General features: G+C 34.0%; 63 protein-coding genes and 1 pseudogene (1 of these 64 running past the window's edge). 27 read left to right on the top strand and 37 right to left on the bottom strand.

The genetic code is table 11. The features are described 5' to 3' along the window. Positions 1–1,058, bottom strand: the 5' portion of a protein-coding gene (locus tag OQK60_RS05810; RefSeq protein ID WP_297685044.1) for an Mrp/NBP35 family ATP-binding protein. It extends 49 nt beyond the left edge of the window; the window shows 1,058 of its 1,107 coding nt (coding positions 1–1,058); it begins with the start codon at positions 1,056–1,058; its stop codon lies off the left edge, out of view. Between the two features lie 91 nt (positions 1,059–1,149). Then, positions 1,150–2,538 carry a phosphomethylpyrimidine synthase ThiC gene (gene thiC / locus OQK60_RS05805; protein ID WP_297685042.1) on the bottom strand — a complete coding sequence of 463 codons (1,389 nt, stop codon included), beginning with the start codon at positions 2,536–2,538 and terminating at the stop codon, positions 1,150–1,152. 204 nt (positions 2,539–2,742) lie between these two features. On the opposite strand from thiC, the gene OQK60_RS05800 reads away from it, so the two are divergent. The 4 genes from OQK60_RS05800 (at position 2,743) to OQK60_RS05785 (ending at position 6,551) form a co-directional block, all read left to right on the top strand. Further along, on the top strand, positions 2,743–3,864 hold the full coding sequence (locus tag OQK60_RS05800) for a bifunctional 2-C-methyl-D-erythritol 4-phosphate cytidylyltransferase/2-C-methyl-D-erythritol 2,4-cyclodiphosphate synthase (protein ID WP_297685040.1): 1,122 nt from the start codon (positions 2,743–2,745) through the stop codon (positions 3,862–3,864). Further along, positions 3,861–4,748, top strand: coding sequence for a response regulator (locus tag OQK60_RS05795; RefSeq protein WP_297685038.1), 888 nt, complete (start codon positions 3,861–3,863; stop codon positions 4,746–4,748). Before OQK60_RS05800 ends, OQK60_RS05795 begins: the two co-directional genes overlap by 4 nt. Then, positions 4,726–5,916 carry a sulfate adenylyltransferase gene (locus OQK60_RS05790; protein WP_297685036.1) on the top strand — a complete coding sequence of 397 codons (1,191 nt, stop codon included), beginning with the start codon at positions 4,726–4,728 and terminating at the stop codon, positions 5,914–5,916. Before OQK60_RS05795 ends, OQK60_RS05790 begins: the two co-directional genes overlap by 23 nt. A gap of 128 nt (positions 5,917–6,044) precedes the next feature. Further along, the gene (locus OQK60_RS05785) at positions 6,045–6,551 is read left to right on the top strand and encodes a phosphatidylglycerophosphatase A (RefSeq protein WP_297685022.1); all 507 of its coding nucleotides are present in this window, start codon (positions 6,045–6,047) and stop codon (positions 6,549–6,551) included. Between the two features lie 178 nt (positions 6,552–6,729). Here OQK60_RS05785 and OQK60_RS05780 read toward each other — a convergent pair whose 3' ends face one another. The 6 genes from OQK60_RS05780 to gdhA all read right to left on the bottom strand — a co-directional run bounded on the left by OQK60_RS05780 (position 6,730) and on the right by gdhA (position 12,534). Then, entirely contained in the window at positions 6,730–7,239 is a 510-nt protein-coding gene (locus OQK60_RS05780) for a hypothetical protein (protein WP_297685020.1), read from the bottom strand. A 25-nt stretch (positions 7,240–7,264) separates the two neighbouring features. Then, positions 7,265–8,065 (bottom strand): hypothetical protein, encoded by an 801-nt coding sequence (locus OQK60_RS05775; RefSeq protein ID WP_297685018.1) that lies wholly within the window; start codon positions 8,063–8,065, stop codon positions 7,265–7,267. A 12-nt stretch (positions 8,066–8,077) separates the two neighbouring features. Then, a complete protein-coding gene (locus tag OQK60_RS05770; protein ID WP_297685016.1) occupies positions 8,078–9,181 on the bottom strand; it encodes a 4Fe-4S binding protein in 1,104 nt (367 codons plus the stop codon). Positions 9,182–9,184: 3 nt separating this feature from the next. Further along, entirely contained in the window at positions 9,185–9,799 is a 615-nt protein-coding gene (locus tag OQK60_RS05765; protein WP_297685014.1) for a molecular chaperone, read from the bottom strand. Between the two features lie 70 nt (positions 9,800–9,869). Next, entirely contained in the window at positions 9,870–11,072 is a 1,203-nt protein-coding gene (locus tag OQK60_RS05760) for a mechanosensitive ion channel family protein (protein ID WP_297685013.1), read from the bottom strand. Between the two features lie 106 nt (positions 11,073–11,178). Next, entirely contained in the window at positions 11,179–12,534 is a 1,356-nt protein-coding gene (gene gdhA, locus OQK60_RS05755; RefSeq protein WP_297685011.1) for an NADP-specific glutamate dehydrogenase, read from the bottom strand. Positions 12,535–12,738: 204 nt separating this feature from the next. Between gdhA and OQK60_RS05750 the strand changes: the two genes are divergently transcribed. Then, the gene (locus tag OQK60_RS05750) at positions 12,739–13,071 is read left to right on the top strand and encodes a hypothetical protein (protein ID WP_297685009.1); all 333 of its coding nucleotides are present in this window, start codon (positions 12,739–12,741) and stop codon (positions 13,069–13,071) included. A gap of 103 nt (positions 13,072–13,174) precedes the next feature. Further along, entirely contained in the window at positions 13,175–15,070 is a 1,896-nt protein-coding gene (locus tag OQK60_RS05745; RefSeq protein ID WP_297685007.1) for a methyl-accepting chemotaxis protein, read from the top strand. 9 nt (positions 15,071–15,079) lie between these two features. On the opposite strand, the gene OQK60_RS05740 is transcribed toward OQK60_RS05745, so the two are convergent. Then, positions 15,080–15,448 carry a hypothetical protein gene (locus OQK60_RS05740; RefSeq protein ID WP_297685005.1) on the bottom strand — a complete coding sequence of 123 codons (369 nt, stop codon included), beginning with the start codon at positions 15,446–15,448 and terminating at the stop codon, positions 15,080–15,082. Between the two features lie 64 nt (positions 15,449–15,512). Between OQK60_RS05740 and OQK60_RS05735 the strand changes: the two genes are divergently transcribed. After that, complete coding sequence (locus OQK60_RS05735) at positions 15,513–15,905, top strand: rhodanese-like domain-containing protein (RefSeq protein WP_297685003.1); 393 nt, start codon at positions 15,513–15,515, stop codon at positions 15,903–15,905. A 103-nt stretch (positions 15,906–16,008) separates the two neighbouring features. Here OQK60_RS05735 and OQK60_RS05730 read toward each other — a convergent pair whose 3' ends face one another. Then, positions 16,009–19,110, bottom strand: a complete 3,102-nt coding sequence (locus OQK60_RS05730) for an efflux RND transporter permease subunit (RefSeq protein WP_297685001.1) — start codon at positions 19,108–19,110, stop codon at positions 16,009–16,011. Positions 19,111–19,134: 24 nt separating this feature from the next. After that, positions 19,135–19,608, bottom strand: a complete 474-nt coding sequence (locus OQK60_RS05725; RefSeq protein WP_297684999.1) for a hypothetical protein — start codon at positions 19,606–19,608, stop codon at positions 19,135–19,137. A 76-nt stretch (positions 19,609–19,684) separates the two neighbouring features. Between OQK60_RS05725 and OQK60_RS05720 the strand changes: the two genes are divergently transcribed. Continuing rightward, on the top strand, positions 19,685–20,389 hold the full coding sequence (locus OQK60_RS05720; protein ID WP_297684997.1) for a DUF445 domain-containing protein: 705 nt from the start codon (positions 19,685–19,687) through the stop codon (positions 20,387–20,389). A 5-nt stretch (positions 20,390–20,394) separates the two neighbouring features. On the opposite strand, the gene OQK60_RS05715 is transcribed toward OQK60_RS05720, so the two are convergent. Both OQK60_RS05715 and OQK60_RS05710 read right to left on the bottom strand, forming a co-directional pair. Further along, entirely contained in the window at positions 20,395–20,598 is a 204-nt protein-coding gene (locus tag OQK60_RS05715; protein WP_297684995.1) for an RNA-binding S4 domain-containing protein, read from the bottom strand. Positions 20,599–20,621: 23 nt separating this feature from the next. Further along, positions 20,622–21,164 (bottom strand): hypothetical protein, encoded by a 543-nt coding sequence (locus tag OQK60_RS05710; protein WP_297684993.1) that lies wholly within the window; start codon positions 21,162–21,164, stop codon positions 20,622–20,624. 243 nt (positions 21,165–21,407) lie between these two features. Here OQK60_RS05710 and OQK60_RS05705 point away from each other — a divergent pair, with 243 nt between their 5' ends. Next, on the top strand, positions 21,408–21,626 hold the full coding sequence (locus tag OQK60_RS05705; RefSeq protein ID WP_297684992.1) for a cold-shock protein: 219 nt from the start codon (positions 21,408–21,410) through the stop codon (positions 21,624–21,626). 119 nt (positions 21,627–21,745) lie between these two features. Further along, positions 21,746–22,183: a YchJ family protein gene (locus tag OQK60_RS05700; protein ID WP_297684991.1), complete on the top strand. Its 438-nt coding sequence runs from the start codon at positions 21,746–21,748 to the stop codon at positions 22,181–22,183. Here OQK60_RS05700 and OQK60_RS05695 read toward each other — a convergent pair. Next, positions 22,180–22,596 (bottom strand): GNAT family N-acetyltransferase, encoded by a 417-nt coding sequence (locus OQK60_RS05695; RefSeq protein WP_297684990.1) that lies wholly within the window; start codon positions 22,594–22,596, stop codon positions 22,180–22,182. The two genes, OQK60_RS05700 and OQK60_RS05695, sit on opposite strands and share 4 nt — an antisense overlap. A gap of 63 nt (positions 22,597–22,659) precedes the next feature. On the opposite strand from OQK60_RS05695, the gene OQK60_RS05690 reads away from it, so the two are divergent. The 6 genes from OQK60_RS05690 to OQK60_RS05665 all read left to right on the top strand — a co-directional run bounded on the left by OQK60_RS05690 (position 22,660) and on the right by OQK60_RS05665 (position 27,539). Then, on the top strand, positions 22,660–24,156 hold the full coding sequence (locus tag OQK60_RS05690; RefSeq protein WP_297684988.1) for an FAD-dependent oxidoreductase: 1,497 nt from the start codon (positions 22,660–22,662) through the stop codon (positions 24,154–24,156). A gap of 17 nt (positions 24,157–24,173) precedes the next feature. Further along, a complete protein-coding gene (locus OQK60_RS05685; RefSeq protein WP_297684986.1) occupies positions 24,174–24,314 on the top strand; it encodes a hypothetical protein in 141 nt (46 codons plus the stop codon). Between the two features lie 119 nt (positions 24,315–24,433). Continuing rightward, entirely contained in the window at positions 24,434–26,035 is a 1,602-nt protein-coding gene (locus OQK60_RS05680; RefSeq protein ID WP_297684984.1) for an ATP-binding cassette domain-containing protein, read from the top strand. Between the two features lie 23 nt (positions 26,036–26,058). Further along, positions 26,059–26,895: a DUF5718 family protein gene (locus OQK60_RS05675; protein WP_297684982.1), complete on the top strand. Its 837-nt coding sequence runs from the start codon at positions 26,059–26,061 to the stop codon at positions 26,893–26,895. 2 nt (positions 26,896–26,897) lie between these two features. Then, positions 26,898–27,125 (top strand): DUF1653 domain-containing protein, encoded by a 228-nt coding sequence (locus tag OQK60_RS05670; RefSeq protein WP_297684980.1) that lies wholly within the window; start codon positions 26,898–26,900, stop codon positions 27,123–27,125. A 69-nt stretch (positions 27,126–27,194) separates the two neighbouring features. Next, complete coding sequence (locus tag OQK60_RS05665) at positions 27,195–27,539, top strand: translation initiation factor (RefSeq protein WP_297684978.1); 345 nt, start codon at positions 27,195–27,197, stop codon at positions 27,537–27,539. Between the two features lie 144 nt (positions 27,540–27,683). On the opposite strand, the gene OQK60_RS05660 is transcribed toward OQK60_RS05665, so the two are convergent. The 7 genes and pseudogenes from OQK60_RS05660 to OQK60_RS05630 all read right to left on the bottom strand — a co-directional run bounded on the left by OQK60_RS05660 (position 27,684) and on the right by OQK60_RS05630 (position 31,521). Then, a complete protein-coding gene (locus tag OQK60_RS05660; RefSeq protein ID WP_297684976.1) occupies positions 27,684–28,031 on the bottom strand; it encodes a DUF3147 family protein in 348 nt (115 codons plus the stop codon). 58 nt (positions 28,032–28,089) lie between these two features. Continuing rightward, positions 28,090–28,449 carry a DUF6488 family protein gene (locus OQK60_RS05655; protein WP_297684974.1) on the bottom strand — a complete coding sequence of 120 codons (360 nt, stop codon included), beginning with the start codon at positions 28,447–28,449 and terminating at the stop codon, positions 28,090–28,092. Positions 28,450–28,461: 12 nt separating this feature from the next. Next, complete coding sequence (locus OQK60_RS05650; protein WP_297684972.1) at positions 28,462–28,599, bottom strand: hypothetical protein; 138 nt, start codon at positions 28,597–28,599, stop codon at positions 28,462–28,464. A 12-nt stretch (positions 28,600–28,611) separates the two neighbouring features. Beyond that, on the bottom strand, positions 28,612–29,388 hold the full coding sequence (locus OQK60_RS05645) for a HupE/UreJ family protein (RefSeq protein WP_297684970.1): 777 nt from the start codon (positions 29,386–29,388) through the stop codon (positions 28,612–28,614). A 46-nt stretch (positions 29,389–29,434) separates the two neighbouring features. After that, complete coding sequence (locus tag OQK60_RS05640; RefSeq protein WP_297684968.1) at positions 29,435–29,767, bottom strand: hypothetical protein; 333 nt, start codon at positions 29,765–29,767, stop codon at positions 29,435–29,437. Positions 29,768–29,907: 140 nt separating this feature from the next. Then, positions 29,908–30,063, bottom strand: a pseudogene (locus tag OQK60_RS05635) (IS256 family transposase); the annotation flags it as partial. A 201-nt stretch (positions 30,064–30,264) separates the two neighbouring features. Then, the gene (locus OQK60_RS05630; protein ID WP_297684966.1) at positions 30,265–31,521 is read right to left on the bottom strand and encodes a diguanylate cyclase; all 1,257 of its coding nucleotides are present in this window, start codon (positions 31,519–31,521) and stop codon (positions 30,265–30,267) included. A 144-nt stretch (positions 31,522–31,665) separates the two neighbouring features. On the opposite strand from OQK60_RS05630, the gene OQK60_RS05625 reads away from it, so the two are divergent. The 11 genes from OQK60_RS05625 to OQK60_RS05575 all read left to right on the top strand — a co-directional run bounded on the left by OQK60_RS05625 (position 31,666) and on the right by OQK60_RS05575 (position 41,341). Further along, positions 31,666–32,334: a Crp/Fnr family transcriptional regulator gene (locus OQK60_RS05625; protein WP_297684964.1), complete on the top strand. Its 669-nt coding sequence runs from the start codon at positions 31,666–31,668 to the stop codon at positions 32,332–32,334. Continuing rightward, complete coding sequence (locus tag OQK60_RS05620; RefSeq protein ID WP_297684962.1) at positions 32,331–33,338, top strand: type IV pili methyl-accepting chemotaxis transducer N-terminal domain-containing protein; 1,008 nt, start codon at positions 32,331–32,333, stop codon at positions 33,336–33,338. Before OQK60_RS05625 ends, OQK60_RS05620 begins: the two co-directional genes overlap by 4 nt. A 225-nt stretch (positions 33,339–33,563) precedes the next feature. Continuing rightward, the gene (gene napA / locus OQK60_RS05615) at positions 33,564–36,386 is read left to right on the top strand and encodes a nitrate reductase catalytic subunit NapA (protein WP_297684960.1); all 2,823 of its coding nucleotides are present in this window, start codon (positions 33,564–33,566) and stop codon (positions 36,384–36,386) included. A 55-nt stretch (positions 36,387–36,441) separates the two neighbouring features. After that, positions 36,442–37,230: a ferredoxin-type protein NapG gene (gene napG, locus OQK60_RS05610; RefSeq protein ID WP_297684958.1), complete on the top strand. Its 789-nt coding sequence runs from the start codon at positions 36,442–36,444 to the stop codon at positions 37,228–37,230. Then, positions 37,230–38,057 carry a quinol dehydrogenase ferredoxin subunit NapH gene (gene napH / locus OQK60_RS05605; protein ID WP_297684956.1) on the top strand — a complete coding sequence of 276 codons (828 nt, stop codon included), beginning with the start codon at positions 37,230–37,232 and terminating at the stop codon, positions 38,055–38,057. The genes napG and napH overlap by 1 nt, the downstream gene beginning before the upstream one ends. Before the next feature lies 1 nt (position 38,058). After that, entirely contained in the window at positions 38,059–38,760 is a 702-nt protein-coding gene (locus OQK60_RS05600) for a nitrate reductase cytochrome c-type subunit (protein WP_297684954.1), read from the top strand. Next, positions 38,760–39,242: a ferredoxin-type protein NapF gene (locus OQK60_RS05595; protein ID WP_297684953.1), complete on the top strand. Its 483-nt coding sequence runs from the start codon at positions 38,760–38,762 to the stop codon at positions 39,240–39,242. The genes OQK60_RS05600 and OQK60_RS05595 overlap by 1 nt, the downstream gene beginning before the upstream one ends. Then, positions 39,242–40,195, top strand: coding sequence for a WD40 repeat domain-containing protein (locus OQK60_RS05590; protein WP_297684951.1), 954 nt, complete (start codon positions 39,242–39,244; stop codon positions 40,193–40,195). The genes OQK60_RS05595 and OQK60_RS05590 overlap by 1 nt, the downstream gene beginning before the upstream one ends. 21 nt (positions 40,196–40,216) lie before the next feature. Next, entirely contained in the window at positions 40,217–40,606 is a 390-nt protein-coding gene (locus tag OQK60_RS05585) for a chaperone NapD (protein ID WP_297684949.1), read from the top strand. A 3-nt stretch (positions 40,607–40,609) separates the two neighbouring features. Continuing rightward, the gene (locus OQK60_RS05580) at positions 40,610–40,906 is read left to right on the top strand and encodes a hypothetical protein (RefSeq protein ID WP_297684947.1); all 297 of its coding nucleotides are present in this window, start codon (positions 40,610–40,612) and stop codon (positions 40,904–40,906) included. Further along, positions 40,907–41,341 carry a hypothetical protein gene (locus OQK60_RS05575; protein ID WP_297684944.1) on the top strand — a complete coding sequence of 145 codons (435 nt, stop codon included), beginning with the start codon at positions 40,907–40,909 and terminating at the stop codon, positions 41,339–41,341. It begins immediately after the preceding gene. On the opposite strand, the gene OQK60_RS05570 is transcribed toward OQK60_RS05575, so the two are convergent. From OQK60_RS05570 to OQK60_RS05500, 16 genes are all read right to left on the bottom strand, one after another. Continuing rightward, complete coding sequence (locus OQK60_RS05570) at positions 41,338–42,621, bottom strand: aminopeptidase P N-terminal domain-containing protein (protein ID WP_297684942.1); 1,284 nt, start codon at positions 42,619–42,621, stop codon at positions 41,338–41,340. The two genes, OQK60_RS05575 and OQK60_RS05570, sit on opposite strands and share 4 nt — an antisense overlap. After that, positions 42,618–43,217 (bottom strand): ABC-type transport auxiliary lipoprotein family protein, encoded by a 600-nt coding sequence (locus OQK60_RS05565; RefSeq protein ID WP_297684940.1) that lies wholly within the window; start codon positions 43,215–43,217, stop codon positions 42,618–42,620. Before OQK60_RS05565 ends, OQK60_RS05570 begins: the two co-directional genes overlap by 4 nt. Positions 43,218–43,220: 3 nt before the next feature. After that, positions 43,221–44,183, bottom strand: coding sequence for an MlaD family protein (locus OQK60_RS05560; RefSeq protein WP_297684938.1), 963 nt, complete (start codon positions 44,181–44,183; stop codon positions 43,221–43,223). After that, entirely contained in the window at positions 44,176–44,916 is a 741-nt protein-coding gene (locus OQK60_RS05555; protein ID WP_297684936.1) for an ATP-binding cassette domain-containing protein, read from the bottom strand. The genes OQK60_RS05560 and OQK60_RS05555 overlap by 8 nt, the downstream gene beginning before the upstream one ends. Continuing rightward, positions 44,916–46,037 (bottom strand): ABC transporter permease, encoded by a 1,122-nt coding sequence (locus OQK60_RS05550; RefSeq protein ID WP_297684934.1) that lies wholly within the window; start codon positions 46,035–46,037, stop codon positions 44,916–44,918. Before OQK60_RS05550 ends, OQK60_RS05555 begins: the two co-directional genes overlap by 1 nt. A gap of 11 nt (positions 46,038–46,048) precedes the next feature. Continuing rightward, positions 46,049–46,543 (bottom strand): chemotaxis protein CheW, encoded by a 495-nt coding sequence (locus OQK60_RS05545; RefSeq protein WP_297684932.1) that lies wholly within the window; start codon positions 46,541–46,543, stop codon positions 46,049–46,051. Continuing rightward, positions 46,543–48,918, bottom strand: a complete 2,376-nt coding sequence (locus OQK60_RS05540) for a chemotaxis protein CheW (RefSeq protein WP_297684930.1) — start codon at positions 48,916–48,918, stop codon at positions 46,543–46,545. Before OQK60_RS05540 ends, OQK60_RS05545 begins: the two co-directional genes overlap by 1 nt. Before the next feature lie 12 nt (positions 48,919–48,930). Continuing rightward, positions 48,931–49,872, bottom strand: a complete 942-nt coding sequence (locus OQK60_RS05535) for a chemotaxis protein (RefSeq protein WP_297684928.1) — start codon at positions 49,870–49,872, stop codon at positions 48,931–48,933. A gap of 3 nt (positions 49,873–49,875) precedes the next feature. Continuing rightward, positions 49,876–50,613 (bottom strand): metallophosphoesterase, encoded by a 738-nt coding sequence (locus OQK60_RS05530; RefSeq protein WP_297684926.1) that lies wholly within the window; start codon positions 50,611–50,613, stop codon positions 49,876–49,878. Beyond that, a complete protein-coding gene (gene argC, locus OQK60_RS05525; RefSeq protein ID WP_297684924.1) occupies positions 50,603–51,610 on the bottom strand; it encodes an N-acetyl-gamma-glutamyl-phosphate reductase in 1,008 nt (335 codons plus the stop codon). The genes OQK60_RS05530 and argC overlap by 11 nt, the downstream gene beginning before the upstream one ends. Next, on the bottom strand, positions 51,603–52,103 hold the full coding sequence (greA, locus tag OQK60_RS05520) for a transcription elongation factor GreA (RefSeq protein WP_297684922.1): 501 nt from the start codon (positions 52,101–52,103) through the stop codon (positions 51,603–51,605). The genes argC and greA overlap by 8 nt, the downstream gene beginning before the upstream one ends. Before the next feature lie 170 nt (positions 52,104–52,273). Then, positions 52,274–52,990 carry a hypothetical protein gene (locus tag OQK60_RS05515; protein WP_297684920.1) on the bottom strand — a complete coding sequence of 239 codons (717 nt, stop codon included), beginning with the start codon at positions 52,988–52,990 and terminating at the stop codon, positions 52,274–52,276. A gap of 17 nt (positions 52,991–53,007) precedes the next feature. Further along, entirely contained in the window at positions 53,008–53,202 is a 195-nt protein-coding gene (locus OQK60_RS11275; RefSeq protein ID WP_366854774.1) for a hemagglutinin repeat-containing protein, read from the bottom strand. After that, the gene (locus tag OQK60_RS05510; RefSeq protein WP_297684918.1) at positions 53,186–53,392 is read right to left on the bottom strand and encodes a hypothetical protein; all 207 of its coding nucleotides are present in this window, start codon (positions 53,390–53,392) and stop codon (positions 53,186–53,188) included. Before OQK60_RS05510 ends, OQK60_RS11275 begins: the two co-directional genes overlap by 17 nt. Before the next feature lie 368 nt (positions 53,393–53,760). Then, positions 53,761–54,114, bottom strand: coding sequence for a hypothetical protein (locus OQK60_RS05505; protein WP_297684916.1), 354 nt, complete (start codon positions 54,112–54,114; stop codon positions 53,761–53,763). Then, on the bottom strand, positions 54,114–57,671 hold a 3,558-nt coding region (locus tag OQK60_RS05500), incomplete at its 5' end, for a hemagglutinin repeat-containing protein (RefSeq protein WP_297684914.1). The genes OQK60_RS05505 and OQK60_RS05500, both read right to left, overlap by 1 nt.

The following is a 57,671-nucleotide window of genomic DNA, read 5'->3' as shown; positions in this document are numbered from 1 at the left end:
TCGTTAGAAGCTCCACCAGCAGCATTAACAGCTTCGATAGTAGCCCAAATAGACTCAGCAGCTTTCATATATCTTTTAGCACTCTCAGAAGTTGGATTTACGAAAGTGATAGGTTTACCCTCATCACCACCGGTTCTGATACTTGGCTCGATTGGAATCTCAGCAATTATTTTAGTATCAAACTCTTTAGCCATTGGCCCAGAAGTTCCTTTTCCAAAGATATCATACTCTACGCCGGTATCCGGAGCGATAAACCCACTCATATTCTCAACAATTCCTGCAATAGGAATGTTTAGTTTTTTAAACATATCTAATGAACGACGAGAGTCATCAAGAGAAACACTCTGAGGAGTTGTTACAGTCAGACCTGCAGTAACGGGCACACTCTGAGCTAAAGTAAGCTGAGCGTCACCGGTTCCCGGAGGCATATCGATAACTAAAACATCTAACTCAGACCAAAGGATGTCTCTTAAAAACTGCTCGATTGCTTTCATAATCATAGCACCACGCCACATAAGCGACTGTCCCTCTTCCATCAGTGAGCCCATAGACATCATCTCTAAACCATATGCTTTTATCGGCATAACTTTATTTCCGTTTACCTCAGGCTTAACATCAGATACACCTAACATACGAGGAATATTTGGACCATAGATATCAGCATCTAAAAGACCTACTTTTTTACCTTGTGCTGCAAGAGCAATAGCAATATTTACAGATGTAGTCGATTTACCAACCCCACCCTTACCTGAACTTATCATCAAAAAGTTTTTTACATGTGGAGCAATATTTTTACTTTTTGGAGTTGGAGCTTCAGGCATTTTTGGAGCTTTAACATTTGCTGTTACATTGCCTGCACCAACTGCTTTAAGTTCTGCAGTCGCATCATCTTTAATCTGTTGCGCAACTTCAGGAGCACTTGAAGTGATATCAACATTGAAGCTTACATCATTTCCGTTTATTTCTATACTGTTAACAAAACCAAAAGTTACAATATCCTTGGTAAAACCCGGATACATAACTTTTGATAGTGCTGATTTTACAATTTCATTAGTCATAATTTGTTTATTTCCTTCATAAGTTTAATTTTGAAACTCTATCATAATTAAATAAGACAAAAATTGTCTTATATCAATTAATTTATTTTTTTTAAGCTAAAGCCTCTGCAGCTTCTCTCTCTTTGTTCTCTCTTGAAATTTGCTCAATTGCTTCTGGGTTATCCATAATATTTTGAGTAATTTTGTATGAACAAAACTTCGGTCCACACATAGAACAAAACTCTGCTTCTTTAAATACATCTTGAGGAAGAGTTTCATCATGGTACTCACGAGCTCTTTCTCCATCAAGTGCTAGCTCAAACTGTTTTTCCCAGTCAAAGCTATATCTAGCATCACTCATTTCATCATCAATATCTCTAGCACCTTTTCTTCCGCGAGCAATATCTGCAGCATGAGCAGCTATTTTGTATGCAATGATACCTTCGCGAACATCATCTGCATTTGGAAGACCTAAGTGCTCTTTTGGTGTTACATAACACAACATACTTGCTCCATGCCATCCACCGACTGCTGCTCCGATTGCTGAAGATATATGATCATATCCAGCAGCAATATCGGTAACTAATGGTCCAAGGATATAAAAAGGTGCTTCATGACAAAGTTCGCGCTGAAGTTTCATGTTGCGCTCTATTTGATTTAAAGGAACATGTCCCGGACCCTCAATCATAACCTGAACATTTTTTTCCCAAGCACGAAGAGTCAGCTCACCTAATACTTTTAGCTCACCAAGCTGTGCATCATCGGATGCATCTGCTAAACAACCGGGGCGAAGTGAATCACCTAGAGATAATGAAACATCATATTTAGCACAAATATCCAAGATATCATCAAAAGCTGTATAAAAAGGGTTTTCTCTATGGTAATGCATCATCCATGCAGCCATAAGCGAACCACCACGGCTTACTATTCCCATTTTTCTTTTTGCTATTTTAGGCATAGTCTCAAGCAAAAAACCTGCATGAATAGTAAAATAAGAAACGCCTTGTTTTGCTTGGCGCTCTAAAACTTCAAGCATTACATCAATACTTAAATCTTCTATCTTATTTCCAACATCATGAAGGATTTGATAGATAGGCACAGTACCTATCGGTATCTTTGAAGAGTTAATTACTGCTTTACGAATCTCATCCAAGTCTCCACCGGTTGAGAGGTCCATTGCAGTATCAGCTTTATAGTGTTGAGAAACTTGCATTTTTTCAACTTCACCAGCAACATCAGATGCTATTGCCGAAGAGCCAATATTTGCATTTATTTTACACTTTGCAGCAATTCCAATAGCCATTGGCTCTAATGAAGTGTGGTTTACATTTGCAGGAATAATTAAACGACCTCTAGCAATTTCACTACGAACTAACTCAGGAGATAAATCTTCTATTTTAGCTACATACTCCATCTCCTCAGTAATAATACCTTTTTTTGCGTAATACATCTGAGTTCTAACAGAATCATTTTCTCGTTTATCTACCCACGAAGTTCTCATAATTTTCTCCTATAAATATTATATGTTAAATATATTAAGTCAATGGAAATATAATCAAATAAAGTTAATCTAATATTAAGTAGATAATTTGGATTAATTTTTTATATAATATTTGAATAATTATTGTATTTTTTCGTTACATCAAGATAAAAAAAAGCTTTAGATGTGTATAATTTCGTAACACTTTAAAAGTCAGGAGTTTGATTGTTTGATTTAACACTTATTTTACTCGCGGCAGGCAGTTCTACGCGCTTTGAGCTTGATGTTAAAAAACAGTGGCTTAGAGTAGGTCATCAACCTTTGTGGCAATTTGTAGCAGATAGATTTGAAAAAACTGGTTATTTTGAGAAAATTATCGTAACTTCTTCTTTAGAAGATATTAATTTTATGAAGAACTACTCAGATTACACATTTGTAGAGGGTGGTAACACCAGACAAGATTCTCTGAGAAACTCTCTTGATAAAGTAGATACAAAATATGTTCTAGTTAGCGATATTGCTCGATCATGCATAAGTAAAGAGTTTTTAGAAAAAATTATCTTACACAAAGGTAACAGCGACTCTATTGTTCCCTATCTAAAAGTAAATGACACTGTAGTTTATGAAGACAAAACTATAGACAGAGATAAGGTTAAAAGAGTTCAAACACCGCAACTCTCGCTTAGCTCTGCGCTGAGAGATGCATTAAAAACCGATGAAGAGTATACAGACGAGAGTAGTGCAATAGTCGCAAACGGTGGTTCAAGAGAGTTTATTTTGGGTGAGGCAGATGCCCATAAGATAACTCACCTTAAAGACTTAAAAGAGTTGTCTTGTTTAAGTGCACCATCAATTGATACACTAAGCGGGACCGGTTTTGATGTTCATGCTTTTGATGAAAAAGGCGACATGTATCTCGGCGGTATAAAAATAGACTCAGACTATGGCTTCAAAGCGCACAGTGACGGCGATGTAGCAATTCACGCCCTAATTGACGCTCTTTTGGGTGCTGCAGGCATGGGAGATATAGGTATGATGTTTCCAGACAATGATGACATGTACAAAGGAATAGATTCCAAAGAGTTATTAAAAAAAGTTGTTACTAAACTATACAGTTTTGGATTTGTCATAGTAAATGTAGATTTGACAATAGCAGCCCAAAAACCAAGAATCGGCAGCTACAAATTGTCAATGAGAAAAGCACTTAGCGCTATTTTAAATATAGATAGCTCCAGAGTAAACATAAAAGCTACAACAACAGAGAAGCTAGGCTTTATAGGCAGAGGTGAAGGTGTTGGAGTGATTGCAAATGCAAATTTAAAATATTTTGATTGGACGAAAATTTGAAAATACTAATTATAGAAAATGAAATTTATTTGGCACAAAGTATCGCTACAAAACTAGGAGAACTTGGTCATGTATGTGAGATGTGCACCTCAACAAGAGATGCGATAAAAAGTAACAACTATGATGTTGTTTTATTATCTACAAATATAAATGGTCAAGACTTTAACCCTGTTATTGAAACATTTAAAAAATCAATTATTATTTTAATGGTTTCTTATATCAGCAATGACACTGTATCAAAGCCTTTATCCGCTGGTGCAAAAGATTATATTCTAAAGCCGTTTATGATTGAAGAATTAATTAGAAAGATTAATCACTATCAAGATTATGAAAAACTAAAAAAGAGAAATGGAGCTTATGAAAAATATTTAACTCATACTTTTTCAACGCTTACGGGAGATCACAATTTTGATAACTTGGAACTTCCTCTTTTTATATCTTCACCTTATCAAAAGCATGCCGACTCTTTTGCATTTGAATATGCAAAAGAAAAAAACTTGCCACTTCATTTTATAACACTTAGTGATCCAAAAGCTATGAATGAAATAGAATTGATTACTGAAAATTCTATTATTTATATAATAGATTATCAACTTCTTAAAAAGAATGATAAAAAAGCTTTTTATGCCCTAACTAAAGGAAAAAAAGTAATTATTGCCAGTACAGATAAAATAGAAGATGAAGAGTATAAAATTTTAGAAATAAAGAGCGAAAACAATATATTTGACCAAGGTGAAATTCTTCCGATAGAGGATTATGTGAAATTTATTGTTCTAAATTATCAACATAAATTTCCAGATACTGAGCTATCAAAAAAACTAGGTATTAGCCGCAAAAGTTTGTGGGAAAAGAGAAAGAAATATGACATCGTCAAGAAAAAATAAAACACTTTTAATAGACCAAGAAGCAGCTTCTGCGCTTGAACTGCTAAAAGACGGTTTACTAGCACCCGTTTATTCTTTGATGAACTCTAAAGAGAGTGCAGATGTGTTAAAAACAGGTCTAATCAACAACAAATCTTTCCCTTTTCCTTTTATTTTGGCACCTTCTGGAAAAATGAATGCAGAAGTTTTAAATTCACTTGAAAAAGGCGAAGAGATAACTATTCTTTTTGATGGTGCTCCATTTGCAAATTTAATTGTTGATGAAATATTTCATATAGACCCAAAAGAAAGAATCAAACAACTTTATGGAACAGATGATATAAACCATCCAGGAGTAATGGCAACATTAAACAGACTGGGTTCTTTAGCTGTTAGTGGAGAGTATGAGCTTTTAAATAAATCAAGTAATACAAATAAAGAAAAAATTGCCTATGCCAAAGACTTAATAGATGCAAAACACACAACGGCTATCGTAATGGCAGCAAACCCACTGCACCGTGCTCATGAGAGATTGATTCGTCAAGCTCTTGAAAATACTGATTTACTTGTTATATTTTTACTAAAACCTTATACTGAATCTAATCTCGACTACGAAATAAGAAAAGAAGCTCTAGAGTTTTTTATTAATAACTTTTTGACTAAAAATCATGTTGTTGTCGTGCCACTAGAAAATAATTATATTTTTGCCGGCTATAATGAAATAATTATTGATGCTATTGTTGCAAGTAACTATGGCTGCAATAGACTTACCGTCGGGAGAAACCATGCCGGACTTGGAATGTTCTATGATTGCAACTCAAACAAATCAATTATCGATAAAGTAATAGGAATTGATATAGAAATCACTGTTGCAAGTGAGTATGTTTACTGCGACAAGTGTACAACTCTAGTAAGCAAAAACACATGCCCTCATGGACAACACCACCAAATATCTTATCATGCAGACTCTATACTTGAGCTTTTAGAATTGGGGATTTTGCCTCCAACTATGCTGATACGAAAAGAAATCTCAGCAGTTATCCTCACAAAACTGTTTCCAGACAGGTTTAAAAACTTAGAGAAACTCTACTATGACATTCTGCCGGTAGAGGGTCTTTTAAAAGAGCATACTGAGCAAGATTTTTATCTAGATTTGATGAAACTATACCAAACTACATCTTTAACATAATACTGATGTGATGGGCTTCCTGCCGAAGAAAACTAAGCGTTAGCGTAGCCAAAGGAATTACTTCATTTGGCGTAATAAATTAAAATGGAGGGTTCCCTTCATTTTATGAAACAAAATTAAGGAATTAAATGAATTGGTTTTTTATAACTTTAGGCTACAGCGGACTTGCTCCAAAAGCTCCTGGGACTGTAGGAACTCTTGTTTCTCTGCCGCTTGGTATGTTAATACTCATATATTTTGATGCTCAGACTCTTTTTTTAGCGACTGTTCTTATAAGCATAATTGCTATTAAAGAGATAAATAAGTACGAAGAAAAAAGCGGTATTCATGATGATAAACGCATTGTTATAGATGAGCTTGCAGGTATGTGGTTTGCGCTTAGTGTTGCTCCTGCTATAAGTGTTGGTATAACTGAAGTGACAGATTTGCAAAACGGTTTTTTAGTGCAGAGTCTGCTCTCTTTTGTCCTATTTAGATATTTTGACATAACAAAACCATCTATCATCGGCAGACTTGACCGTGAAGCAAAAGGTGGAGTCGGTGTTATGGGTGACGATATCGTTGCCGGTTTTGTTGCTGGTATTTTATCTTCTGCTATCTGGCAGGGGTGGTTACAAATTCAAAGTTTGTTTTAGTCCGATAAAGGAATTAAATCCCTTTATCTTCGCTGGAGCCGCTGTGGCTACTAAAGCTAAATTTATTCTAAATTAGAAATAAAAACTAAAAATTTAAAGAAAGAACGTCAACAAAATTAAAAGAGCAATGTAGCAAGTATATCGCTATTTTAATTTTACCAGCTAAAAGCCAGTAAAGTTAAACGAACATTGGGTCGTCTGTAGGCTCTATCTCTTCAAAATCATCAATAATTGTCTGAAACATCTTCATAGTTTTTTTAGCTTTTTCAATATTACTATCAAAAATGGATTTTGATGCAGGAAATGCTTCAGCTAACTCCGTATATATTAAGATACGACCATTTATATGCTTATCTATCTCGGCAAAAGCATCTTTAAGATACTGCTGTTTTGTTGTATGTCTAAAAAGAGCTCTAACCATTTTGACTCTCTCTTTGATTGGAATAGACTCATCAATAGCCTCAGCGACTCTTTTTATATCCAAACGAGAAAGATAAACTCCACTCTGCTGGGGTGCAAGAAGTTTAGCAGTTAAAGCATCAACAAACTGTGGTACAGGCTCTTCATCTTCCTTGTCTCCAATATCTCTATTATCTTCATCAAGTTGTTTTTTTGGATCTGAATCACAGCTATCTTTTACAAATTTATCAAACTCTGCTCTTAAATCACTTAAATCATTTGGGTTCATACTCTTTCCTTAATTTTATTTTTTTCTAAAATCTCATATCTGATTTGTCATAGTCTAAATGATTTTTACTCTTATAAAACTCAAAAATACCACCACTTAACTCATTTAACATATCATCAAAACCGATATAATTAGCCCCAAGTTCGTTTGTTCTTGCTTTTAGTGCTGAAAATTGTTTCTTTTGTTTCATATCCAAATTTATCTTACTAAGTTTATTTACCATACTTAAACTTTCTAGCTCAGAAAAATCTATCACTGCATCAAAAGAAGAAAAATCTACATCCATATTATCCGCTATTCTGTTTATATCTGCATCATCTATATGCATCTCACTAGTGAAGTTCATAAGAGCTTCTAAATCATCATTAAAATAACTTACATGCAAAGATGAAGGGCATTTCAATGCAAAAGCTTTTGCGTAGTGATTTGTCCCAATAAGTGCTATTTTCATAACACCTTGCTCTTTTAAAAAATCTATCAACATATCTGTAAATGCAACATCCCCGATTAGTTTTTCGCCATCACGGAGTAAAATATCACACATACCTGAGCGTTTAACAACTTCTGTAGATTCATCAAGTATCTCAACTACATTGGTAACATACTCACTAGAAATAACTGCACCATTGACATGTGATTTTTTCATATTCGCTACTGTAAAGTAAAAATCATCTTCGCGAATATTCATCGGAATCATCATCGCATCTTTATTATTAGCTTTAAACATTTTGTTTAGTGTTGCAGACAAACTGCTCTGCCCTGCAAATTCTCCGATAAAACCATAAAGTTTCGTTTGGTGAGATATCTCATTACCATTATTCATCATATCTGTATGCCTTTACATGTCATTGGTTATCCCCCATAATTCTCTTGCTTCTTCATCTTCTGCTTTGCATCTATAGCAGAGTGTATCGGTAGTGTTTGTGCTGAAAATAACATTACACTCGTTACATCTTTTTACATTAAAACTAATCAAGTTTTCAACCGATGGCTCAAAAAACTCTTTAACCGCATATGTAGGTGAGAGCGTAATTGCATTCGGTTCACATACATCATGACAAATGTGACACTTTATACAAAGAAATGGGTCAAAATCTATCTTAGAATTTTTTATATCAGATGTAAGTGCACCGCTTGGGCAGACTCTATAGCACATCTGACAGGCAGTACATGTTTCACTATCAAGAAGCTTTGCTGATGTAAATGTAATCTCATCGGCTTCAACTATATGATACTGCGATGGTTTTTCAACTCGTTTTATTGCTGTAAAGAATAGCTTTCTTCTGTCTGTTATTCGTTTTTGCTTTAAAAGTGCTATATCACTCTTTTGCAGAGTATGCTCGACTAACTCATCAGTAGCTTTTTGTATCTCTTTTTCAAACTCATGTTTCGTTTTTGCAACAGTTTTTAGATTTATGTTACTTAAAAATTCTCTTCTATTGTTTGTAAGCTCCTGAGATGCTGGAGCTTCATACTTAATATCCTCAAGTCTGATAACAGCGTCACTCTCCATAGCTTCTAACATGTAAATAGCTTCTTCATAGTTTTTCTCTATCTGAGGTCTGCATTTGTGTGCAATCTCACAGCCATCACAGTGCCCCATATCAAAGACCATCTCTTTTTTAAGAACTGCCATTGAGATAATATTTTCAATATTCAACGCTGCAATACAAGGAACATTTTTTCTGCACGATATCAAGTTATCGCTATCTTCAATATAAGAAAAAAAGAATTCTGTTGGAGAAAAATTATCTAGCAAAAGCGCTTCATTTGGGCAGACTGCGTCACAGGCTCCACATCCCACACAAGCAGAGAAGTTTATTGCCGGTAAAGGGTTATCTCCTACAACTATTGCATTAGTTGGACAGATAACTTCACATTTATTACATTCACTCTCAACTGAGAGAGAACGAACGCATCGACTAGCACTAAGTTGTATCATCTACTAAGACAACTCTTTGCTTAAGTATTCATTGTCACTCAAAATAAACTCTAAAGCCATTTCAGCCGCATCATAATACAGTGGTGTTCTAGCTTCAAACTTCATATTTATCAAATACATCGGCGCCCATTGTAAAAGGTGTTTATTTAAAAACTCTTTTTGAATACCTCTAAGTTCTAAAACTGCATCTGTATCATTTTGAGACAGAGCTTTTTGTTCAGCTTCAGTAAGATGATGCATAAATTCTAACTCTATCCCGATATGGTCAGCTGCTATGGTACGAGAGATTTCATAATCAACCATAAAATCATAAGCACTATACATGTCAGTTACAGGGTTTGCACCGCCTGTTTCTATTTTCTGGTCTTCTCTTGTATAAAATGTCTCATACGGAATAAGATGTAAAATAGATAAATTAACAAAATCAGGGTTTAAGTACTCTTGTAAAAGTTTTGTTTCATCAACTTCTTTAAGTGGTTCCCACTCTTTAAATGTTGGGAAAAAATCTAAAATATTCTCATCATTTTTTATAGTTTTTAGCATACCTGCATCTAGTTCCTGTAGTAAAACACGAGATAGTAATGCATAAATATTTGCTCTTGCTTTTGTATTTTGCATGATATAAATTCTTTATATTAATTTTTTAATTTTGTGATTTTATCTAAAAAGTCTGAATATATGGTTAGACTTATTTAGTACTAGGTAAGTCTAACCCATTTTCGTGATAAACAGAAAGTGAAGGAAAAGCAAATTCCAAAGAATTTTTTTCTAAAATCTCCATAATTTTAAACATTACATCCTGTTTAACTTCTAGCCACTCTTGCCACTTAACTGACTTAGAAAAACAGTAAATCAAAATATTTATACTAGAACTTCCAAACTCATCAAGGTAAACAAGCAGAGTTTTTTTAATCCCCTCTTCATCGTCTATAGAGACAATGGCTCTGGTTTTTCTATTGCTTTGCTCATAAGAGTATTTTGTATTTACTGTTGCAATTCCCGGATGCTTATCTAACATATTGTAAATCTCTGAAATGGCTTTTTGTAAATCTTCACGCTTTGAGTCATACTTAACTCCAACATGCATTTTTATGCGTCTTCCAAGTGAACGCTTGTTCCAGTTTTTAACATCTTTATTTGCCAATACTGCATTAGGTATTGCTATAAGGGCATTATCGAAAGTTCTAAGTTTTGTAACCCTGAGTCCTATCTCTACGACCGTACCTTGATTACCGTCAACTTCTATCCAGTCACCTTGAGAAAACACATCGGTAAACAGAATCGAAAGAGTTCCAAAAAAGTTTGCCAAAGAGTCTTTTGAAGCAAGTGCTACTGCTAAAGCACCGATTCCAAGTCCTGACACAACTGCTGTCAATTTTACTCCCGCGAGGTGTAATACAACCAAAGCACCAATAATCCAGATAAGGACATTTATAAGTTTTATAGAGACATTAATAACTTCATTTTTAATTTTTTTATCATCAACACTAATCTCTTTTAGTTTGATATTTGCTATTGTGTTGACTGTTGTGTAAACTATGAAAGTAATTAAAAAAGCATAAAGCATATTAAAATATATACCGTAATTGTTTAGAGTTGAAAAGTCATTGTAAACATAAAGTGTTAATTCTATATTTATTACAATAAACATTACTTCTAAGAGTTTTCTGATACTTCTCAAAATATCTTTTGCATATTTATTAAGTGATTTTATTTTGGATATATAACTCTCAATTACATCAAATAAAACCTTACGAATAAAATATATAAATAAATACAGGGCAAGGATTATTACTATTTTAAAAACGCTCAATCCATATGGTGCTAAAAATTCGTTAACTATTTTTAAACTCTCCAAGCTATCAATAAATGATATCTTCTCTAAAGGCATACTTTCATCTTTGGCCTCTAAAGTGAACCCTAAAAACATTAGTAGTAATAAATAAAACTTTTTTATAATTATTCCTTTTTATTCATCTTAAAATTATAGCTAAACTCTAAACTCCCTCTGCTATCATAGCATCAGCAACTCTTTTAAAGCCTGCAATATTTGCACCATCTACATAGTTTCCTTCAACGCCATAATCTTTAGCCGTAAGTGAAACTCTTTTACATATTTGCTGCATTACATCTTTGAGTTTTTCATCAACTTTTTCAAAACTCCATTTGGTCATTCCCGCATTTTGACTCATCTCAAACTCACTAACAGCAACACCACCGGCATTTGCAGCTTTTGCCGGAGCAAAACATATTTTATGAGATAAAAATGCTTCTATTGCCTCTGGAGTTGATGGCATATTTGCCCCTTCGCTTACACTCACACAACCGTTAGAAATCAGGTTTTGTGCATCTATCTCAGTTAGCTCATTTTGAGTTGCACACGGAAATGCTGCATAACATGGGATATCCCAAACTGCATGTCCTCCCTCTGGGTACTCTGATACTGGAATATATTTAGCTTCTTTATGCGTATTTATATACTCCTCAAGTGATACTCTTTTTTCTTCTTTTAACTCTTTTAACAACTCTAAATTAACTCCTCTAGGATCATGAATTGTCCCTTTTGAGTCTGAACAAGAAACAGGAATCGCACCAATTTGCAGAAGTTTTTCTATAGCATGCAAAGCAACATTTCCAGCTCCGCTGACAATACATATTTTCCCTTCTAAACTCTCTTGGTTTTCCATCTCAAGCATTGTCTGTGTAAAATATATAAGTCCATAGCCTGTTGCTTCGGGTCTCATAAAAGAACCGCCGAACATGTATGGTTTACCTGTTAAAACACCCTCATAAGATGAAGTAATTTTCTTATACTCTCCAAAAAGATATCCTATCTCTCTTGCTCCAACGCCGATATCTCCGGCAGGAACATCCATACGAGGTCCTATATATTTGTGCAACTCTGTCATAAAAGCAGAACAAAATTTCATTATCTCAAAGTCACTTTTACCTTTTGGATCAAAATCACTTCCACCTTTACCTCCGCCAATAGGCAAACCTGTTAGTGAATTTTTAAGAATCTGCTCAAAACCTAAAAATTTCAATATACCTTCATTTACACTAGGATGAAAACGAAGACCGCCTTTATATGGTCCTAATGCATTATTAAATTGAACTCTATATCCAGTATTTACCATAATATTTTGATTATCATCAAGCCAGACAACTTTAAATTTAATAATTCTATCCGGAACAACAAGTCTTTCTAAAATTGCATATCTTGTATATCTTTCATCTGATTCTAACAGCGGTGCGATAGAGTATATAGCCTCCTCTAAAGCTTGGTAAAATACTTTATCTTGATTACAATCTGATGTTTCAAATTTTTCAATCTCTTTTTGAGCTATTGTCATTTTTTTCCTTAAAAATAATAAGTATGTTTATATTTTGTAATTCTACTATAATTGATTTAAAACAAATACCTTTTGCTGTAAGTTATGTTAAAATTCCTCTAAAAAGGACAAGTCATCACTTACACACTTATACATACTATTCATATATTTTCTGTTTTTATTTACGGTGGATTTTTATTTGTAGACATACTGTTTTTGTCTAAAATGAATCAAACACTTGATAGCCAAGAGCATAAAAAAGCAAGAGAAGCCATAATGATGCATGTACGAAAAGTTGTTCCCTATGCGCTGATGGTTGCAGTGGCTAGCGGCCTGTACCTAATAACACAAATTTTTGGAAAAATTGAAGAAGACGGCATGAGTTCTTTTCAAATTTTACTTAGTATAAAAGCTTTCTTGGCATCATGGCTTGGACTAAGAGGAATAAATCAAAAGCTGTTCAAAATAGACCCATGGGTCTTTAAAAGCCACCTTTTTCCTTTTAGCTTTGTAGTCATCATTATTTTATTATCCCAGTTTATGTACATCAATTTTTAATATCAACATTAGGTATTCACAATTTAAATACATTTAGCAAAATAGTTATGCTATCATTCTGTTACAATTTTATCACACAGAATGAGCTGGAAGGATTTTAAGTATGTTTCAAAACTTGAGTATTCAAAAAAAGATGAACTATTTTATTGCAATGGTTACCATCTCTGTTTTTTCAGCTGCTATATCTGTATTTCTTGCCATGGGTCTAATCGGCAATAATTATAATCATTTACATCATAACTCCATGCAAGCCAGTCTTACAACATTGACGATAGAAAAAAAACTAAACTATATAAGCAGAACATCCAGAGATATTATACTCGGTGGTGATTATGATAAAAATATCGCCAAACTTGATGATAGAGTTAAAAAAATAAGAGAACATTTTACTGAATTAGAAAACTTAATGGCTGATGATAGCTCATTGAGTTTAGTTCAAGAAGCCAAAAGCTCAACAATGCTCTTTTTGGAAAATACTTTAAAGATGATGAAATCTCTAAATCCTGAAGATATCAAAAATAATAAAGATAGCATTTACCAGAGTTATAAAGATGATTTAACCCCTTTTGCAAATGCTTCTAGAGATTCATTTAAAAAACTTGTTGATTTAAAATCTAAAGAATTAAAAGAGGACTCAAGCAATCTCGGCTCACAAATAGAATTTTTTAAATACTTCACTCTTATTGCTGGAATTGTTGTTGGTCTTGTTGTATTAATCCTAGCAAATATAATCAGAAAATCCATTACTAGCGGTATAAACGAGTTTACTGATCTTATAAGCTATCTTGCAAAAGGTGATTTTTCTCATAAAGCGACCAACACAGATACTGATACCGAGTTAGGAGTCATGGGCGATAGACTCTCTGAACTTATCACTCATACGCAAAATCTTATACATGAAATAAACTCAACTATAACAGATGCCTCAAAAGGCGTGTTTACGCATCAAATTTCATCAAAAGGCATGAGTGGAGAATTCGTAGATGCTATTGAGAGTGTTCGCACAAGCATTGACTTTATGAAAACTCAGCACAATAAAGCGCAAAGAGATATTTTTAATTCTAAAATAAGTGTCAAAAGTGTAAATGTGTCTGAATCTCTTTCGTTGATTATTTCTGACTTAGATGACAATATTAATGACTTAAAAACAATTACTTCTGCTACAAAAAATGCTGCTGATTTAGCCAATAACTCTCGTAACGATATTTCAGATATCACTAGTGAATTAAATGCATTGAGTGAGCAGGTGACAATTAATAACAACAGTATTAATGATATTACAACCCAAGCTAATGATATTACTTCTGTAATTGAACTCATTACCGATATAGCTGACCAAACCAACCTGCTAGCTCTAAATGCAGCTATCGAGGCTGCAAGAGCCGGAGAACATGGACGAGGTTTTGCTGTTGTAGCAGATGAAGTTAGAAAACTTGCAGAAAGAACGCATAAGGCAACTGGGGAGATTTCAGTATCTATCAAATCTTTACAGCAAGATATGAGTGAGATTCAAACAAGTGCAGAAAATATGAAAACAACTGTCGATGGATCAACACAAAAGATAAATGGCTTTGAAGAGACCCTCACTGATTTAAGTGATAACTCTTCAAAAATTGTTGACTACTCTTTTAAAATGGAAAACAGCGTATTTGTTGTACTTGCAAAACTAGACCAAATATTATTTAAATCTCGTGCATATAACTCTATTATTTCTCTTAAAAATGTTATACCAAAAAAAGAGACAGACAAATGTCGTTTAGGAGAGTGGTGTTCTGCTGAAGGAGAGAGAAGATTTTCTAAAACATTGTCTTTTTCTAAATTGGACACTCCTCGTAAAACACTTAACAACGATGTTTATGCAAATCTTGCGTATCTCAATAATGAAAATGCAGAAAAAGAGATACTAAAACATTCAGACAAAATTATCAAAAATTTTGATGAGATGGAAAAACAATCTACTGAAATATTTGATTTACTAGATAAGATGTTAAAAGAATAAAACTATTAATTATTCCCAATCCTCATATTTTGATTGGGTATGCTTATCTTTTTTATAGCGTCGCGCATTTTTACTTTTATCTAGTTGATTAGAGCTGTATAAAATCTCTTCTTTTATGTCATCCATATCTTTATCTGAATCTTTGAAACCTATCATCTTTGTAACTAATTTTTGCAGGTCTTGGAGTTCCCCCTTATACAAAGATATCTCTTGGACTCTTTTCAATACTTTTAGACTATTTTCTATTTTTTTGTTATATCCAGTTCTTGTTAATTCTGGTGTATTTAACAAATAAGATACAACACTATTGTGAAATCTCTCTAGTGCTCTTATATAGCGTAATCTTTGTGCATTATCTATTGCTTTTTGAGATGCCATTTTCAACCTATTATTAATTTATTGATATAATTATACAATTTATTTTACATTATGAGGGTGTACATTGAAAAAAATTATTGTGTTATTTTTTATTCTAACTATTTCTGTTTTTGCAACAATTATAAACGAAGAAGCTTCTCAAAAACTCATTGACTCAGATATACCAATTGTTGACATTAGAACTCCGGGAGAGTGGAAAGAGACAGGACTTCTTAAAAGATCTATACCAATTATGCTTTTTGATGAAAAAGGAAATTATGACCTTAAAGTTTTTCTCGATAAATTAAACAAAGCAGTTGATACAAAAAAACCGTTTGCTATAATTTGCAGAACCGGAAGTCGCACTAAACTTTTAGCTTCATTTCTTTCCAATAAACTAAACTATGATGTTATTAACATAAAAAGTGGTATTGTATACGCAAATTTCTTGCGCTTGCCTATCGTACGATACAAATAAAGAGTGAACTTTTTAAAATTCCTTTTTTACTTTACAACTAGAGTAGTGGTTCTTTTTGCGGCTATCGCCCTAGTTGTATTTCTTTTATGGGGTGTTTTGTACCTTATTTTTGTTTAACTGAATCTATAGGCTTAATCCCGTTTACCATAGCATATAGAGTTGGTAAATATAGTAAATTCAGAACAGTTCCCCAAATCAACCCAAACCCAAGAGATATAGCAATAGGCTGAAGTATAACAGCTTGACCCGTAGCATAAAACATCAGAGTAAACAGCCCTAAAAAGGTTGTTATAGATGTTATAACTATCGGGCGAAGTCTAAGTTTTGCTCTTGTAAAAAAATCTTCTGTTTTATGCGTTCCTTTTAAAAAATCAAGCATAATAATACCATCGTTTATTACAACACCAGCTAGTCCTAGTATACCAATTATAGACGGCATTGACAGATTAATACCCAAAATCTTATGTCCAACAAGTGCCCCTAAGACAGATAACGGAATAACACTCATAACCATTATGACATATTTTATTTTAGAAAAAATCAATAAAAGTGTCAAAAATATTAGAGACATTGCCAAAACAACCGCATTTTTCATATCATTTTTCAGTTGATTGTTTTTCTCGTTTTCGCCGAGAAGTTCGACCTCAATTCCTGAATCTGAAATTTCATTTATCGTTGGTTCAAGCGTATCTAAAACCTCTTGTGAGGTAATATGTCTTTTGTCTACATTTGCATAAACAGTTTTTACAATATTGCCATTTAACTTGTTTATCTTCTCATAATCTTGAACCTCTATAATACTTGCAACATCAGTCAATTTTACATATCTTCCATCACCAACTGCAATATTAAAATCTAAAAGTGTCTGAGTACTGTCTTTTGCACTATCTTCTGTTTTAATTTCCATAACACCGCTATCATTAAAAGTAGTGGCTTGTCTCTTTTGTAAAAAATATGAGCTAAGAAGCCTTGCTATAGATGCTTCACTAAGTCCCAACCTCTCACCATAAGAGTTTATTTTAATCTTATATTCCATTTTTCCATATTGAATATTATCGCTAAAATTTCTAATACCGTCTATCTTTGTTAATTCAACTTCAAGTCTCTTTATAGCGTTTTGAAGCGACTCATCATTACTTCCTGATAGGTTTATCTGTATGTCACTTCGAATAAGACCGGGTTTATCCTCCATAACACCAAGCTCAACCATACTGTACTTCTCTATATATGGATTTATAATCTCTTTTACGCGGGGAGATAATTCAAAAGTTTGTTTTTGTCTTATCTTCTGCGGATCATCAAATTCAAAACTAAAATTTAGCATAGGGTTTATATATTTATTTATCCAGTTTGTCTCTTCTCTGTCAAATAGTTCCATAGTGATCATGAAAACACTATTGTTTCTCTGCGTTTCTCCGGATAAACTTCTTCTATAGCCGATAACTGAAGATATAGACTTTAGAGAAAATTCATCAGAATACTCCATCATCTTAGCTTCTATCTCTCTTGAGATTTTATATGTATCTTCAAGTGGTGTATTTATGTCTAATTTACCTGAAATATAGATGTAGTTACCGTCAAAATTTGGAAAAAACTGAAACTTCATAGATTTTGCTGTTATTACTGTCGCTATAGAAATAAGAATCAAAAACATAGCTATAAATGTCTTTTTATAAGTAATTAAAAAAGAGAGAGTTCTTCCATAAAGGTTTTGAAATGGCTTCCAGTCTATAAGATTATTACTTTTTTTTAAAAACTCCTTAGCGTGAAGCGGCAAAAACAAAAAGCTCTCTAGCAGTGAACCAATAAGAATCATGACCACCGTGATAGGAATCAAGATTATAAATAGAGATATTTCCCCTTGCATCATAAAGATTGGCAAAAAAGCTACAATAGTCGAGATAGTTGCCAAAGTTACCGGCAGTATCATCTCTTTAAGTCCTGTTATTGCCGCATCATGATTATTCATCCCTTCATCTATATATCGCTGAATATTTTCACTAACTACTATAGCATCATCAACAACTATACCTATGACTATCAGTGCCCCAAGCAGAGAGACAATATTTATGGAATAACCCATATGGTATATAAATAGTAATCCTATAATAAATGAAACAGGGATACCAAGCGCCACAATAAGAGCGATTCGCAGATTTATCAATACATACATAGATAAAAAAACTAAAATCAATCCTAGCATCAGATTTGAAATAATCGTATTTAATCTATCTTCAACCGGTTTTGATGTATCTTGATAAAAATAAAACTCTACATCCTTATAATTTTTTTGTATTTTCTCTATATAATCTCTTAGAGTTTTTGATAGCTGTATGGAATTGCCTCTATCTCCTTTGGAGATTTGAAGAGTTATTGTTGGATTATTGTTAAAAGTTGCAAGTGTATCGGTTTGAGGATACTCGATTTTAACCTTTGCGATATCACCGAGTTTTATGTATTTTCCATCTATATTTAAAATACTGTCTTCCCATTCCTGCGCATTTGATTTGCCATTTACCGTAGAAACATATACAAAGCTTCCGCGCTCTTCTATGTCCCCTATTGGAAAAATATATGAAAGATTTGCTATTGCTTTTTGTATACTAGAGTGCTCTAAATTGTAAGCTAAAATAGCTTCTGAATCTATCTTTATTGAGACCTCTTCTTGTGAATCTCCACGAATAAGTATTTCACTTATATCCTTTATTTTTGAGAGCTTTGATTTTATATCTTTAGCGATAACCGTAAGCTCACCATGTGAAAATTTCTCTGATGAGAGGGAAAGCTTAATAAGCGGTCTGTTTTTATCCAAAATTCTTGCTATAGGCTCATTCATATCTGATGGCAAATATTGTCTTGTTACAGCAATAGAATCTTTTACAAGAGAAAGAGTATTTATCTTATCTACGCTTTCATTTAAAGTCAAAAGTATTGCAAATGCGCCAGGGGTAATTGTAGTTTCTGTTTTATCTATTCCTGTAATATTACTAAGCTCATCTTCAATATCACGAACAGCCATCTTGTCCATAACAGAAGCACTTGTACCGCTGTATGAACCTAAAACACTTATCTTATCTAATTCAACATCCGGAAAAATTTCTTTTGGGATATTTATATATGCGTTATATCCCATATAAGCCAAGAAAACTAACAACATGTAGTTTAATCTTGTGTTTTTAATAAAATATTCTATAAATTTAATCATATATGCTTATTACTCTTATAAATTTTACAGAAGTGATTTTATTACATTGCTCACACCTTGATGTAAGTTATAATTTGAAATAGGAAAATCCAGATTTTCATCTTCAAGGTTTACCGTGTATCTAGCCAAATAATCGCCTAATAACTTTAAATCAATATTTTTGTATTTTTGACATGTAGCGTCATCAAGTTTAGTTCGGAGCAACTCCCCTGCTTCATTTGATTTTTGTATTGTAAAAGCCAAACCTTTTAAACTGACAAAATCATTCCACTCAAAAAACAGCTCAGGAGTAAGCTCTAAGGCAGCATTTCCTTCTGGATCAAACAATATGCCGCCCTCTCTTAGGGGTATTAAAACACTTAAAATCGCTTCACTAAAGGGTAAGACTTTATCAGCCCAAAAGGGAGACTCATTTCTTGTTTTTAGTTCTCTCTCCAATACTGCTAAAATGTCTTGAATCTCTGCACTTTTAAATAGCTCATAACTTTCTTGTTTCATAAATATTTTCGCTTTTTTTATAATTTTTCTTATTATACCAATCTTTGAGTATACTTTCAATTTTAAAAGGGATAATTTGAATAAAAGTTTAATCACAAACCTCATAGCAGTTGCACTTGTTTGTTTATCATTTTTAGTTGCTAGTGAATTTAGCCAGCTTTTACTCTTTAGCGGTCTTTTTGCGCTCTCAGGTGCTTTAACAAACCAACTTGCTATTCACATGTTATTTGAAAAAGTGCCGTTTCTTTATGGTTCTGGGGTAATTCCTGCAAGATTTGAGGCTTTTAAAGAGTCTATAAAAAATCTTATGATGAGCCAGTTTTTTACAAAAGAGCAGTTAGATAATTTCTTCAAAAAAGAAGAAAAAAAGATAGATTTAGCGCCTATAATTGAAGAAACAGATTTTACACCCGCATTTGACGCACTTAGCAAAACTGTCATGGAGTCATCTTTTGGCGGTATGCTTGGAATGTTTGGCGGAGAGAGTGCCCTAGAAGGTCTTCGTGAACCATTTTCGCTTAAAATGAAAAGTGCCGTTATCAAAATAGTTAATAGTGATGCTTTTAATAATACCATTGCAAATCATATGCAAAACTCATCTCTGAGTGCTGATATGATTGATTCTATAGATGGCTTAATAGATGCAAGACTAAATGAGTTAACTCCGCTTATGGTTAAAGAGATGGTTCAAAAATTGATAAAAGAGCATCTCTCCTGGCTAGTTGTTTGGGGTGGTGTTTTTGGTGGACTTATTGGACTAGTGAGTTCTTTAATAATATAAAAACTTTACTCAACCTCAATAATAACATCAGCAACTTCTATAGTGTCACCACTATGGATTTTTGCTCTTTTTCTCAGTTCGACTTCTGCGTTTCTTTTTACATGACCCTCAGCAATAATCATTTTTGCCTGCGCTCCGCTATCAACAAGGTCTAAAACTTTCAATAGCTTAAAAAGTTCTATGTAGTCATCTTTTAATTCATATTTCACAATTTATTCCTTTGTGTTTGAAGTCAAGCCTCTTTGTTTATAATAGAAAATCCTAAATCATACATGGCTTTATCAACCATTTCAATGGCTTTGGCCATTGTTTCTTGTGAAATTTCCGGAAGTTCACCTCCCCATATAACTTCAGCTTCTTTAAAACCTTGTATCATACCTTCGCGTCCTGCACGAAGTCTGTCTTCATCCCCTGCTCCGCCGTTTATTACGAAGTTTGCAATGCGCTCAGAAGTTTGTGTTACTCCAAAAAAACCATCCTCGCTTACAAGTTCGGCTGCTTCATCCTGAGATAATTCAGCGATTGGTTTGCCGTTATAACCTATCTCACTTAAAAAGCTTTGAAAATCTTTGTAATCGTGCTCAAACAACTCTTTTGAACCTACAACTCCACTCTGTACAGATGCCGAGTTAAAGGCCATAGCATTTGCATTTTGAGTTATCTGCTCCTTAATCTCTCTTACTTCATCTTTAGATATTTTTTCTGTGTAAAGAGGTTTTATGACTGATGAATCACTCGCACTTTTTAAAGCACTCACACTAGATGAAATTTGCATAACAAATCCTTTTTACTTAAATTATATATTGTTTGATTATACCATATGATACCATTAACGACATTTAGTAATTTTTTATAAAATTTTTAAATTAAATTTTGCGATTTCAAATAAAATATGTTATTATTTATACGATGAAAGATTTGCGTGTGAGTTCATCTAAGTATTTTCTGCCTAGACAAACGACTCTATCCATATTTAGACTCCACTTCTTAGAAGTGAATTTTTACCAAAGAGGTACACATGGCAGAATTGCTAGACGGATCAGTTAAATGGTTCAATGAAGAAAAAGGTTATGGTTTCATTCAACAAGACAATGGACAAAGTGATATTTTTGTACACTTTCGTCAAGTAAACAGAACAGGTCCTGGACGCGTTTCTTTAGCTGAAGGTCAAAAGGTAACTTTTGAAATTGGCGAAGGTCAAAAAGGTCCTCAAGCTGAGAATGTAACTCCTCTATAGGTTTTACACCACAGACTGCATCCTTGGGATGGTCTGTGACTTTTACTATAACAAATTCTACATTTTAACTTTTCACAAACTTTTACAGCAAAACTTCAACATAAAAAAATGGAAAAAATATGAACTGTCTTTGCGGTAGCGATAAAACTTACAATGAGTGTTGTGGACCAATAATAGATAATGAAATAAAAGCTTCTACGCCCGAAGAACTAATGAGAAGCCGCTACAGTGCATATGTACGAGGATATGGCGAATATTTGGTTCTAAGCACCACAAAAGAGAATCAACATGTAGAAGATGCCGAGATAATTGAAGAGTTTAGTAACTCAGTAGAGTGGCTAAAACTTGATGTAATAGATGCATTTAAGAATATTGTTGAATTTAAAGCATATTATAAAGAAGGTAAAGAAATTAAAGTTTTACATGAAAGAAGCAACTTTATTTTTGAAGATGGTGTATGGCTGTATGCAGATGGAGAACTTTACAACTCTAAAATTGAGAGAAATGAAAGCTGCCCATGCGGAAGCGGAAAAAAATTTAAAAAATGTTGTGCTTAGATACTTTTTAAAAAAACAAAACTTTTTTTCGTAAAACCATTATTTTCATAAAATCTATGAGCGTTTTCTCTCTCAAAGCCAGAAGATAAAACTATATTTTCACACATTCCCATTTTTGCATAATCATATAAATACTCAAGCATCATCTCTCCATACTTTTTACTTCTGTATTTCTCATCAGTTACTAGTTCGTATACATAAAGATGTCGTTTATGATAAAGGTTGGTTTCAACGGCAACACCTGCATAAGTTATGAGAATCTCTCCATCCATAATCCCTATCATCTTATACTCCATACTTCGCATGTCATATATCAAGTCTTCAAACTCTTTGTATGATAGCGATGTACGAAGTTGAGATACTACTTCATATGCTGTCAATAGTTCTTTTAAATCTAATTCTCTTATTTGCATGAGGGCATTTTATTATAAATTAGTTATAATTCGCATTAAAAAAATATTAACAGGGTATTATGAATGACAGCTAAAAACTTCGAAGTAGTAATTGTTGGAGCAGGTATTTCGGGATGTGCTTTAGCTTATACATTGGCCAGATATACAGATATCAAATCAATTGCCATAATTGAAAAATACGAAGGTGTGTCTACATTAAACTCTAAGGGTACAAGTAACTCCCAAACAATCCATGCCGGTGATATTGAGACAAACTATACTTTAGAAAAAGCTGCAATCACAAAAAGAACAGCAAAAATGATTGAGAGATATTGTTTAGGTCATGGGCTGCAAAATGATGTTATATATTCTCATCAAAAAATGGCCCTTGGTGTTGGTGAGAAAGAAGTTGAGTTTTTACTGCACCGTTACGAAGAATTTCATCAACTTTTCCCATATATGGAAGTTTGGGATAAAGAAAAACTAAAAGAGCTTGAACCTCGTGTAGTTTATGATGAAAAGGGAAATGAAAGACCTGAGGATATAGTTGGTATTGGAAGTCGTGATCAGTGGACCACTGTTGATTTTGCAAAACTTTCTCAGTCATTTATTGATGAGATAAAAAAAGAAGATGTAAAGTTTGAACTCTTTTTAAATACTGAGGTAAAAGACATACAACGCTCCGGAAAGCGTGGATATGTTTTAAAAACTCCAAAAGAAAATTTTTACGCCGACTTTGTTGCAACAGATGCCGGTGCTCATTCACTGTTTTTAGCGCACCGTATGGGCTTTGGGTTAGAGCTTGGATGTCTACCGGTTGCCGGCAGTTTTTATATGACAGAACAAAAATTACTTAATGGCAAGGTATATATGATGCAAAATCCTAAGCTACCTTTTGCAGCACTTCATGGTGACCCAGATGTACTAGCAGATGGAAATACACGCTTTGGTCCAACAGCATTAATCCTCCCTAAACTAGAGCGTTTTAAACCTGGGACTTATATGGATTTTTTCAAAACATTAAGATTTGACACGGATATAGTTACAGCACTGTGGAAACTCCTAAAAGAGAGCGATATAAGAAACTATCTTTTTACAAACTTTTTATATGAAATCCCGGTCTTAAACAAGTATCTATTTTTACGCGCTGCAAAAAAAATAGTTCCCGGTCTCAAAATGAATGAATTTGAATACGCCAAAGGCTTTGGTGGAGTTCGCCCACAAGTACTCGATAAAGAAAAACAAAAACTCATGCTAGGTGAAGCTTCTATTTTTACGGGTGAGGGACTGATTTTCAATATGACCCCATCTCCTGGAGCCACTTCATGCCTTGGTAATGCTGAACGCGATGTTAAATACATTTGTAAATATTTAGGTAAAGAGTTTAATCAACAACACTTTAATGATGAGCTTACTGAAGGTGAATATTGTGTACTTCCTGAACCTGTTGCATCCCAAAAAGCAATGGTTAACCTAATTCGTGCAGAGATTGCAAGAACTCAAGAAAAATACATGGATAATACAATACATAATGGACCAAATAAAGAATTTTGGGACAATCCAAGTTCTAAATTAAAATAATAAAAGGAGCAATAATTATGAAAAATTTATTTTTAATTTTATCACTTATACTTGTATTTACAGGATGTAGTACAAAAGAGTTTAATGAAGGTGTTGACAGTATAACAAGCGATATTTCAAGACTGTTTGAAGAGGGCAAAGACAAATCTTCTGATTAAAAATAATCATCTTTTAAACAACACTTAGATATAATTCCGAAAAATAATAGGCACGCTCTTTCACTGAGTATCTTTTTAATTTTATTGAATAATAAGCGGCCTATATAGCAGGAATAATCATGGTAAGTGTGAACAATTTAATAATGCGCTATGGAAATAGAGTTCTATTTCAAGACATAAATCTAAAACTAGACCGTCATAAAAGATATGGTCTGATTGGTGCTAATGGTGCCGGAAAAACAACTTTTTTAAAAATCCTTTCTGGTCAGATAGATGAATACGAAGGTGACATCAGTATTGAAAATGGTCTAAAAGTAGGTGTATTAGGGCAAAATCAATTTGCTTTTGAAGACTTTACTATTGCTGATGCTGTTCTTTATGGTAACAAAAGACTATTTGATGCCATCAAAGAAAAAGAAGATCTTTATGCAAATGGTGACTTCGAAGATGATGCAGTAAACAACCGTTTAGCTGAGCTAGAAGTTATCTCTGTTGAAGAAGATCCTACATATGAGTATGATGTTAACATTGCTAAAATACTTGAAAATGTTGGTATTGCAGCAGATAAACATCAAAATCTTATGAGCACACTAGACAGTGCTGATAAATTCAAGGTTCTTCTTGCTCAGGTTTTATATCCTAAGCCGGATGTACTGTTTCTAGATGAGCCTACAAACAACCTTGACATCGAGACTATTAGCTGGCTAGAAGATGAACTTCAGCGTCATGAAGGTACTATGGTTGTTATCTCACACGACAGACACTTTTTAAATGCAGTAGTTACAAATATACTTGATGTTGATTACCAAAAAATCCGCGAATTTACAGGTAATTTTGATGATTGGTATATAGCAGCAAATATTATTGCTCAACAAAATGAACTTAACAACGCTAAAAAAGAAAAAGAAAAAGAACAACTAGAAGCTTTTGTTCGTCGTTTCTCAGCAAATGCATCAAAAGCCAAACAAGCAACTTCTCGTCAAAAACAGCTTGATAAACTTGTTATTGAAGATATAAAGCCTTCATCTCGCCGTGACCCAAGCATTGTTTTTAAAGCAAAAAGAGAGATGGGTGACGAGGCTCTTACCTTAGTCGGTATCAATCACACATATCCTGATGGAAATGAAGTTTTAAAAGATGTAAATTTAAAATTTATTCCGGGTGAAAAAGTTGCACTTATAGGACCAAATGGTGTTGGTAAAACTACCCTGCTTAAAATTATAATGGAAGAGATGAAACCGAGTTCCGGTGAAGTTCATTGGGGTGCTACTATTGAAAACAGCTACTTTCCGCAAGATACGGCAGATATTATCAAGGGAGACGGTACTCTTTATGATTGGTTAAGAGCTTTTGATCCTAAACGCGATATTGCAGAGATTCGTAACTGTCTTGGTCGTATGCTTTTCAGCGGTGAACAGCAAGAAAAATCTGTTGTAAGCATATCAGGTGGTGAAAAACACAGAATGATGCTTTCTAAGATGATGCTTGAGGGTGGAAACTTCTTAATTCTTGATGAGCCTTCGAATCACCTTGACCTTGAAGCTATTGTGGCACTTGGTGAAGCACTTTTAAGCTTTAAAGGAAATGTTATCTGTGTATCTCATGACCGTGAGCTTTTAGATGCATTTGCTAGTAGAATTATTGAAATCCATCCAGATGGAAGCATAACAGACTTTCAAGGCTCTTATGAAGAGTATGCTGAGTCTAAACAAGCAAAATAATATAATTTTTATTAAGGATGTTGATGCAAGATTATAAAAACTTTTTGGGACTAGGAATTGCAGGAAACTTTGCTCTTCATTTAGCTCAAGCTGGTGAACTCGAAGATTTTAAAGATATTATCACTGCAGATGAAGCGGCTCCAAAAGGAATGTTTCCTTTTTATCTTCCAAAGCCGGTAGCCTCTGCCAAAGATATTTTAACTACCTACCCTATTTCAAATACAACTATTAAGCTTCCTCAAACAGATGTAAATGTTCAAGCTGAACCGGAAGTTGGACTTACATGTAGACTTGAATATAAAGATAACAAATTATCAAAAATAATCCCAACTCACTTTGGCGCATACAATGACTGCTCTATCCGCGAGGCAGGTGCAAGCAAGATTAGCGACAAGAAAAATTGGGGTGAAGCTTCTAAAGGCATCAGTGACAACCTAATTGCAATCGATAAATTTAGCGATGGCGGAGTCATGGACAACTACTCTATTTGCAGTTTCTTGCGTCGTGATGGCAAAGTTCACGCTTACGGTGAAGATGTTGAGCTAAGCGGTTACAGCTATTTTTATGAAAAACTAGAAGCATGGATGGTCAATCAAATAAACACACAAAAAGACTTTGGTCCGCTAGAACCTTTGAGTGAATATATATCTACATGTCAATATCCAAAAGAAGCAATTATCAGCATAGGCGCTACAAGATACACTCCATATGGAGAGACTACATTTTTAAAATCCGGCGATGAAGTTGTTATTGTTGTTTACAATGCAAAAAACATCACTTCTGATGATGTTTTAAAAAGTGTTCAAAACAGCTCTTATGACAGAACCAATATGAGTGTATTGGCTCAAAAAGTACTTTAATTATGAAAACCGGTATCTATGAGCATTACAAAGGTAATCGCTATGAAGTCATAGACACCGTAAGACATAGCGAGACAGAAGAGCTTATGGTTTTATACCGAACAATGTACGGTGATGAAAACCTATGGGTCAGACCATACACTATGTTTTTTGAAGAAATCGAAGTAGACGGCAAGATAGTTCCTCGTTTTAAGTACCTAGAAGTCGAAACGACTTCTTCTTGCCAATAGGCAAAGCTTTAGTGACTGAATAAAATCTTGACTTTGTTAAGGTTTTATGAGATTTAATAAGGGAAGATAATGAGTAGAGGTAAAAAACTGGACCTTTTTATAGGTGCTGACATAGATGACGGCTGGGCAGAAATCAAATCTCCGAGAAAAACTACCGTATCAAATGAGATTCTAGAGCCTTCTAAGCATTTTTTAATCTTCAAAAAAGAGAAACGCCGTGGAAAAACAGTGACATTGGTTGGTGAATTTCAGATGCCTATAAATGATTCTACGGCAATACTTAAAACTTTAAAAAAGAAACTTGGTTGTGGTGGGAGTTTTAAAGATGGATGGATGGAATTTCAAGGTGAATTAAAAGATAAAATAAGAGCGCTTCTTGTTTCAGAAGGCTTTAGGTTTAAACACGGCCATTAGGCAATTGCTTCATTTACCTTTTTAGTTGTTTTTTCGGTAGTGTTCAATAATCTGTGTCAGTATCAAGTAATTCCTAAAATTGTATCATAATATTTAATAAAATTACTATTACGGTGCCTATTGATGCCTTAAGCCTTGTGGGTATCATCTAATGCCAAGCTTAGTAAGAACAAATATAACACTATAGTAAGCTAAAATAGTCATCAATATAGCAATAGACAAACTTGGGTAAAAGCTCAATCCCCTTTTAACAAGAATCGGGAAAGCAATAAATAATGTCATCGACGGGACAATCAGCCATACAATAGAGTTTGAAAATTCTACTGCACTACTACTATCATTTGTATCTATATACATCCATATCATTGCCAATATTGACACTAACGGAATAGCAGCCAATATCGCACCTGCTAAACTACTTCTTTTAGCAATTTCAGAAATCAATACAATTAAAAATGTAGTAATTAAGAGCTTTATGATGTAATAAGACAATTTTAGTTTCCTCTATAATTTAGTAAACAAGCCTGAATGATACAGACTTGTTCAGTACTTATTTACCTGTATAATTAGCAGCGATATATCTTCCTGATAGTGTCAAAAAAACATAAAGTTTTTGTTTCTTTTTATCATCTATTTTATTGTTAATAAAAATCACAACCCATTCTTCATTGCCATGAGAAACTTTTTTCTCTGCTGTATCAATATTTGATGATGACCAACTTTTATCAATTACATTTTTTTTGACAAAAGAGTTTACCACATTAAGTGCTTTTTCTTTTGCAACTGTTTTATTTACAGGTGCTTGATAACTATGACCACCATCTGCATCATGAGAATGTCCAGAACCAGCAAATACAGTTGTAGTAGTTAATGCTATTGTCATAATCATTGTCTTAATTAATTTTTTCATATGAGTTCCTTTTTACCCTATTGTTTCATGTTTTGTTGGTGTATGACCACCATCTTTATCGTGAGAGTGACCATGGTCTGAACACCCAACTATAGCAATAAGAAAAAATCCTATTGCTAATACTGTTAATACTTTTTTTGTTTGTATCATTTATCTTTCCTTTTAATAGATACTATCATGAGATGAGTTTTTTAATACTTTAGCTTCTTGCTCTATATGTATATGAGCATGTTCATCTTTATTAAATCCAAACTCTTCCTCGTATGTAGTGTGTAAATATCCATGCAATTGCATCAACAACAACATAAAACCTAAAAACATCAACAGATGATTAGCCACACGGCTTAGTCTCTCAAAAGATGCTCTTTTTCTCCAAATATTTAGTGCAATTAGCATAAATATAAGTGCAAATATTTGTCCAAATTCAACACCTAAATTAAAAGATATGATATTTAGTAACATATCTCCGCTTTGCTCGGCTAATGGTAACTGCTGTAGCCTTGTTGAGAGTCCAAAACCATGAATTAGTCCGAATATTAAAACCATAAGTAATAAATTTGGAGATTTAACACCTAAGTAATTTGGAAATCCTTTATTATTATCAAATGCTTTATATATAACACTAATTGCTATAACAGCATCTATTAAATAGTAGTTTGCAGTTATTTTCATATAAGTAGCAAATATCAAAGTGATACTATGCCCAATAGTAAAAACTGTAACAAACTTTACAATATCTTTAGTAGAAGTAAGAAAAAATACAACACCAAATAAAAAAAGTAAATGGTCATAACCTGACAACATATGGGTGGCACCCAACCAAATATAACGAAGGTTTCCACCCTCAATCATCGCTAATTTATCAGCCTCAGATATGCCATGTGCATAAGCAATACTTTTTAGCATAAAAATAGCGATAAATATAAAAAATATTTTCATTTTTATCCTTTTAATTAACAATTTATAAAATAAGTGAAGTTGAAGATTATGATATTGGAGGACGAAAAAGTGACTCTAAGATTGGATTTGGAACCAAAGAAACAGTTTCTAAATATGTTTGTCTTAAATTTGTTAAGTCATATAAATTTATATTGTGAGTATCTGTAAAAAAATCAACATAATTTATATTGACTTGTGAATGACTATGCTTATGTTGATGATTAGAACCGTTATGAAAATGTTGGTGTTGGTGTTCGTGGATAGAACACTTATGAAAATCATTATGAAAATGGTCTTTATCTATAAAAGATTTTGTTGCATAGGCACTACTACTAAATAAATGAAAAGCAATTAAAATAATTATAAGATACGGTTTCATTATATTTTAATGCCTTTTATTCGGATATTCAATCATCTTTTTTGTTGCAACTCTTAGTAATTGAATTATAACACAAGTTAAAAACTCATCTTCTAACTGCTTTGAGTGAAACAAAGCAGTTAAAGAAATTAAATAAAATTTTATAAGTTCAAAGATTTATCCAATCTTTCCTTAAAATGAATAGAGAGTTGAGACCATATAGTTAAGCTCCTGTTCTTTACGGGCATAGTCCATTTTTTCTGAGCATTTTGAATACCCATATATAGTAATTTTAACAAGCTGTTATCATTTGGAAAAACACTTGTCAACGGCTGAGTTAAATTCAGCAGCTTCTGAGAGTTGTTTAATTAAAGAACCTAAAGTTCCATCTTTACCGCAGATACTCTTGCCAGCTTTTATATCACGAGCAAATTACTCTGCATCTATTTCTATCTTCATCTGTATGTCTTTGGGTATTTTTTATTTTACCCGGTTGACACAGATTTTTAAACGGTCCCTTAAGCAATTGCTTCATTTACCTTTTTAGTTGTTTTTTCACTAATATTTGTTGTTATGTTATAACGATCTCTTCCGCTGTCTTTTGCTTTATACAACATCTCATCCGCACGAGTGATTAGCATCTCTTCATCAAGTGTTTTGTCCGCAATGCAACAGACTACACCAATAGAAATAGTTACAAATTCATTAACCTTAGAGTTTTCATGTTTGATTTCACGCTCTCGAACTGCATCACAAATATTGCGAGCTAACCTTGCACTATTTGTCTCACCTGTTTCTGTTAAAAGAACGCCAAACTCTTCGCCGCCAAGTCTAAATACATAATCCCCCGGTCTCTTTAATGAATCTTTTAAAACTTTTGCAACACTTTTAAGAGCAAAATCCCCTTCTATATGTCCATATGCATCATTATACTGTTTAAAGTAATCAATATCTAACATCATAAAAGTTATGTAGCAATTCATTCTCTTTGCGCGTTTTAATTCTCTGTCATATATAAGGTTAAAATATCTTCTATTGTATAAGCCGGTAAGTGAATCAGTGTATGAAACATTTTCTAGTTTCTTATTTGCTATTCTTAATTTTTTAGTTGTTTCTTCCAATACAGTTTGATCATCTTGTATACTTTTAAATACATAATACGATATAAACATAACACAAAAAATGACCAATAAAAGTATGAAGCCAACTTCAATAAGAAGTGAATCATAAATTTTCAAAAAGGTCTTTCTCTCATGTTTTGCAATACTGATTTCATATGCGATTAATTTATTTATAGTTTGATGTATATTTGAAATTTTTCTTTCAAAATTATTAATTGATAAATCTTTTATATCATAGCCATCTGCTACAGATTTTAAAATTTTTGTAAAATAGTTATTAGTTGATAGTATTTCAGCTGAAGCATACTCTATATATTGAAGTTCATCATATCTTTTAAAATGTGATTCATAATTATTCCAATTTTTATTTATTTTAGCAATAGAACTATTTATCTGTGACTCTACATCATTTATATTTAATTCTGAATTTCTTGCCTTATATATTGTATTTGCTAAACTGCCGTGGTAGGTCTGTAAGATGTCATTAAGCTCTATTACAGGCACAAGAGAGCCAAAATACAGAGAATCTAAATTTTTTTTCATAGACTTAAGATTTATAGCACCCATAATCCCAATAAATATTAGTCCTATGGTAATTATAATAAAAATAAAAAATAGTTTGCTTCTAAGTTTAAGGGCTTCTATGAACTTCAAATAATTCCCTTCAATTAATTTGTTTATATATAAGCAATGTTTATGCCAACATTATGACAAGATAAAAACTTTTTAAATAATAAAAAAAATTATGCTAAAATACAGTGAATCAAACCAATATGCCTCTTAAAAAGAAACATAATAATGAATGACAAATTAGACTACATACGGCAGCTATCTTTTTTTAAATCACTTTCAAATGAAAAATTAGATATTGTTGCTAGCATGTCAAAAATCATTAATTACCCTAAAAACTCTATTTTGTATTATGAAAATGATATACATAATAAAATCTTTTTTTTAGTCTCAGGGTTATTAAAAGTGTATAAAATTGATAAATTTGATAATGAAATATTTTTATACCATATATATAAAAACTCTTTAATATCTGAACTTACAACATTGGATGAGCATTCTATATACTGTTTTTCAAATGCTGAGTTTATGGAAGATAGTATAGTTTTAGAAGTTGACTTTACAGAACTGAAAAATCAGTTTTTATCCAAGAACATACTCAACAATGAGTTTATAAATGAAATCCTTCTAAAAACACAGCAACTACACTGTGTTGTAAACAGAGAGCTTGTATTTGACGCAACAGCAAAAGTTGCTTTTATGCTTAGTGATGATTTGGATATGTTTAACAGACTTAAACGGCATGAAGTATCATTTATGCTGCATATTCAGCCCGAGACTCTCTCTCGTGTTTTAAAAAAATTAAAAAGAAGTTCTATTATTGAAATAAAAAACTCAGAAGTCATCATACTAGATAAAGAATTACTTCATAATATATATAAAGGTTCAGCATCATGAAAAAAATAAATAAAATCAGTACAAAAATTAAACTTATCGGTGCTCTTTTAGTCTTTTTGGTTGTAAGTGTATTGGCTACTACTATATACTTAAATCAGCAAAACATTAAAGATGCTCTTATAATAAACATTGCAGGTAAGCAAAGAATGTTAACTCAAAAAATAGCCAAAAATATATTTTATATTCATTACACATCTAATCAAGATTTCTATGAATTAAATTCGGCTTCTGATGAGTTTATAGAAGGTTTAAATATTTTAAAACATGGTGACCACGATAAAGGAATAGTACCAATATTAAACTATAATATATCTACACAGCTACTTGAAATACGCAAACTTTGGGATGCTTATTATGAAGATGTACAAAACTTTAAACTTCTTACTCAATCCTACGCAGACAGGGATAAAGGAGATGAAATTGTACTTTCAATATATAAAAACAATACAATACTTCTGGATAATGTAGATAAGCTAGTTACAATGTACACAAACAATTCCGAAGACAAAACAAACTTTATTAAAACTGTTCAATACTTAGCCGGAGGCATACTTTGTATAATATTTTTATACTCGATGATGCAACTAAGATCTATTGAATCACATGTCGATTCATTTATGCAATATTCAAAAACTCTTTTAAGCAATAAAAATAGTTCTAAACTAAGTCCAATAAAACTTGAAGCAGAAAGTGAAAGCGAAATTGTCGAAGTTGGAGACACTATAAACTGCTTTGTAGAAAAAATAAACTCCGCTATGGAGCATTCAAATGAAGCACTAAAGCAATCAGAATATGCCTCTTCCAAGCTAGAAGAGTTAACTGATGAATTTGATTCAATCTTAGGTGAACTACAGGACAAATCAATAACTTCAAAACATTTAAACAATAGTGAAGATATTGTTATAGAATCAACAGAAGAATTGATTAATTCAACAAGAAAACTCTCAAATCTTAAAAAAGAATTAGAAAAACTTACAAAAAGTTGTCAAAAACCTAAATCATAATTTTACTAATTATTTAGTTCTACCTTAAAGTGATACGAATGTCTACACTTATAATAAATAAAACCAATCTTAATAATAAAACTTACTTTCTTGACCTGGGTCATATATTTTAAACTCATCAAAGTGATACTATCTCTACTGTTAATGGACACCTTAACAAAAAGAATTATTTTTTAGTCGTAGGTAAAGCGTCTAAATTTTAAAAATTATCAAATAGGAGAAAATATGTCACTTTCGAGAAGAGAATTTCTTAAAAGTTCAGCGGCAGCATCTGCAGCAGCAGCAGTTGGTATGAGTGTACCAACAGAGCTAGAAGCAGCGGCAGGCCAAGCTGAAGGAGACTGGAGATGGGACAAGGCAGCTTGTCGTTTCTGTGGTACAGGTTGTGGTATTATGATGGCTACGAAAAACGGTAAAATCGTGGCTGTTAAGGGAGACCCTGCAGCTCCGGTAAATCGTGGTCTTAACTGTATTAAAGGTTACTTTAATGCTAAGATTATGTACGGTGCAGACAGACTAACTCAACCACTACTTAGAGTTGGTGCTGATGGCAAATTTGACAAAAAAGGTAAATTTGTTCCAGTATCTTGGGAAAGAGCTTATGATGAGATGGAAATTCACATCAAAAAAGCACTTAAATCTGGTGGACCTGAAGCAGTTGGTGTATTCGCCTCTGGGCAGTACACTGTTCAAGAGGGTTATGCAGCTCAAAAGGTTATGAAAGCAGGATTTAGATCAAACGCTATCGATCCAAATGCTCGTCACTGTATGGCATCTGCGGTTGTTGGTTTTTATCAAACATTTGGTGTTGATGAGCCTTCTGGTTGCTATGATGATATCGAGCTGACAGATACAATTGTATCTTGGGGTTCAAATATGGCAGAAATGCACCCAATCCTTTGGTCTCGTGTAACAGACAGAAAACTATCAAATCCTGAGAGAGTAAAAGTTATAAGTATTCAGACTTATACTCACAGAACTTCGGATTTGGCTGATACTGAAATCATCTTCTCACCAAATACTGATACTGCTCTTTGGAATTATATTGCAAGAGAAATCGTAATGAGAGACGAAGCTGAAGGCATTATTGACTGGGATTTTGTTAAAAAACATATGATTTTTGCAGCCGGTCCTGTAAATATCGGTTACGGTATGAGAAGAGCTAATGAAAAATCGATTAAAAACGGTAAATATACTGCTTTAGAGATGGAAATTATCGACAAAGAGATGAAAACAACTGTTTCTAAAAAAGAGGGACCTGCATTAGAGCCTTATGGATACAAAGCTGGTGATACAATGAATCACACTCCTGGTACATTAGGTCACTGGGAAATCTCATTTGAAGATTACAAAAAATCTTTAGAGCCATACGATTTACACTATACAGCAACTATAGTAAAAGGTGATCCGGATGAAAATCTTGAGAGCTTCAAAGAAAAACTTCAAGAGTTAGCTGACTTGTATATTGAAAAAGGTAGAAAAGTAGTATCTTTTTGGACAATGGGTATGAATCAACATACTCGTGGTACTTGGACAAATACACTTGCATACAATGTTCATTTTTTACTAAATAAACAAGCTAAACCTGGTGATGGAGCATTCTCATTAACCGGGCAACCTTCTGCTTGTGGTACAGCTCGTGAAGTTGGTACATTTACACACAGACTTCCAGCTGATATGATGGTTAAAAATCCTAAGCACAGAGCTATAGCTGAGAAGAAATGGATGATCCCTCAAGGAACTCTTAATGGCGTTGGTAAACAGCACATTATGGCATTACACAGAGGAATCGAAGATGGCTTAATCAAGTTTGCATGGGTAAATGTTTGTAATCCATACCAATGTTCTGCATCAGCTTCTCACTGGATTAAAGCGGCTCGTGAAATGGATAACTTTATTGTTACTTCTGATGGATATCCAGGTATATCTGCTAAAGTTTCTGACCTTATCTTACCATCTGCTATGATGTATGAAAAATGGGGAGCTTATGGTAATGCTGAGCGTCGTACACAACACTGGAGACAGCAAGTTCTTCCTGTAGGCGATTCAATGAGTGATACTTGGCAATGGGTTGAGCTTTCAAAGCGTTTTAAAATTTCTGAAGTTTGGGGCGAATATGCACCAAGCGGACCAAGAAAAAAAGCACTTCCAAGTGTACTAAAAAAAGCTTATGCAATGGGTTACAATGCTGATACTACTCTATTTGAAGTATTGTTTGCAAACAAAATTGCTAAAACTTATAAAATTGATGCAAACGATCCTATCCAAGCTGGATACGATAATAGTGAAGCTTCCGGAGATGCGAGACAAGTTGTTGGAACTGACGGTAAAGTGTTTGACGGCTATGGTTTCTTTATCCAAAAATATCTTTGGGAAGAGTATGCTGCGTTTACTCGTGGACATGGTCATGACCTTGCACCGTTTGATGTGTACCATAAAGTTCGTGGTCTTAAATGGCCTGTTGTTGACGGTAAAGAGACAGCATGGAGATTTAATGCTAAGTATGATCCATATGCAGCTAAAGCTACTAAAGAAAGCGGTAACTCACATGCATTCTATGGAACACTTGCAAAAGCTCTACAAAGTGGTACATTAACCGGTAAAGATAAAGATTCTAAGAAAAAATCATTGGCTAACAAAGCGAAAATATTTGCTCGTCCGTATATGGATCCTCCAGAAATGCCGGATGCGGAATATGACATTTGGTTGTCTACCGGTCGTGTTTTAGAGCACTGGCACTCAGGAACAATGACTATGCGTGTACCTGAACTATTTCGTGCTGTTCCAGAAGCACTATGTTACATGCACCCGGCTGACGCAGAAGCTAAAGACCTTAAACAAGGTGGACTTGCATGGGTTGAATCTCGTCGTGGTAAAGTTAAAGCTAGAGTTGAAACTCGTGGTAGGAACAGACCTCCAAGAGGTTTAGTATTTGTACCTTGGTTCGATGAAAAAGTATTTATTAACAAAGTATGTTTAGATGCGACATGTCCAATGTCAAAACAGACAGACTTTAAAAAATGTGCTGTAAAAGTTTACAAAGCATAGCCTATTAAATAAAGGATAAGGAGAGTTTTGCACTTTGCAAGGCAAACCTAATAAAATGAAAAACGAAACAGTAAGTGACAGAAGAAAATTTATTTTAAGAATGGCGAGAGGTGCTGGTATAGCAGCTCTAGGTGGTTTTGTGTGGAGTGCATATGTTGATGAAGTGACGGCTTCACAACTTCTTCTTCGCCCACCGGGAGCTATTAAAGAAGAAGATTTTTTGAAAACATGTATAAAATGCGGGCTTTGTGTTGAAGCCTGTCCATACGACACACTGTTACTTGCAAAACCGGGTGATAACAAACCTCTAGGGACTCCATATTTTATACCTAGAGATATACCTTGTTATATGTGTCCAGATATTCCATGTGTTCCTGTTTGTCCGACAGGAGCACTTGATGAATCTAGTGTTACAACAAATGGAGAACTTGATATCAATATAGCAGATATGGGTCTTGCTGTAGTAGATGATGAGAGTTGTATAGCGTTTTGGGGAATTCAATGTGATGCTTGTTATAGAGCTTGTCCTTTATTGGGTGAAGCGATAACAGTTGAATATGAAAGAAATGAAAGAACAGGTAAACACGCTTTTTTAAAGCCGGTTGTTCACTCTAATGTCTGCACCGGTTGCGGACTGTGTGAAAAGGCTTGTGTTACGGAAAAAGCAGCTATCTTTGTACTTCCAAGAGAAGTTGCAATGGGTAAAGCAGGTAATTACTATATCAAAGGTTGGGATAAACAAGATGAAAAGCGTTTAGAAAATGCTTCGCAAATTAAAACGACAACTGAGATAAGTAAAGAAACTGCTATTGATTCTTTAAATGATGCAGGGGATTTATACTAATGAGAAATCTTTGGAATAATTACCGATACTTATTTTTTAGAAGATTTACCCAGATAGGTTTACTGATTTTGTATTTTGGAGCGAATGCTTGGGGATGGACTATCCTTATGGGTAATCTTAGTTCATCACTTTTTTTAGATGTTGTTCCTTTAAGTGATCCTTTTGCTGCACTGCAAATGCTTTTTGCAGGTGCTGTTTTGAGTTTAGATTTACTTATAGGAGTCTTTATAGTTACTATATTTTATCTACTTATCGGCGGTCGCGCTTTTTGTAGTTGGGTTTGCCCTGTAAATATAGTTACGGATGCAGCAGCACTTTTGAGAAGAAAATTTGGTGTTGATGCTATCTCAAAAAGACAACCGGCTTCGCGTAATATGCGATACTGGGTTTTAGCATTAAGTCTAATATTATCGTTTATGATGGGTGTCACAGCCTTTGAATTTATATCACCAATATCTATGCTTCATAGAGGTATTATATTTGGTTTAGGTTTTGGATGGGCAGCGATGCTTATTATTTTTCTTTTTGACCTATTCGTTTTAAAAAATGGATGGTGTGGACATGTATGTCCGCTTGGTGGGTTTTATTCACTGGTTGGAAAGACTAGTCTTATAAGAGTGCAACATACAGCAGAAAATTGTACTGCATGTATGAAATGTAAAACTGTTTGTCCTGAGCAACAAGTATTACACATGATAGATAAACAGAGCATACCTGTACTTTCGGGTGAGTGTACAAACTGTGCTAGATGTATCGAAGTGTGTGATGATAATGCTCTTAGTTTTTCAATACGAAAACTAGCAAAAAACAAAAAAACGGGAGAGTAAAATGAAAACAATGAGTAAAATAACGATTGGTTTAGTCGCTGCGGCACTACTAATGGTTGGTTGTACTGGTGAAAGTGCTAAAACTTCACCAAAAGCACAAGTAGTAACAGCAGTAAGTGAAGCGTCTTTAGGTCTAAGAAAAACCGACCTTTATACGGAAGATAGTACTACAGCCTCAAAAACTGAGTACAGAACATCGCAGCCTATGGGTAGTGCAAAGATTAAAAGAGCATTTCAAGATGCTCCACCGATGATTCCACATGATACTACCGGTATGTTACCTATCAAGACAGAAGATAACAGATGTGTTAGTTGTCATATGCCTGAGATGGCTGGTGGAATGGGTGCAACGCCGATTCCGGTGTCACACTTTACAGACTTTAGACCTAAGCATAAAGTTGTAAACGGTACATTTCAAAAAGCGGCTGATAACTATAAAAATGAAGTTTCTATCGTACAATATGATGTGCTTCAGGGTTCAAGATTTAACTGTACACTATGTCATGCGCCACAATCTCAAGGTAACCTAGCAGTTGAGAATACTTTTGAACCAACTTTTACTACAGATGATGGTGCAACTAATTCAAGTTGGGCAGGAAGAAGGTTAACTGATTCTTTAGATACAGTTAAAGGTGCTCCAAACTATGTTACTCCAGAAGATGTTGCAAATGCAGATTCTGCAGCCGGCAGTTTAGATCACTAATGCAAAGAAGAGAGCTTTTTAGCTCTCTTGCTTCATCTATTAAAGGTGACAAAAAGCAAGAGAAGGTCTTAAGACCACCATATTTTGGTGATGAATCTCTTTTTCAGAGTGAGTGTAGCAAGTGTGATGCAAAATGCGCCACTGTTTGTGAAGAAGAGATAATTAAAATAGCAGATGACAAAACTCCTTATATAGTTTTTTCAACTAATGGCTGTACTTACTGTGATAAGTGTGCAATTGCGTGTGAGTTTGGGGTATTGAATCTAAAAGATAAAAAGATTTTAAATGCAACTATAACAATTGACAGGCAAAAATGTTTGAGTTGGAACCATACGATGTGTTTTTCTTGTAAAGATCCATGTTTAGACAATGCTATAGACTTTGCTGCAATGTTTATGCCAGTTATAAATGATAAGTGTACGGCTTGCGGATTTTGTATAAGCAGATGTCCTACAGATGCAATAGACATAAAGGTTTTATGATGAGTAAATTTATTTTTTTACTTTTATTATCAGTAATTTATATTCAAGCAAAAGATTTCAAGCAGCCAATTGATAGTTTTATCTCAAGCGGCTTTGTCGTTGATTTAGTTTATAAAGATTCTAAAATTTACAGCGCTACTGATGCCGGCATAGTTGATGTTTTTGATTTTAACAATAAAAAGCTCGTCAAAAAAATCAAACTTCCTAAAATAGAAGATTTTATGGGCGAAGAAGTTGATTCAAAAGTTTATTCGGTTGATGAGCTAGATGGTGTTATTATGATTTTATCTCAATCAAAAAAAGGTTTCAGCAGATTACATATTCATAAAAACAATAAAACTAGCCTGATTATCGATTATATAAAAAATCTAAGTATTATCAAGGCCAAATATTTAAACAAAAACACAGTTATTTTGGCACTTATTAGTAATGAAATAATATCTTATAACATAAACAAAGCCAAACAAAACTATAGGTATCAAGTCTCAGGTGCTAAATTTTCTGACTTTGCTCTAAGTGAAGATAAAACTAAAATTGCAGTTGCTGATGAAAGTGGTGTTGTGCAAATTTATGACACATTAAGCGCCAAGAATATCAAAAAACTAAAAGGACAAAATGTAGACAACATATTTCAAATTGCATATAAAAATGATATCGTTGTAACTGCCGGACAAGATAGAAGAGTTGGAGTTTATTCACTTAAATTTAATTCGGCATATCATATAAAATCTACATTTTTAGTCTATAGTGTTGGCCTATCTCCGAGTGGTAAAATTGCTGCATACTCTAGCAACGAAAACAATAATGTAACTCTGTTCAATACAGCAACTAAGTCAAAAATAGGAGAATACAGCGGCAATAAAATGACGCTATCAAATATAGTCTTTATTAATGATGAGGAGTTTTTAGTCTCTAGCAATAACCAAATCATTAATTTATATAGTGTAAAATAAAAACAACAAAAGGAAGTCGATATGAATATTTCAAGCATAGTAGTTAAAACAGTTCCAAAGTACATAGATGAAGTGGTACAAGCTCTTAAGGATTGTGAAGTATGTGATTATCATATGCATGATAAAGAAGGCAGAGTTATTATTACTATTGAGGGTGAAGGTGTATCTGAAGAACTTGATAAACTTAGAATCATAGAAGCTATACCACATGTAATTACTGCTGATATGCAAATGGCGTACTCTGAAGATGAGTTAGATGCACATATGGAAGTTATTGCCAATGGAGATGCTGTTCCAAAAATGCTAAATGATGACGATGTCAAACTATCAGATATTCAGTACAACGGTGACTTGAAGAAAAAAGATGACCTATCTACATTTACTAAAAAATTTGACAAAACACAGAGATAAATTATGTCAGTAATATTTGAATCAACTATAAAAATGGCTGCGGGCAGTAACGAAGATTGGTATATAGAACTTAAAGACACTGTTGATGACAGAGTTGAGATTTGCGCTGATTTATCAGAGTACTCAAAAAAAGTAGAAGAATTTGGTGCTGATTATGGTGGAAATATCGATGAAGTAAAATGGATGAAAGATGATAATGTTCCTCTTCCTGTAATGGATAGCATTAGATTTGAGATGTCTAAACTTCAAAAAGAAATAGAAGAAGAGACAGGTAAACCACTTGTTAATAAGGAGTCTTAATTGCCGGTAGCACAAGCAATACAAACTGATAAATATCTAGATCCTATTCAAATTAGCGAGCACTTAAAAAATGTAGAGTACATAATTATGGCTGCTCCTGCACCTGATCACTTTAAAGATACGCCTATTCACTTTAGTATATTTTTAAATACATCTGAACAACTTCCAAAAGATATAAAAGATGCCGTGTTTGATAAATTTTTAGATGACAATCAAATAAACAACCCTATAGAAGTTATGAGTCAATTAATGCCGGTTGGGTTTGGCATAAGCAATCAAGACACACCAATGCCTCTTCTCCTTGTAAAACCTGAAGATCAAAGAAGTATCCCGCACAGCATTATGCATGTTATAGATTTTTTAGCTGATTCAGACAACTATATCGAAGCTAAGATAGATAAATTAACAGGCTGGAGCTATAGCTATAACGATTAAGACTTAAAAGAAATACTTTCTATTTCTTTTATAGTCTTTACTATATCTTTTGATAAATTTTCATACCCGTCTTTGGTAACCAATATATTATCTTCAATTCTAATGCCGATACCGCGATATTTTTTAGGCACGGACTTGTCATTTTTATCTATATATAATCCAGGTTCAATCGTTAAGACCATACCTTTATCTAGAGGTATCTCTTTATCATCATAGTTAATGTATGGAGCTGGGTCATGCACATCTAAGCCCATCCAGTGTCCTATTCCGTGTGGATAATATTTCTTATGCTTTTGTTTTTTTATCAGTTTTTTATAATTACCTTTTAGTATGCCGAGTTTAATCATACCTTTTGTCAGGAGTTCTTCTGCTTTTTTCTGAAGGTCACTTCTTTTGACATGTGGTTTTATCATACTAATAATTTCAAGCTGTGTATCTAAGACAAGCTTATATAACTTTTTTTGAGAAGAAGTAAACTTCCCATTTACAGGAATTGTTCTTGTTATATCGCTGGCATAATGTTTATACTCAGATCCAGCATCTATTAAAATAAGCTCTTTGTCTATTAAGGGTTTATTGTTTTTAATATAGTGAAGAGTATTTGCGTTGTTTCCGCCTGCTACAATTGATGTATAAGCATCACTATAGGCACCTTTGCTTTTAAACTCATACTCGATCTGTGCGAGAAGTTCATACTCTTTTTTCCCTATCTTCTTACTCTTCATAACACTGTGATGAGCATCTTTTGTTATAGATATTGCTTTTTTGATAAGGTTTATCTCTGAAGGTGACTTTATAAGTCTCATTTCTTGGATAAAATGAATTATGTTTTTTTGAGTTTTAATAGCTGATGATTGTTTTAAAAATCTTTTTACTCTTTTATCCTTAGAACTTAAATCGCAATATAGGGTTTTTTTACCGACAACATACTTTTCCAGTCTCTTTTGTAAGTCATCGCTCACAAATACTTCATCAACTAAAAATCTTTTTTTTGCCTTTTTTTTACCCATTCTTTTGCCGGTCCATAGCTCTAATTGTGCATCTTTTTTTTGAACAAACAAAACTGTTTTTGTCTCATTTTTTGTTTTTACAAAAACCAATGCAGAATTATCCTCTTTAAACCCTGTAAGATAGTAAAAATTACTATCTTGTCTATATGGGTAATCCGTATCGTTTGAGCGAGTTTTATATGTTGAACTAAATATAATTCCTATAGAGTTTTTAGATAATTTCTTTGCTAAAATATCTCTTCTTTTTTTATACTCTTTTTGAGTAATCATTTACAGACTCCGTTTAACCACTCAATATTTTGCTGTAAAACTATAGATAAGGCACTATTTAAAGCCTCTACTCCACCCTTTGCATCAAGAGTTTTAGATTTGATTTTAGAGCTAAATGTATTTGTAGCAATCACACTGCTTGTCTTAATATCAACCAGTGTTACACTTATAGCTACATTGACATGTGACTCTTTTAAATCATCGCTGAAATACTGCATAAAATCTTCTACTGTAGTCTCTAGAATCCAATTATTTCTACTTCTTGATTTTGAGGTTTGAACATCTTTAAAAAGATTAGAATCCCTAATTACTTTAACCATTTGCTGAGTAACCGAGTGGTTTGGTGATTCCCGCCATAGTGATTCAGAGTAGGAGAAAATTCTGCTACTTGGCTGTGCGTAATCCATTCTAAGTGACATAAGTGCATTGGAGCTAAATGCTTGTGCAACTTTCAGCGATTTATCTTTACACCCATCAACAACATCAATCTCACCTTTGAAGGTATTTGCTTCAATTCTATACTCAGTAATAGGGCTATTTATTGTTGTACATCCTGAGAGCAAAATCATGCCTATTGCAATTAATATATATTTCATATCCTAATCCTCTCCTGGTCCTTTTTTTATTTTTTCTTGCTTAAATAAAATATCACCAGGGCTTCTCTCATACTTATCAATCGCTTCTTGCATCTTTATCATTAGTTCTTGCATCTCTACGAATGTGCTGTTCATCGTAGGAACAAGATCACCGGTAATCTCTTTTAGATTAAAATCACCTCTAGCCATTGCCTCTCTAAAATCATCCATTGTTGTTCTAATACCATGGTAACTGCCCGTAATAGATTTAAATGAAGAAGATATTTTATCTTCCCACTCTACACTGTTATTAATAAATTTTTCTATACGAGGCATCATTTCATCGAGTTTTTTTGTTGAGCTGTTTAAGTTTTTCATACTCGCTTGAAAATTACGAATAGTTTCATCGTCAAAAGTTTTATTCATCTTTGACATAAACACAGCGCTGTTTCTCAATAGTAGTGTTATCTCTTGTTGATTTTCTTCATTTAGCAACTGCTGCATTCTTAGAAGTGTCCCGGACAAGTCAGTTGTAACATCTCCAAATGTATCTTCGAGTTTGAAAAACAGTGATGGACTTGTTTGTATAACCGGAAATTCTTCTTCTTTACTAGCCTTAAGAAGAGGAGCCTTGTTGTCACCTTGACTTAGATTTATGTAACTAAGTCCTGTTATGCCCTGAGAAGTCAACTTTGCAACTGTTGATGATTTTACAGGTGTTGTTTTTAAAATATCTACAAGAATCTCTACTTGTTCTGAATTTTTAGGGTTGATTTTCATATTTACAACTTTCCCCACACTAATACCCCTGAATTTAACCGGTGCATCAAGATTAAGACCTAAGACTGATTCATCAAAGCGGATAAGATATTTTTGCATCTCTTCCTCTGCTGATGGTTTTAAAAGCCAATATCCAAATCCAAGCATCAAAATCAAACTAAGAAGTACTAAAAAACCTACTAAGCTGTAATTAACTCTATTATTCATTATTTTTTCCAAAAAATGTCTGTATAAATTTATTTTTAACAGATTTTATATTATTTAAATTTCCTTCATATACTATCTTTTTTTCATCAATAATAGCAACTGAATCAAGTGTAGCATAAATTGATTGTAAATCATGTGAAATTATTACAATAGTCAACCCCAAAAGATCTCTAAGTTTAAGTATAAGAGCATCAATCTCTCTTGCAGATATCGGGTCAAGTCCACTTGTAGGCTCATCAAGAAACAGAAGTTTCGGGTCCATTGCAAGTGATCGTGCAAGTGCTGCTTTTTTCTTCATACCCCCGCTTATTTGAGACGGATAAAGATGTGCATCTTCTGACTTTAAACCAACAATTCTTATCTTAAATTCTACAATCTCATCAATCATCTCTTGTGATAGATTCGTGTATTCAACCAGAGGAAGGGCAATGTTGTCTTTTAGACTCAAAGATGAAAACAGGGCACCGGCTTGAAATAAAACTCCCCACTCCTGTCTCAGTTTTTGAGCCTCTTTATTTTCAATATGATTTAATTCGTGACCCAAAACTTTAATGCTGCCGCTGTTGATTTTTTGCAGCATTACCATCTCTCTAAGCAATGTTGTCTTTCCGCAGCCACTCGGTCCTAAAAGCCCATAAATTTCACCCTTTTTTACAGTTAAATTAAGACCGTCATGAACTATTCTATCACCAAAAGAAGTTACAACATCTCTTACTTCAATTATACTGTTCATTATATCCCCAAGTTTGTAAAAGCAATAGAGAATACTGCATCGCAAATAATTACAGCAAAAATTGACTCTACCACGCTTTTAGTCGTGTTAAAACCTATGCTCTGAGTATCATCTTTAACCATAAGACCTCTGTATATTCCTATGGTCGCTATCAAAAATGCGAAAAACGGTCCTTTAGCTATGCCGATAAAAAAATGTTTTGCTGCTATAACATCAGCAAATCTATCTAAAAAAAGCGTTATTGAAATGTTTAAATCTATATTTGCCACAACCATTCCGCCAATAATAGCCATAATATCTGATACAAATATCAATATCGGCATAGTTATCATAAGCGCAACTATTTTAGGAATAACTAAAAACTTATAAGGATCAAAACCCATAGTTCTCATAGCATCTAACTCTTGAGTAATCTTCATTGCACCTATTTGAGCAGTAAAAGCTGAACCACTTCTACCGGCTATAACTATAGCCGTGATTAATGGAGAGAGTTCTCTTAGTACGGATATTCCAAGCATATCAACGATAAAGATATTGGCTCCATATATTTTTAGCTGATGAGCCGACTGATAAGCCACAACCAAACCTATCAAAAAACTGGTTATTGCAACAATACCTATTGCCTTGATTGCACTCTCATTTATTTCAAAAGCTATCTCTTTGTATCTTATATTTTTAAATGATGTTATATAGTGCATATTATTTGCAAACAGCTCTCCAAGAAAAGCCATAAAAGATAAAAAACCAAGATAATTTTCATATGAATGCTCACCCAGTTTTTCTATTATATTTCTTCTTTTTGGATGCAAAATTTTAGTTGATTTTTCTTTTTCATTTTTTACTAATTCTAGTATATCAAGTATGTCTTTATTGTCGCATTCAAGATGATTTTGGATATTTTGTGAAGATAGTTTTTTTCGTAGTTTGTATATAAAAATAGATGCTCCGCTATCTAAAAACTTCAAGTTCATCAAGTCAATAACTACAATCTTTTCTTTAGAAAAATCTATTATATCTATCATAACTTGAGAGCTTGTCAGGTTGTAGAGAGTAAGTTCACCACTAAATTTTAAGTAAAGCTTGCCATCCACATGTAAAATATCCAATAATGAAGTGTTCATATCACAAACTACTAAAAATCTCTCTCTAGCAGTTTATTTACTTTAAGAATTGTAATAATTCTATCCTCTTGCTTGCCAACACCATCAATAACAGTATCATCACCGCTTATAGTATCGGGGGCCGGACCTATATCTTTTTTCTTGATTCTAATTGCCATTGTTAATCTATCTATTATAAATCCTGCAATATCATCTCCATGTCTTAAAACAATAAATCGTGTTTCATCGCCCTGTTTTTTAGGAGAAAGCCCAAATTTTAGACGAAGATCGATAAGTGGTATAACTGCTCCACGCATATTGAATACACCAACAACATATTTAGGAACTTGTGGAACTCTAGTCCATGGAAACGGTTTGATAATTTCTTGAATTGCTAAAATAGGAACCGCATACTCTTCTTCACCAATTATAAATCCAACTAACTGAACAACATCATCGGACTGAACTAAACTCTCTTCATTTTTTGCATTTTGCTTATTGATAATTTCTTTTAATTTATCACTCATTATAAAAACTCCGATTTAAAGTTAACATTTCTTTGAACTACGCTTGATAAGTAGTCAGAAGAATATGGTTTAGTAATATACTCAACCATTCCAGATTCAACACCACGCATACGATCAGACTTACCGGTTCTAGATGTAACGGCAATAAGAGGTAAATTTTTATAACGGTTATATTTTTTTATCTCTTTAGCCAAAGAATAACCATCCATCCTCGGCATCTCTACATCTATCAGCATCGCATCAAAGTGATGGTCGCCTTGTTTTAGTATACTCAGTGCTTCTTGCCCGTCACTAGCCTCAACTAAGGTAACCCCAAGTGGCTCTAACGCTTTTCTCATAATCATTCTGTCAGTTTGTGAATCATCAACAACCATTATAGTATAGTCACTTGCTTTCATCTTTTCTTGTGTCAGCAATGCAGCGTCAGATGAACTGTCTATTATGGCTGTTGCTTTAACATGTTTAGCTATATCCATAAGAGCTAGTACATCAACAATCAGAGTAACACCTCCATCACCACGGATAGTAGCACCGGCAACACCGTCTATACCTTTTAGATAATCACCTAAAGATTTGATAACTATCTCTTCTTGACCCACTAAGGTGTCTACAATTAGTCCAAGTTTGCTAGTACCTAAACCAAGAACAACTACATAAGCATGTTCACTGGAGTCTAAAATACGCTCAACTTCAAAGATATCTCCGATATGAACCAAAGATAAAACATCTTCGCGAAGTCTCATTACTGAACGACCTTCAACAGTGTAAATCTCATCTTTTGATATTCGAACCGTCTCTAATACCGATGCAAGCGGTATAGCGTAATGCTCTTCTTGAACACCCACTAATAGAGCCTGAATAATCGCAAGAGTTAAAGGTATTTTCAATTTAATTGATGTTCCAACACCAAATTCACTGTCTATATCAATGATACCGTTTACTTTTTCTATATTTGTTTTTACAACATCCATGCCAACACCGCGGCCGGAAACATTTGTTACTGCTGCAGCTGTAGAAAAGCCAGGTTTGAAAATCAGGGCAAAAGCTTCTTTGTCACTCATATTATCAGCTTCTTTTGCTGTAATAAGGCCTTTTTCTATACACTTAGTTTTTAACATTTCAGGATCAAGACCCTTACCGTCATCATCAATCTGAATAACGATTTGATTGCCTTCATTATATGCTTTTAGCTTAATAGTTCCCGTTTCATTTTTACCTTCTTCTTGACGAACCGCTGGAAGCTCAATACCGTGATCACATGAATTTCTAATGATGTGCACTAAAGGGTCTCCAACTTCTTCAACAATAGATTTGTCAAGTTCCGTATCTTCCCCATATAGTTCGAGTTCTATCTTCTTGTTAAGTTCACGGTTTAAATCCCTAATCATTCTTGGAAACTTGTTAAATACTTTACCGATTGGGAGCATTCTTGTCTTCATAACTGCAATTTGCAAGTCAGTGGTAACAAGAGAGACGATAGATACAACTTGAGTTAACTCTTCAAGGAACTCTTCTCCCTCATAACGCTCTTCAACATCCTCATTTATTTTAATAAGTCTGTTTTTAGCAAGGACTAGCTCACCGATAAGATTCATTAAGTGGTCGAGTCTTTTTACATCAACACGGATTGTTTGTTCAACTACTTGTGCTTTTTTTGCAGGTGCAGCAGCTTTTACATCCTCCGTTGGTTGTGTTGGCGCAGCAGGAACAGGTGTCGGCGCAACTGGTTCAGGAGTAGGTTCTTGCGGTGCTTCTTCTTCTGTTTCAGGAGTAGGATCGAGTGATGGAACACTCTCTCCTGCTGCTATTTTAGCTTCTCTTTTTGCTTTATCTTCATTTTGTCTCTCTTGTAAAAGTCTCTCTATTTCTGCTTCAAGATCATCAGCATCCATATTCTCATAATCAAGGTCATCTTCTGAACTCTCTGGCTCAGAAGCAACTTCTTCAGCAGGAGTAGTTTCTTGTGCAACTGGAGTCTCAACTTCACCAGTACCGCCTACACATTTGTCTAATTTAGAAACACACTCTGCAACATCTACTCCAGCATCAGCACTAGTATCACGAATAGTAAATAAAAGTTGCTTCATCAAATCAATAGATTCTAGAATAACATCCATTATGTCAGGAGTAATTAACAACTCACCATGTCTTGCCTTGTTTAAAACATCTTCCATGTGATGGGTTAGGTGTGTCAGAACATCAAAGTTTAAAAATGATGAAGCTCCTTTAACAGTGTGCGCAACGCGAAATATCCCATTTAAAAGTTCTAAATCTTCCGGCCTGCTTTCTAACTCTACTAAATCTTGATCTAATTGTTCAATTAGCTCAAAAGACTCAACTAAAAAATCCTGTAGTATCTCTTGAAATTCATCCATATTTTTACACCCCTACTTTATATGTGCACGCACAACTCGTGCTACTTCGTCGTAAAACGAGCTTGCTTGAAACTTAACCAAGTAAGCTTCACCACCTGCCTTGATACCTCTATCTTCACTAAAATGATCACTGATTGAAGAGTTAAATACAATCGGTATATTGTTGAATCTCCCATCTTCTTTAACATTGGCTGCAAAGTGAAAACCATCCATTCTCGGCATCTCTACATCTGAAATAATTATTTTAAGATTATCTGATATCTCATCGCCATATGCATCATAAAGTGCATCTAATTTTTCCAAGCCCTCTTTGCCATCCATGGCTTCAACAACATCAAATCCCATCTTAACAAGCGCTTCTTTAACTATTCTTCTAGCTGTTGTACTATCATCTAAAACAAGAGCCAGCCCTGTAAAATTTTCTATTTTTTTAGGAAGACTCTGTGTGTCAGGTTCATAAAGACCCAATTCTTGCACAACACTTTCAAGGTCAAGGATAAGCAGGACATTATCTCCTTCTATTTTGGTAACACCTGTTATCTTACTTCCATCAATTGAGCTTGTTGAGTTCATAAAAGAAGCCGGTTCAATATCACTCCAATTGATTCTTCTTATTCTTCTAGCTTCATGAACTATAAAACCGATAAGCACATTGTTAAACTCAGTTATAATAACTCTTGAGTTTTTCTTTGCATCCTCTGGTTCTACTATTCCCATCCATTTCGCTAAGTTTACAACAGGTATAACGACATCTCTTAAATCAAAAATACCCTCTATAAACTCCGGCGTACTAGGTAAATCAGTTAAATTTGGCAACTTAATGATCTCACGAACTTTTGATACATTAATCCCATATATGCCTTCATAGACATTGTCGTCTTCTTGCTTTAAAATACGAAAGTCAACAAGTTCCATCTCATTGGAGCCAACTTTCAGTGATTGTTCAGTTGTCATATTTTAATTTCCTTTAGAGAAACTTTTCTCTTGCATTAGCTCTAGTTCTTTCCTAGATTCTACAATAAAGTATCTTTGATTGCACGCAAAAACACCTAAGTTAATATAAACAAAATCGTCATATTTAATTATTTTATTTTGATGAAAATGCCCTTCTATAAAGTAATCACAAACATATTTATGTCCAAGTCTTTTAGATATAAATTTTCTAAAACCTGTAAACTCTTTACAATCATCTTTTTTACTAAGATATCTATCTAGTTTTTTCAAAATATAGTGTCCAAAGAGAGAATCAAGCATAGTTAAAACAAATAAAACTATAGGATTTCTAATTATAGATGTATAAATTTTATATCCAAGAGCGCCCTCTATATCTCCATGTGCAAGCAAAACTTTTTTATCTTTATATTGACATGTTACCGGTTGTTGCAAAATAGAAAATACTTTTGCATTAGGAAAAATTTTTCTTAAATTAAAATCATGATTTCCTTCCAAATAAATCATCTCTATATCTAAAGATATCTCATTTAAAAGTTTTACGGCTTCTTGATTTACTTTTTGAGTATATGCAACTCCGCCAAATAAAGCATCAAATATATCGCCCATTAAAATAAGTTGAGTTGGTTGTAGTTTTTTTGAATGAATATCTTTTATAAAGTCTAAAAGTTCTGGTCGCTGGTGTGAGTAGTGCGCATCTGAGATGATAAATGCGCCCTCTAAAATTTCTATATTACGGGACATAAGCTATATTTGGAATCCCTAAGCCTTCATCAAGGCCCATCATTATGTTTGCGTTCACAACAGCCTGTGAAGATGCGCCTCTCATAAGATTGTCAATAGCGCTTGAGATAAAAAGTGTATTGCCCTTTTGTTTTACATAGATATCACAAAAATTTGTTCCTGCCACATTTTTCATATCTACTGGATTTTTGGATACTCTTACATGTATTTCATCTTTGTAAAACTCCTCTAAAACTTCAAAAGCATCAAAATCACTGCTTACTTGAATATAAATAGAAGATATCATCCCTCTAGTTATAGGCACAAGATGTGGAACAAAAGCAACCTCATCAAAGTCTACATGTAACTTTTGTGCGATTTCTGGTGCATGTCTGTGCATAAGAGGATTATATGCAAAAAGATTATCATTAACATTTACAAAATGCGTAACATCGCTAAGTTTCTTTCCTGCTCCGCTTACTCCTGTTTTTGCATCTATAATGATGGGAGTGTTTTTAACCCTTTTATCCATAAAAGGAAGAAGCCCTAAAATGGCACAAGTTGGAAAACATCCAGGGTTTGCAACAAGCTTGGCAGTTTTTAAATCATTACGATAAAGTTCAGGTAAGCCATAAACTACATGTGAAAGGTTCTGGGCATCAGTATGTTTGCAGTAAAACTCTTCGTAAATATCTTGTGGCAGTCTATAATCAGCTGAGAGGTCAACTACTTTTACACCTTTAGCAATAAGTGGTTTCACATAAGCCATGGCAGTTTGATGAGGAACTGCTAAAAAAACAAGTTCACACTCCGCAGCCATCTCATCAATATCTGCTTTTAAAACCTTACACTCATACACACCACTTAAAGACGGATGAAGTTCACTAAGTAAAACCCCACCATCGGTGTTTGAGAGATAAGCAAGGTTAAATTGCGGATGATTTATAAGAATTTTTACAAGCTCTAAACCTGTGTAACCGCTTGCTCCGACTATGCCTACATTTATCTTTTTATTCATGACACTCAAAGACTATCTCCTGATATTTGACCTCTTCAATTTCAAACTCTTTTTTACCGCCTGGAAGTTGAACTTTTACCTCATCTCCTTCTTTACGGCCAAGAAGCTGCTTTGCCAAAGGTGAAGCAAAAGAGATAAGCCCCATATCAGGATTAGACTCGCAGCCCCCAACAATAGTGTAAGTCACCTCTTCATCACTGTCCATATCAGTCATAACAACAGTTGAGCCAAAACTGATTCGTGAATGTTCAAGGTCAGATGGATCAACTATTTTAGCAGAGCCTATAATGTCTGCTAGCTCTTGCAAGCGCCCGTCTATAGTTCTTTGATTTTCTTTTGCTGCATGATATTCTGCATTTTCTTTTAAATCACCATGTTCTAGTGCTTCTTCAATATCTTTTACAATTTGCGGTCGTCTCACTTCTTTTAAATACTTTACTTCAGCTTGGAGTTTTTCATATCCAAATATTGTCATAGGTTCAATTTTTTCCATAATTTATTCTCTTATTATTGTTTTTGTCATTATATCAAAATAATATCATCTTAACTAAGCAATCTAGTATCAAGTTCCAGTTGCAGTTCTTTATGATCTGACTACACTTATTAGCTCCATTGTTCCCACCTAATATTTCTCCTACAAAGTAAAGTGACATTCTGAAAGAACTAATCATCCCAGCCGTCTTTTATGTAGAGGCTGTCTAGCACTCTCTGGCTTCTTTGCAGTAGGTCTTCATAGGTGTACTCTTTGGCTAGCGGTTCTAGTTCTTCCGGTAAGGTTGGGGATTTTGCATAAACAAGACGGATAACAACGCTTTTTGCCATTGTTCGTTCTGGATTGAATTTGTAGCAGTCATAAATTATTCTTTTTTTTCCATATTTTTTATTATAAGATTCAGCGACTCCACATGTATAATTTTCTTTGCCATGAGTTTCGTAATGAAGATTAACATTTATAGTTTCTCCATCAGGTCTTGTTCTTTGGGGTGGAAAATTTTTTATTTTATTCTCAATCTCTCTCTCCGTATATGGGTATATTGCTGTGGTAAATTCAAATGTATACCCTAAGACAATTCCTCTTGTCTCTTTTGACCTATACTGAGCTAAAGAATAAAACGCTCCTCCATAAATAAATCCGCCTCTCCAGCCTAGCATCTTTTGCCAGTCTTTTTCATATGTCAGCGGTGCACTTACGTTAAAGTCCTTATGCTCCAGTGTAAAACTATCGGCTGTTTTAGGATCGGCAAACATAAAAAACTGAGGAGACTTATTGCCACTTGTCCATTGCATAAAACCATCCACATTATCTCTGATACTGTTCTTCGAACATCCGCTCATTATTATCAGCATTAGACCAAGCAATATAAAATTTGTTTTTTTCATCTAATCTCTCCTATAAATCATTGATGGGTTATATACGTTTGATATACTTTGGACTCACCTTTTATGCTTTGGATATCTTGTACACTTTCCATAGCCAAGTCTCTTCCTGCATTTACTTCCAGATCATTTGTGCTTACTACCGCTCCCTTTAGTACTATATCCTCTACAGAAGTTATGGTTGCTTTTGGACTTATTTTATTTATTTTTTTCATATAACTCTGAAAGAGGTCTTTGTTTTCCAGGTGCTTTAGGATCATAATAATATCCATTTGCAGGAGTAAAGCTTTCATTTCCACATCCTATGACGCATGGATAATACTGCGGTTTAGAAGATTCCTCTAAAGATGCGCATCCGGATAAACTCATTAAAACTATTAAACTACAAACAATAATTTTTTTCATATTTTTCTCCTTTATATTATTCATCCCAGCCGTCTTTTATGTAGAGGCTGTCTAGCACTCTCTGGCTTCTTTGCAGCAGGTCTTCATAGGTGTACTCTTCTGCTAGCGGTTCTAGTTTTTCCGGTAAGGTTGGGGATTTTGTGTAGATTAATCTAACTCCAACTCTTTTTGCTTTTGTTCTTTCTGGATTGAATTTATAACAATCATAAGTTTTTATTTTAACGCCTCTTGGAGTATAATCTTCAAAAACTAAACATTGATAGTTTTCTTTTCCTAGTTTTTCCAGATGTGCATTTATATAATACTCTCGTCCATTTTTTTCTTTACCTTGTTGATACTTTTTTTGAATATATTTTTCATTTCCTTTTTCAATCTCTCTCTCTATCTGTATAAGGGTATATTGAAGAATTTATATTAATGCCGTAGCCTAAAATATCCCCATATTTTGTTACTTCTTTAATATCTACACCAACACCTATACCACCATAAATATATGCACCTTTCCATCCCCCCATATCTATCCAGTCTTGTTGCTTTGTCTGTATCATTGAAATATTGAAGTCTTTATGTTCAAACACATAATGGTTTGCGTCATAAGAGTTTGCAAAATAAAAAAATCCTGCCGGTTTATTTCCCGCCATTCTTGCTAAAGCATAGTCTATATCATTTGTAGAACATCCTAATAAAAATAAACTTATAAGTATTGAATATATATATTTCATTAATTGGCTCCTGTATTAAATTTTGCTTTTGATGGTTCTACTTCGATTTTTATATAATAATCAAATAAAGGGGTGTCTTTATTAATAACAGGATCGAAATAGTTGGTAACTTCATTCGGAGTAACCCCATTATCCCCACAACCTATCACACAAGGGTACCCCGAGTGTGGTGAAGTTTTAGTTGGATCAGATAGATTGTTTTGCAGTGAGCCGTTAAACAGTGTCGGTATACCTCTGGTTATATCATATAGCGCTTGATCCCAAAAGTCTCCTGATGTTATTGGGGCATTATTGTTTATACCTCCAAAGTTACCGCCTAGTAAACCTATAAAATCCCCTGGGTTTATTTGAGACTTAAATACATTCTCAGTACCTAATGTATTTTTATATCTTTCATTTACAGCTTGTTCACCACCATAAATATCACTCACCAGCTCGCCTGCCGCATCTGAACTTACAGGTGAGCCTGAGTATTGGGTAGTGTATTTTGCATCTTTATTCTCTTGAACTACTTTGCTTATCTCTTCTTTGTTTAGCATAGTCCCGAGATAATCCTGCATAGTTCCTTGCGAGTGAGATGCTGAGGCCAAGTTACCGTCATTGAGTTGTGTAAGCTGTGTCTTTATATCTCCGGTCTGTCTATCACTTCCTGTCGCCAACTGTGTAATATTTGTTGTAACGGCTATCTTTTCTTGTGTCATCTCTAGAGCATCCCCTGCAAGTCCATGTGTTTGGTTGTAGTTTAACATACCGATACTTGGAGAGCCTTGTTGTTCTTGTTGATTAACGAGAGCTTCTTCAAGAGCGTTCATGATTCCATTTGTAAAAAGATGCTCTATACCCATCTCTTTTGCATCTGCCTCACTTATATAGAGTTTCATATCATCCAAGTTTCCGTCTTTTTTTGCATCTTGGGTTATTCTAACGGTCTTATTTGGATTGGTTATATACTTGGTCTCTCCGTTAATTGTAGTTTGTATATAGTCTCCATTATCTTTATCGAGCCCCAATGCGATAAACTTACTTTCATCTGTAGTCTGTAAGATATTTCTATTATCCCCAAAGACCTGTGTGGCTATTTGGGTTACGTAGCCTCCTGCATTTTCTTGTGAAGGGAGCAGCCCTGCAAATGAAGCGCTATCGAGTACTTTACCTATAGTATTATCTATAATATCCCCTTTGCCGTCTTTACCCTTGCTTGCACTAGGCAGATTTTCAACTATCTCTTTATAGCTTGCAAGTCCAACATCTTTTGCACTCTGTTTTAAGTCGTTGTATGCTTGTACTGGATTTAGAAGTGCTTTTAAAGAACTCTCACTTGCGTAGAGTTCTAGGTTTGAACTTTCATCTTTTGTGATTTGTTGTATTTTTGAAGTGTCTCTGTTTAGGTTTATGATGTCTGAGTTAGTTGTGAGCGTTCCTTCTCCTACGGTTGCTCTGTTGATTTGTTCTTTATCTTTAGTGTTGTTTGTGTACTCCATAGAGTTTAGTGACGGTTTATTATCATTTGTTCCTATACCCATTCCCATTGTTGTACTGTCAAATGTATCATGGTCTTGTATATCATTTGTAGTTAATGTTTGAGTATTCAACTCCAAGTTCCCTTTATCTACTCCGTTTTTATCTAAGTTTGTGATACTTGCACCTGTGAGGTTTGTGTTCTCGTTTACGGTTACTTTTATCTTTTTGTTTGCGTTGAGTGATGTCACTTCATTTACCCATGCTTTATCGCCTTTGGTAGTTCCCATATTTGCAGAAATACCTGTAGGCATTGCAAACTTTCCTGAGATACTTCCACCTGCCGAAGAGCCGTTAATGGTTTGAGTATCTTGAATACTCTGCATTACAAGGTTTTTACCCACACTTACTTCCAACTCATTTGCATCTACCGTTGCACCTTTGAGTATTGTATCTTCTACAGAAGTTATAGTTGCTTTATTGGCTGCATAGATATGGGAGTTTACTTCTTGTGTTCCCTGTACTCCTAAGTCACTTTTTTGAGCACCTAAGGTTATATTTCCCATATTTGTCCCGTATAGGTCAACTTTTGCACTGAGTGAACTACTTGAGCTATCACTTGAGTAGTTCTGTTGTTCTGAGTGTAGGTTTATATTTTTTGCATTGAGTTCTAAAGTGTTGTTTGAAGCGATGTTGCTTCCTGCTACTTCTATCTCTTCTTTTGCGTTGAGTTTCATTGAGTTGTTTGCATAAAGAGTTGAAGAGACTACTTGGTCGCTGTTTGTGTTTGTATTTGTTTGACTCTGCTCGTACACTGCTTGTACCCCTGCGTTTACAGGTTTGCTAAGTGAACTTGAGAGTGCATCGTATGCTTTTAAACCTCGTGCGATTGTCGCACTGTTGCTTTTTGCTTTACCTACATTTTGCACGGCTTCTACGGCATCTGATATGTTTTGAGAGACTCCGACTGAAATTCCAGATTTGAGAGACTTTGTATAGCTTTGAGTGTCCGTAGTCGCCGTACTTGAAAGAACTTTTGTATTTTCTGAATCAATTGACATGTCATTTGCAAAAATATCAGAACCTGCAATGTTGACATTTTTTGCGCTTACGTCTAAACTGTCTACGTTGAGAGTGGATTTTGCGACATCCTTGTTTGTAGTCGTTTCACCTTTTGCTTCTTCCCAGTATCCTGCAAACAGCGACGCTTCTTTAGTGTTCAAGGTCAATTCTATTCCTATATCTTTTTTACTGTGCTCTTCATTATGCATCTTCACGTCTTGATCAGACAATATATTAAAGTCTTTTTCGCTTGTTACCTGCATTGTTTTTGCATCAAGGTTGGACGCAAGGATATTTGTGCTACCTTTACTTGTCAAGACGATATTGTCGGCATCTATATTTGAAGCTTTATTTGTGATTGTCAAGTCCGCTTCACTCTCTTTTTTTGTTTGTGCAAAAGTAAACTTTCCGCCGCTCAAGCCAAAACTCAACCCGGTCGATTCTTTGATATGCTGTTCATCACTTTGTTCAAGCCCTGACGCTATGTTTATATCTTCTTGTGCATTAAACTGAACGCTTCCACCTTTTGCATTTATATCATTAGCGACGAGATTGATATTTTTTCCGTCTACGACTATATTGTTATTGGCGGTCGTAACCGAATCACCCAGTTTGGTTTTACTCCAAGAATCTACAGAGCGGCTTCCTACAAGCCCTCCAAATCTTGAACTTGAACTTTCATGATACTCTGCATTCGTATATGTTTTTGCACTCATGTTTATATTGCCCTCTTGACTCAAAAGATCTATAGAGTTATCTACATTAATATTTACGGATTCAAGATTTATATCTTTGGTTGTATTTACATGTAAGTTATCCGCCTCTATATTTGAGCTTTGAACCTGCTCTTTTAGTCCTATATCCAAACTAGACTTTGTACTAAAAGTCCCTTTCTTTGTTCTTTTTATTTCCGAGTAACTACTATTGTTCACAGCCAAAACATCGAGTTTTTTGCTCTGTATGTCAAGGTCGCCATCTGCCTTAATGTTCGAGCCTATGACCTTTACACTCTCTATGGCGTCTATATTTACATTGTC

It is taken from the genome of Sulfurimonas sp. (assembly GCF_026196735.1).
In the GTDB taxonomy this organism is placed as follows: Bacteria; Campylobacterota; Campylobacteria; order Campylobacterales; family Sulfurimonadaceae; genus Sulfurimonas.
The sequence above is the reverse complement of the archived record's forward strand: the minus strand, read 5'-3'. Positions and strand labels throughout refer to the sequence as shown.

Bases quoted from the DNA above. Each gene is read 5' to 3' on its own strand.
- OQK60_RS05675 (WP_297684982.1), top strand. From the start codon at position 26,059: ATGCAAGATTATAAAAACTTTTTGGGACTAGGAATTGCAGGAAACTTT.
- OQK60_RS05570 (WP_297684942.1), bottom strand. From the start codon at position 42,621: ATGATTACTCAAAAAGAGTATAAAAAAAGAAGAGATATTTTAGCAAAG.
- OQK60_RS05510 (WP_297684918.1), bottom strand. From the start codon at position 53,392: ATGAAAAAAATTATTGTTTGTAGTTTAATAGTTTTAATGAGTTTATCC.
- greA (WP_297684922.1), bottom strand. From the start codon at position 52,103: ATGGAAAAAATTGAACCTATGACAATATTTGGATATGAAAAACTCCAA.
- OQK60_RS05555 (WP_297684936.1), bottom strand. From the start codon at position 44,916: ATGAACAGTATAATTGAAGTAAGAGATGTTGTAACTTCTTTTGGTGAT.
- OQK60_RS05515 (WP_297684920.1), bottom strand. From the start codon at position 52,990: ATGAAAAAAACAAATTTTATATTGCTTGGTCTAATGCTGATAATAATG.
- OQK60_RS05655 (WP_297684974.1), bottom strand. From the start codon at position 28,449: ATGAAAAAATTAATTAAGACAATGATTATGACAATAGCATTAACTACT.
- OQK60_RS05760 (WP_297685013.1), bottom strand. From the start codon at position 11,072: ATGCCTTTAGAGAAGATATCATTTATTGATAGCTTGGAGAGTTTAAAA.
- OQK60_RS05710 (WP_297684993.1), bottom strand. From the start codon at position 21,164: ATGCAAATTTCATCTAGTGTGAGTGCTTTAAAAAGTGCGAGTGATTCA.
- OQK60_RS05680 (WP_297684984.1), top strand. From the start codon at position 24,434: ATGGTAAGTGTGAACAATTTAATAATGCGCTATGGAAATAGAGTTCTA.
- OQK60_RS05725 (WP_297684999.1), bottom strand. From the start codon at position 19,608: ATGAAACAAGAAAGTTATGAGCTATTTAAAAGTGCAGAGATTCAAGAC.
- OQK60_RS05565 (WP_297684940.1), bottom strand. From the start codon at position 43,217: ATGAAATATATATTAATTGCAATAGGCATGATTTTGCTCTCAGGATGT.
- OQK60_RS05540 (WP_297684930.1), bottom strand. From the start codon at position 48,918: ATGGATGAATTTCAAGAGATACTACAGGATTTTTTAGTTGAGTCTTTT.
- OQK60_RS05750 (WP_297685009.1), top strand. From the start codon at position 12,739: ATGAATCAAACACTTGATAGCCAAGAGCATAAAAAAGCAAGAGAAGCC.
- OQK60_RS05790 (WP_297685036.1), top strand. From the start codon at position 4,726: ATGACATCGTCAAGAAAAAATAAAACACTTTTAATAGACCAAGAAGCA.
- OQK60_RS05740 (WP_297685005.1), bottom strand. From the start codon at position 15,448: ATGGCATCTCAAAAAGCAATAGATAATGCACAAAGATTACGCTATATA.
- OQK60_RS05620 (WP_297684962.1), top strand. From the start codon at position 32,331: ATGAAAAAAATAAATAAAATCAGTACAAAAATTAAACTTATCGGTGCT.
- OQK60_RS05770 (WP_297685016.1), bottom strand. From the start codon at position 9,181: ATGATACAACTTAGTGCTAGTCGATGCGTTCGTTCTCTCTCAGTTGAG.
- OQK60_RS05650 (WP_297684972.1), bottom strand. From the start codon at position 28,599: ATGATACAAACAAAAAAAGTATTAACAGTATTAGCAATAGGATTTTTT.
- OQK60_RS05700 (WP_297684991.1), top strand. From the start codon at position 21,746: ATGAACTGTCTTTGCGGTAGCGATAAAACTTACAATGAGTGTTGTGGA.
- OQK60_RS05560 (WP_297684938.1), bottom strand. From the start codon at position 44,183: ATGAATAATAGAGTTAATTACAGCTTAGTAGGTTTTTTAGTACTTCTT.
- napH (WP_297684956.1), top strand. From the start codon at position 37,230: ATGAGAAATCTTTGGAATAATTACCGATACTTATTTTTTAGAAGATTT.
- OQK60_RS05775 (WP_297685018.1), bottom strand. From the start codon at position 8,065: ATGATGAATAATGGTAATGAGATATCTCACCAAACGAAACTTTATGGT.
- OQK60_RS05545 (WP_297684932.1), bottom strand. From the start codon at position 46,543: ATGAGTGATAAATTAAAAGAAATTATCAATAAGCAAAATGCAAAAAAT.
- OQK60_RS05580 (WP_297684947.1), top strand. From the start codon at position 40,610: ATGTCAGTAATATTTGAATCAACTATAAAAATGGCTGCGGGCAGTAAC.
- OQK60_RS05745 (WP_297685007.1), top strand. From the start codon at position 13,175: ATGTTTCAAAACTTGAGTATTCAAAAAAAGATGAACTATTTTATTGCA.
- OQK60_RS05695 (WP_297684990.1), bottom strand. From the start codon at position 22,596: ATGCAAATAAGAGAATTAGATTTAAAAGAACTATTGACAGCATATGAA.
- OQK60_RS05690 (WP_297684988.1), top strand. From the start codon at position 22,660: ATGACAGCTAAAAACTTCGAAGTAGTAATTGTTGGAGCAGGTATTTCG.
- OQK60_RS05585 (WP_297684949.1), top strand. From the start codon at position 40,217: ATGAATATTTCAAGCATAGTAGTTAAAACAGTTCCAAAGTACATAGAT.
- OQK60_RS05705 (WP_297684992.1), top strand. From the start codon at position 21,408: ATGGCAGAATTGCTAGACGGATCAGTTAAATGGTTCAATGAAGAAAAA.
- OQK60_RS05685 (WP_297684986.1), top strand. From the start codon at position 24,174: ATGAAAAATTTATTTTTAATTTTATCACTTATACTTGTATTTACAGGA.
- OQK60_RS05590 (WP_297684951.1), top strand. From the start codon at position 39,242: ATGAGTAAATTTATTTTTTTACTTTTATTATCAGTAATTTATATTCAA.
- OQK60_RS05640 (WP_297684968.1), bottom strand. From the start codon at position 29,767: ATGAAACCGTATCTTATAATTATTTTAATTGCTTTTCATTTATTTAGT.
- OQK60_RS05505 (WP_297684916.1), bottom strand. From the start codon at position 54,114: ATGAAATATATATATTCAATACTTATAAGTTTATTTTTATTAGGATGT.
- OQK60_RS05550 (WP_297684934.1), bottom strand. From the start codon at position 46,037: ATGAACACTTCATTATTGGATATTTTACATGTGGATGGCAAGCTTTAC.
- OQK60_RS05780 (WP_297685020.1), bottom strand. From the start codon at position 7,239: ATGAACCCAAATGATTTAAGTGATTTAAGAGCAGAGTTTGATAAATTT.
- thiC (WP_297685042.1), bottom strand. From the start codon at position 2,538: ATGAGAACTTCGTGGGTAGATAAACGAGAAAATGATTCTGTTAGAACT.
- OQK60_RS11275 (WP_366854774.1), bottom strand. From the start codon at position 53,202: ATGAAAAAAATAAATAAAATAAGTCCAAAAGCAACCATAACTTCTGTA.
- OQK60_RS05595 (WP_297684953.1), top strand. From the start codon at position 38,760: ATGCAAAGAAGAGAGCTTTTTAGCTCTCTTGCTTCATCTATTAAAGGT.
- OQK60_RS05730 (WP_297685001.1), bottom strand. From the start codon at position 19,110: ATGATTAAATTTATAGAATATTTTATTAAAAACACAAGATTAAACTAC.
- OQK60_RS05530 (WP_297684926.1), bottom strand. From the start codon at position 50,613: ATGTCCCGTAATATAGAAATTTTAGAGGGCGCATTTATCATCTCAGAT.
- OQK60_RS05600 (WP_297684954.1), top strand. From the start codon at position 38,059: ATGAAAACAATGAGTAAAATAACGATTGGTTTAGTCGCTGCGGCACTA.
- OQK60_RS05785 (WP_297685022.1), top strand. From the start codon at position 6,045: ATGAATTGGTTTTTTATAACTTTAGGCTACAGCGGACTTGCTCCAAAA.
- napA (WP_297684960.1), top strand. From the start codon at position 33,564: ATGTCACTTTCGAGAAGAGAATTTCTTAAAAGTTCAGCGGCAGCATCT.
- napG (WP_297684958.1), top strand. From the start codon at position 36,442: ATGAAAAACGAAACAGTAAGTGACAGAAGAAAATTTATTTTAAGAATG.
- OQK60_RS05665 (WP_297684978.1), top strand. From the start codon at position 27,195: ATGAGTAGAGGTAAAAAACTGGACCTTTTTATAGGTGCTGACATAGAT.
- OQK60_RS05670 (WP_297684980.1), top strand. From the start codon at position 26,898: ATGAAAACCGGTATCTATGAGCATTACAAAGGTAATCGCTATGAAGTC.
- OQK60_RS05645 (WP_297684970.1), bottom strand. From the start codon at position 29,388: ATGAAAATATTTTTTATATTTATCGCTATTTTTATGCTAAAAAGTATT.
- OQK60_RS05625 (WP_297684964.1), top strand. From the start codon at position 31,666: ATGAATGACAAATTAGACTACATACGGCAGCTATCTTTTTTTAAATCA.
- argC (WP_297684924.1), bottom strand. From the start codon at position 51,610: ATGAATAAAAAGATAAATGTAGGCATAGTCGGAGCAAGCGGTTACACA.
- gdhA (WP_297685011.1), bottom strand. From the start codon at position 12,534: ATGACAATAGCTCAAAAAGAGATTGAAAAATTTGAAACATCAGATTGT.
- OQK60_RS05765 (WP_297685014.1), bottom strand. From the start codon at position 9,799: ATGCAAAATACAAAAGCAAGAGCAAATATTTATGCATTACTATCTCGT.
- OQK60_RS05535 (WP_297684928.1), bottom strand. From the start codon at position 49,872: ATGACAACTGAACAATCACTGAAAGTTGGCTCCAATGAGATGGAACTT.